This is a genomic window from Ornithinibacillus californiensis (assembly GCF_001038485.1).
Taxonomy (GTDB): Bacteria; Bacillota; Bacilli; order Bacillales; family Amphibacillaceae; genus Ornithinibacillus; species Ornithinibacillus californiensis.
Map to the genome: position 1 here is coordinate 57672 of NZ_LDUE01000050.1, position 57671 is coordinate 115342.

At 36.1% G+C, this 57671-nt stretch carries 57 protein-coding genes, 1 riboswitch and 2 other annotated features (2 of these 60 cut by a window edge); of the genes, 12 read left to right on the forward strand and 45 right to left on the reverse strand.

Annotation, left to right across the window (positions count from 1 at the left end):
* The 3 genes from pheT to TE34_RS11930 form a co-directional block, all read right to left on the reverse strand.
* A protein-coding gene (gene pheT, locus TE34_RS11920) for a phenylalanine--tRNA ligase subunit beta (RefSeq protein WP_047985041.1) crosses the window boundary here: on the reverse strand, window positions 1-933 show its 5' portion. It extends 1494 nt beyond the left edge of the window; 933 of the gene's 2427 nt are visible here — the first part of the coding sequence; it begins with the start codon at window positions 931-933; its stop codon lies beyond the left edge, outside the window.
* Window positions 934-946: 13 nt separating this feature from the next.
* Window positions 947-1981, reverse strand: a complete 1035-nt coding sequence (gene pheS / locus TE34_RS11925; protein ID WP_047985042.1) for a phenylalanine--tRNA ligase subunit alpha — start codon at window positions 1979-1981, stop codon at window positions 947-949.
* Between the two features lie 62 nt (window positions 1982-2043).
* Window positions 2044-2270, reverse strand: a binding site (T-box leader).
* 51 nt (window positions 2271-2321) lie between these two features.
* A complete protein-coding gene (locus TE34_RS11930; RefSeq protein ID WP_047985043.1) occupies window positions 2322-3059 on the reverse strand; it encodes a TrmH family RNA methyltransferase in 738 nt (245 codons plus the stop codon).
* A 98-nt stretch (window positions 3060-3157) separates the two neighbouring features.
* On the opposite strand from TE34_RS11930, the gene sspI reads away from it, so the two are divergent.
* The 6 genes from sspI to TE34_RS11960 all read left to right on the forward strand — a co-directional run bounded on the left by sspI (window position 3158) and on the right by TE34_RS11960 (window position 9121).
* Window positions 3158-3382 (forward strand): small acid-soluble spore protein SspI, encoded by a 225-nt coding sequence (gene sspI / locus TE34_RS11935; RefSeq protein WP_047985044.1) that lies wholly within the window; start codon window positions 3158-3160, stop codon window positions 3380-3382.
* A gap of 299 nt (window positions 3383-3681) precedes the next feature.
* A complete protein-coding gene (locus TE34_RS11940; protein ID WP_047985045.1) occupies window positions 3682-5268 on the forward strand; it encodes a flagellar basal body-associated FliL family protein in 1587 nt (528 codons plus the stop codon).
* A gap of 167 nt (window positions 5269-5435) precedes the next feature.
* The gene (locus TE34_RS11945; RefSeq protein ID WP_047985046.1) at window positions 5436-6659 is read left to right on the forward strand and encodes an ABC transporter permease; all 1224 of its coding nucleotides are present in this window, start codon (window positions 5436-5438) and stop codon (window positions 6657-6659) included.
* The gene (locus tag TE34_RS11950) at window positions 6656-7789 is read left to right on the forward strand and encodes an ABC transporter permease (protein WP_047985047.1); all 1134 of its coding nucleotides are present in this window, start codon (window positions 6656-6658) and stop codon (window positions 7787-7789) included. The genes TE34_RS11945 and TE34_RS11950 overlap by 4 nt, the downstream gene beginning before the upstream one ends.
* Entirely contained in the window at window positions 7782-8453 is a 672-nt protein-coding gene (locus tag TE34_RS11955) for an ABC transporter ATP-binding protein (protein WP_047985048.1), read from the forward strand. Before TE34_RS11950 ends, TE34_RS11955 begins: the two co-directional genes overlap by 8 nt.
* Window positions 8454-8506: 53 nt before the next feature.
* Window positions 8507-9121 (forward strand): lytic transglycosylase domain-containing protein, encoded by a 615-nt coding sequence (locus TE34_RS11960; protein ID WP_047985049.1) that lies wholly within the window; start codon window positions 8507-8509, stop codon window positions 9119-9121.
* A 44-nt stretch (window positions 9122-9165) separates the two neighbouring features.
* Here the strand turns inward: TE34_RS11960 and TE34_RS11965 are convergent, their stop codons facing one another.
* Both TE34_RS11965 and TE34_RS11970 read right to left on the reverse strand, forming a co-directional pair.
* Entirely contained in the window at window positions 9166-10251 is a 1086-nt protein-coding gene (locus TE34_RS11965; RefSeq protein ID WP_047985050.1) for a M42 family metallopeptidase, read from the reverse strand.
* 57 nt (window positions 10252-10308) lie between these two features.
* Complete coding sequence (locus TE34_RS11970; protein ID WP_047985051.1) at window positions 10309-10794, reverse strand: dUTP diphosphatase; 486 nt, start codon at window positions 10792-10794, stop codon at window positions 10309-10311.
* A gap of 110 nt (window positions 10795-10904) precedes the next feature.
* Here TE34_RS11970 and TE34_RS11975 point away from each other — a divergent pair, with 110 nt between their 5' ends.
* On the forward strand, window positions 10905-11291 hold the full coding sequence (locus TE34_RS11975) for a hypothetical protein (RefSeq protein ID WP_047985052.1): 387 nt from the start codon (window positions 10905-10907) through the stop codon (window positions 11289-11291).
* Between the two features lie 40 nt (window positions 11292-11331).
* On the opposite strand, the gene TE34_RS11980 is transcribed toward TE34_RS11975, so the two are convergent.
* From TE34_RS11980 to citZ, 20 genes are all read right to left on the reverse strand, one after another.
* Window positions 11332-11904: a TVP38/TMEM64 family protein gene (locus tag TE34_RS11980; RefSeq protein ID WP_047985053.1), complete on the reverse strand. Its 573-nt coding sequence runs from the start codon at window positions 11902-11904 to the stop codon at window positions 11332-11334.
* Window positions 11905-11984: 80 nt separating this feature from the next.
* The gene (locus TE34_RS11985) at window positions 11985-12245 is read right to left on the reverse strand and encodes a DUF1294 domain-containing protein (RefSeq protein ID WP_047985054.1); all 261 of its coding nucleotides are present in this window, start codon (window positions 12243-12245) and stop codon (window positions 11985-11987) included.
* 499 nt (window positions 12246-12744) lie between these two features.
* On the reverse strand, window positions 12745-13104 hold the full coding sequence (gene rplT / locus TE34_RS11990) for a 50S ribosomal protein L20 (protein WP_047985055.1): 360 nt from the start codon (window positions 13102-13104) through the stop codon (window positions 12745-12747).
* An 85-nt stretch (window positions 13105-13189) separates the two neighbouring features.
* Window positions 13190-13384, reverse strand: a complete 195-nt coding sequence (gene rpmI / locus TE34_RS11995; protein ID WP_047985056.1) for a 50S ribosomal protein L35 — start codon at window positions 13382-13384, stop codon at window positions 13190-13192.
* A 29-nt stretch (window positions 13385-13413) separates the two neighbouring features.
* Complete coding sequence (infC, locus tag TE34_RS12000; RefSeq protein ID WP_047985057.1) at window positions 13414-13920, reverse strand: translation initiation factor IF-3; 507 nt, start codon at window positions 13918-13920, stop codon at window positions 13414-13416.
* 66 nt (window positions 13921-13986) lie between these two features.
* Window positions 13987-14110 (reverse strand) — a sequence feature (ribosomal protein L20 leader region).
* A gap of 122 nt (window positions 14111-14232) precedes the next feature.
* Entirely contained in the window at window positions 14233-16182 is a 1950-nt protein-coding gene (gene thrS / locus TE34_RS12005) for a threonine--tRNA ligase (RefSeq protein WP_047985058.1), read from the reverse strand.
* Window positions 16183-16764: 582 nt separating this feature from the next.
* Window positions 16765-17625 carry a sporulation protein YtxC gene (ytxC, locus tag TE34_RS12010; protein ID WP_047985059.1) on the reverse strand — a complete coding sequence of 287 codons (861 nt, stop codon included), beginning with the start codon at window positions 17623-17625 and terminating at the stop codon, window positions 16765-16767.
* Window positions 17626-17802: 177 nt separating this feature from the next.
* Window positions 17803-18735 carry a primosomal protein DnaI gene (gene dnaI, locus TE34_RS12015; RefSeq protein ID WP_047985060.1) on the reverse strand — a complete coding sequence of 311 codons (933 nt, stop codon included), beginning with the start codon at window positions 18733-18735 and terminating at the stop codon, window positions 17803-17805.
* A 17-nt stretch (window positions 18736-18752) separates the two neighbouring features.
* Entirely contained in the window at window positions 18753-20120 is a 1368-nt protein-coding gene (locus TE34_RS12020; protein ID WP_047985061.1) for a replication initiation and membrane attachment family protein, read from the reverse strand.
* A 27-nt stretch (window positions 20121-20147) separates the two neighbouring features.
* Window positions 20148-20612, reverse strand: a complete 465-nt coding sequence (nrdR, locus tag TE34_RS12025; protein ID WP_047985062.1) for a transcriptional regulator NrdR — start codon at window positions 20610-20612, stop codon at window positions 20148-20150.
* Between the two features lie 32 nt (window positions 20613-20644).
* Window positions 20645-21031 (reverse strand): hypothetical protein, encoded by a 387-nt coding sequence (locus TE34_RS12030; protein WP_047985063.1) that lies wholly within the window; start codon window positions 21029-21031, stop codon window positions 20645-20647.
* Window positions 21032-21244: 213 nt separating this feature from the next.
* Complete coding sequence (locus tag TE34_RS12035) at window positions 21245-22276, reverse strand: glyceraldehyde-3-phosphate dehydrogenase (RefSeq protein ID WP_047985064.1); 1032 nt, start codon at window positions 22274-22276, stop codon at window positions 21245-21247.
* A 155-nt stretch (window positions 22277-22431) separates the two neighbouring features.
* Window positions 22432-23031, reverse strand: coding sequence for a dephospho-CoA kinase (gene coaE, locus TE34_RS12040; RefSeq protein ID WP_047985065.1), 600 nt, complete (start codon window positions 23029-23031; stop codon window positions 22432-22434).
* A gap of 12 nt (window positions 23032-23043) precedes the next feature.
* On the reverse strand, window positions 23044-23871 hold the full coding sequence (mutM, locus tag TE34_RS12045) for a DNA-formamidopyrimidine glycosylase (protein WP_047985066.1): 828 nt from the start codon (window positions 23869-23871) through the stop codon (window positions 23044-23046).
* A gap of 12 nt (window positions 23872-23883) precedes the next feature.
* The gene (gene polA, locus TE34_RS12050; protein WP_047985067.1) at window positions 23884-26520 is read right to left on the reverse strand and encodes a DNA polymerase I; all 2637 of its coding nucleotides are present in this window, start codon (window positions 26518-26520) and stop codon (window positions 23884-23886) included.
* 93 nt (window positions 26521-26613) lie between these two features.
* Window positions 26614-27993, reverse strand: coding sequence for a two-component system histidine kinase PnpS (gene pnpS / locus TE34_RS12055; protein ID WP_047985068.1), 1380 nt, complete (start codon window positions 27991-27993; stop codon window positions 26614-26616).
* The gene (locus tag TE34_RS12060; protein ID WP_047985069.1) at window positions 27990-28682 is read right to left on the reverse strand and encodes a response regulator transcription factor; all 693 of its coding nucleotides are present in this window, start codon (window positions 28680-28682) and stop codon (window positions 27990-27992) included. Before TE34_RS12060 ends, pnpS begins: the two co-directional genes overlap by 4 nt.
* Before the next feature lie 161 nt (window positions 28683-28843).
* Window positions 28844-30307: an Msr family ABC-F type ribosomal protection protein gene (locus TE34_RS12065; RefSeq protein ID WP_047985070.1), complete on the reverse strand. Its 1464-nt coding sequence runs from the start codon at window positions 30305-30307 to the stop codon at window positions 28844-28846.
* A 478-nt stretch (window positions 30308-30785) separates the two neighbouring features.
* The gene (icd, locus tag TE34_RS12070; protein ID WP_047985071.1) at window positions 30786-32057 is read right to left on the reverse strand and encodes an NADP-dependent isocitrate dehydrogenase; all 1272 of its coding nucleotides are present in this window, start codon (window positions 32055-32057) and stop codon (window positions 30786-30788) included.
* A 92-nt stretch (window positions 32058-32149) separates the two neighbouring features.
* The gene (citZ, locus tag TE34_RS12075) at window positions 32150-33265 is read right to left on the reverse strand and encodes a citrate synthase (RefSeq protein ID WP_047985072.1); all 1116 of its coding nucleotides are present in this window, start codon (window positions 33263-33265) and stop codon (window positions 32150-32152) included.
* Window positions 33266-33583: 318 nt separating this feature from the next.
* Here citZ and ytvI point away from each other — a divergent pair, with 318 nt between their 5' ends.
* Entirely contained in the window at window positions 33584-34690 is a 1107-nt protein-coding gene (gene ytvI / locus TE34_RS12080) for a sporulation integral membrane protein YtvI (RefSeq protein WP_053075069.1), read from the forward strand.
* Here ytvI and TE34_RS12085 read toward each other — a convergent pair whose 3' ends face one another.
* From TE34_RS12085 to dnaE, 8 genes are all read right to left on the reverse strand, one after another.
* Complete coding sequence (locus tag TE34_RS12085) at window positions 34691-35083, reverse strand: FxsA family protein (RefSeq protein ID WP_047985073.1); 393 nt, start codon at window positions 35081-35083, stop codon at window positions 34691-34693.
* A gap of 64 nt (window positions 35084-35147) precedes the next feature.
* The gene (pyk, locus tag TE34_RS12090) at window positions 35148-36908 is read right to left on the reverse strand and encodes a pyruvate kinase (RefSeq protein WP_047985074.1); all 1761 of its coding nucleotides are present in this window, start codon (window positions 36906-36908) and stop codon (window positions 35148-35150) included.
* A gap of 20 nt (window positions 36909-36928) precedes the next feature.
* Window positions 36929-37888 carry a 6-phosphofructokinase gene (gene pfkA, locus TE34_RS12095; protein ID WP_047985075.1) on the reverse strand — a complete coding sequence of 320 codons (960 nt, stop codon included), beginning with the start codon at window positions 37886-37888 and terminating at the stop codon, window positions 36929-36931.
* Window positions 37889-38197: 309 nt separating this feature from the next.
* A complete protein-coding gene (gene accA / locus TE34_RS12100; protein WP_047985076.1) occupies window positions 38198-39154 on the reverse strand; it encodes an acetyl-CoA carboxylase carboxyl transferase subunit alpha in 957 nt (318 codons plus the stop codon).
* Window positions 39151-40011, reverse strand: a complete 861-nt coding sequence (accD, locus tag TE34_RS12105) for an acetyl-CoA carboxylase, carboxyltransferase subunit beta (protein WP_047985077.1) — start codon at window positions 40009-40011, stop codon at window positions 39151-39153. The genes accA and accD overlap by 4 nt, the downstream gene beginning before the upstream one ends.
* A 149-nt stretch (window positions 40012-40160) precedes the next feature.
* On the reverse strand, window positions 40161-40775 hold the full coding sequence (locus TE34_RS12110; protein ID WP_047985153.1) for a FadR/GntR family transcriptional regulator: 615 nt from the start codon (window positions 40773-40775) through the stop codon (window positions 40161-40163).
* A 58-nt stretch (window positions 40776-40833) separates the two neighbouring features.
* Window positions 40834-42063, reverse strand: a complete 1230-nt coding sequence (locus TE34_RS12115; protein ID WP_084710703.1) for an NAD(P)-dependent malic enzyme — start codon at window positions 42061-42063, stop codon at window positions 40834-40836.
* Between the two features lie 93 nt (window positions 42064-42156).
* A complete protein-coding gene (gene dnaE, locus TE34_RS12120) occupies window positions 42157-45513 on the reverse strand; it encodes a DNA polymerase III subunit alpha (protein WP_047985079.1) in 3357 nt (1118 codons plus the stop codon).
* 131 nt (window positions 45514-45644) lie between these two features.
* On the opposite strand from dnaE, the gene TE34_RS12125 reads away from it, so the two are divergent.
* The 3 genes from TE34_RS12125 to TE34_RS12135 all read left to right on the forward strand — a co-directional run bounded on the left by TE34_RS12125 (window position 45645) and on the right by TE34_RS12135 (window position 46949).
* Window positions 45645-45977, forward strand: a complete 333-nt coding sequence (locus TE34_RS12125) for a YtrH family sporulation protein (protein ID WP_047985080.1) — start codon at window positions 45645-45647, stop codon at window positions 45975-45977.
* A complete protein-coding gene (gene ytrI, locus TE34_RS12130; RefSeq protein WP_047985081.1) occupies window positions 45977-46486 on the forward strand; it encodes a sporulation membrane protein YtrI in 510 nt (169 codons plus the stop codon). The genes TE34_RS12125 and ytrI overlap by 1 nt, the downstream gene beginning before the upstream one ends.
* Window positions 46487-46751: 265 nt before the next feature.
* Entirely contained in the window at window positions 46752-46949 is a 198-nt protein-coding gene (locus TE34_RS12135) for a hypothetical protein (RefSeq protein WP_047985082.1), read from the forward strand.
* Between the two features lie 58 nt (window positions 46950-47007).
* Here TE34_RS12135 and TE34_RS12140 read toward each other — a convergent pair whose 3' ends face one another.
* Window positions 47008-47949: a DHH family phosphoesterase gene (locus tag TE34_RS12140; RefSeq protein WP_047985083.1), complete on the reverse strand. Its 942-nt coding sequence runs from the start codon at window positions 47947-47949 to the stop codon at window positions 47008-47010.
* A 111-nt stretch (window positions 47950-48060) separates the two neighbouring features.
* Between TE34_RS12140 and TE34_RS12145 the strand changes: the two genes are divergently transcribed.
* Window positions 48061-48357, forward strand: coding sequence for a YtpI family protein (locus TE34_RS12145; protein ID WP_047985084.1), 297 nt, complete (start codon window positions 48061-48063; stop codon window positions 48355-48357).
* Between the two features lie 20 nt (window positions 48358-48377).
* Here TE34_RS12145 and TE34_RS12150 read toward each other — a convergent pair whose 3' ends face one another.
* The 11 genes from TE34_RS12150 to TE34_RS12200 form a co-directional block, all read right to left on the reverse strand.
* The gene (locus TE34_RS12150; protein ID WP_047985085.1) at window positions 48378-49685 is read right to left on the reverse strand and encodes a DRTGG domain-containing protein; all 1308 of its coding nucleotides are present in this window, start codon (window positions 49683-49685) and stop codon (window positions 48378-48380) included.
* A 77-nt stretch (window positions 49686-49762) separates the two neighbouring features.
* Window positions 49763-49987, reverse strand: coding sequence for a hypothetical protein (locus tag TE34_RS12155; RefSeq protein WP_047985086.1), 225 nt, complete (start codon window positions 49985-49987; stop codon window positions 49763-49765).
* A gap of 118 nt (window positions 49988-50105) precedes the next feature.
* Window positions 50106-50630, reverse strand: a complete 525-nt coding sequence (gene pilO, locus TE34_RS12160; RefSeq protein WP_047985087.1) for a type 4a pilus biogenesis protein PilO — start codon at window positions 50628-50630, stop codon at window positions 50106-50108.
* Entirely contained in the window at window positions 50623-51165 is a 543-nt protein-coding gene (locus tag TE34_RS12165; protein WP_047985088.1) for a hypothetical protein, read from the reverse strand. The genes pilO and TE34_RS12165 overlap by 8 nt, the downstream gene beginning before the upstream one ends.
* Entirely contained in the window at window positions 51162-52097 is a 936-nt protein-coding gene (gene pilM, locus TE34_RS12170; protein ID WP_047985089.1) for a type IV pilus biogenesis protein PilM, read from the reverse strand. Before pilM ends, TE34_RS12165 begins: the two co-directional genes overlap by 4 nt.
* A 12-nt stretch (window positions 52098-52109) precedes the next feature.
* The gene (locus TE34_RS12175) at window positions 52110-52856 is read right to left on the reverse strand and encodes a prepilin peptidase (RefSeq protein ID WP_047985090.1); all 747 of its coding nucleotides are present in this window, start codon (window positions 52854-52856) and stop codon (window positions 52110-52112) included.
* A gap of 67 nt (window positions 52857-52923) precedes the next feature.
* Complete coding sequence (locus TE34_RS20755) at window positions 52924-53292, reverse strand: competence type IV pilus major pilin ComGC (RefSeq protein ID WP_084710699.1); 369 nt, start codon at window positions 53290-53292, stop codon at window positions 52924-52926.
* Between the two features lie 31 nt (window positions 53293-53323).
* Window positions 53324-53407: riboswitch (cyclic di-GMP riboswitch) on the reverse strand.
* A 45-nt stretch (window positions 53408-53452) separates the two neighbouring features.
* Window positions 53453-54649, reverse strand: a complete 1197-nt coding sequence (locus tag TE34_RS12185; protein ID WP_047985091.1) for a type II secretion system F family protein — start codon at window positions 54647-54649, stop codon at window positions 53453-53455.
* A gap of 3 nt (window positions 54650-54652) precedes the next feature.
* Complete coding sequence (locus TE34_RS12190) at window positions 54653-55693, reverse strand: type IV pilus twitching motility protein PilT (protein ID WP_047985092.1); 1041 nt, start codon at window positions 55691-55693, stop codon at window positions 54653-54655.
* A gap of 13 nt (window positions 55694-55706) precedes the next feature.
* On the reverse strand, window positions 55707-57332 hold the full coding sequence (locus TE34_RS12195; protein ID WP_047985093.1) for a GspE/PulE family protein: 1626 nt from the start codon (window positions 57330-57332) through the stop codon (window positions 55707-55709).
* 5 nt (window positions 57333-57337) lie between these two features.
* A protein-coding gene (locus TE34_RS12200) for a hypothetical protein (RefSeq protein WP_047985094.1) crosses the window boundary here: on the reverse strand, window positions 57338-57671 show its 3' portion. The gene runs 104 nt beyond the window's last position; only the last 334 of its 438 coding nucleotides appear in the window; the start codon falls outside the window, past its right edge; the stop codon is at window positions 57338-57340.

The following is a 57671-nucleotide window of genomic DNA, read 5'->3' on the forward strand; positions in this document are numbered from 1 at the left end:
TAACAGATTTTCCGGTGTTAATGTACGTTCTACATCATCAAGTGTTACAATCTTTTCATCTTGTTTTGCGGAACGAACGACAATCTCTTTCGAACCTAGACGATCATAATCAAATGCATGTAATGGCTGACCGTATTCCAATAGTACATAGTTGGTAATATCGACTACATTATTGATTGGACGAATGCCAGCTGCTAGTAGGTAGTTTTGCATCCATAAAGGAGATGATTTAATTTCAACATCTTTAATAACAAATGCGCCGTAGTATGGATTTAACGATTCGTCCTCTACCTTAACAGAAATATAATCAGCTGCTTTTTCACTGGAAACATTCACTTCTTCACTAGGAAGATTAATGGATTTATCTAATAAAGCTCCTACTTCATAAGCAACACCTAACATACTTAAAGCATCTGCACGGTTTGGAGTTAAGTCAAACTCTAAAACAGCATCATTTGCATTTAAAAGTGTGTCCACACTTTCTCCAATTGGTGCGTCTTCAGGGAATACATAGATACCTTCTGTAAATTCTTTCGGAATATGTTTTTCGTTAAAACCAAGTTCTTGTAAGGAGCAAATCATACCATTTGATTCTACCCCACGTAATTTTGCCTTTTTAATTTTGAAGTTACCTGGTAATACTGCACCTGGTTTTGCGACAGCTACTTTCTGTCCCGCGCGAATATTTGGGGCACCACAGATTATTTGTAAAGTTTCTTCCCCAACGTTAACCTGACAGAGGTTTAACTTATCTGCATTTGGATGCTTTTCACAAGTTTCTACATAACCAATGACAACATTGTTGCTTTGCTGAGCAATATACTCCACATTATCTACTTCAATTCCAGATTTCGTTACCTTCTCTGCAAGTTCTTCTGGACTTATACCATCTATATCAACATAATTTTTTAACCAGTTTAATGAAACTAACATTTTTTTACCCTCCTTATGCTTGGTGGAATTGTTTTAGGAACCTCTGATCATTTAAATAGAACTGACGAATATCGTTCACACCATATTTCAACATCGCAATTCGCTCAGGGCCCATTCCAAATGCGAATCCGGAATAAACTTTTGGATCATATCCACCCATTTCTAATACATTCGGATGAACCATTCCAGCACCTAAAATCTCAATCCAACCAGTTCCTTTACATACGGAACATCCATGTCCATCACATACCTTACAAGAAATGTCCATTTCTACGGAAGGCTCTGTGAATGGGAAAAAGCTTGGACGTAAGCGGATTTTACGATCTTCTCCAAACATTTTCTTCGCAAATACATTTAGAACACCTTTTAAGTCACTCATTTTCACATCTTTATCCACGTATAATCCCTCGATTTGAGTAAATTGGTGAGAGTGTGTTGCGTCATCCGTATCTCGTCGATACACTCTACCAGGACAAATCATTTTAAAACCTTTTTCACCGTTATACTCCTGCATCGTACGAGCTTGTACTGGAGAAGTGTGGGTTCTTAATAAGAGTTCGTTTGTGATATAAAAGGAATCTTGCATATCGCGTGCTGGATGATCCTTTGGTAAATTCAATGCTTCGAAATTAAAGTAATCGGTTTCTACTTCAGGACCTTCACGCACTTCATATCCCATCCCGATAAATAGGTCCTCAATTTCCTCTATTACTTTAGTTAGTAAGTGTGGACCACCAACTTTAACAGGACGACCTGGTAATGTAACATCAATTGCTTCTTTTTGAAGCTTTTCCTCTAATGCAGCATTTTCAAGAATAGTATTCTTAGTATCAATTGCGCTCGTAATCGCTTCTCGTACTTGGTTGGCAACTTCTCCAATTACTGGTCTTTCTTCTGGAGTTAATTTCCCCATTCCACGTAACACTTGTGTTAATGAGCCCTTTTTTCCTAAGTATGCAACTTTAATTGCTTGTAATTCTTTTAAGTCATTAACTTCTTCCACTTTTACTAGTGCTTCTTGCTGTATGGCTTTTAATTCTTCTTGCATGGCTCTAACCTCCTAAAATATTATTGTTTTTGACCATTAAAAAAAGCCTCCAATCCCCTATGAGAAGGGACGAGGCTTGATTTCGCGGTACCACCCTTGTTGGCACAGACATGTGCCCAACTTAGTTCAAATAACGGATTTAATCCGGAACACCTTTACTAATAATTAGGTCCAAGTGTCAGCTCCAGAGTGAAAGTCAACGAGTCCATAGTAGAAACGCTCTCAGTCTTAGGCGTTTCTTCCCTGCATACTATTACTTAACTGCTAACCGCTCTTTCATAGCTTTTTACTATTTACATATAGAATAAATTATAGTCATTTTGCCTAGCATTTGCAAGACTTATCCTTTTATATGGTACATTAGAATTCCAGCTGCAATACTGACGTTGAGCGACTCTGCCTTACCATAAATGGGGATCTTCACAATTTCATCTGCTTGTTCTAATATTTCTGTTTGAATTCCTGACCCTTCGTTGCCTAATATTAATGCAACTTTAGAGTTAGATTTTACAGTATGATAATCTTTCGAATTGGTGAGTGCACTTGCCCAGATATGGAATCCATCCATTTTTAATTCTGGGATTCGCTTTGTCAGGTTATCTTGCAGGATAGGGATATGGAATATAGATCCTTGTGTTGATCGGATTACTTTATCATTGTACACATCAACTGTTCCATCACCTAAAATTACAGCATCAAAACCAGCTGCATCTGCGGTTCTTATGATGGTACCTAAATTTCCTGGATCCTGTACTCGGTCAAGTAACAGCACATATTTACCTATAACATTCTCCATCTTCTTATATTGAACTACTGCAGCAATTCCTTGTGGTGTTTTCGTTTGCGTAATATGTTGAAATACATTTTCAGACACTTCTACGATTTTAATATCACTTGACCAATTGGGTGATTCTACACCTTCCTGGAGAATTATCTCATCAATCTTCCATTTACTTTTAATTGCTTCTTCGATTAGATGAAATCCTTCAATTAAGAATGTCCCTGTTTTTTCACGATCTTTTTTGGTATGTAGTTTTTTCCAACCTTTTACTTTGTCGTTTTTGACTGATGTTAGCAAATTCTTCATTCCTTATTTTTATTCTTCTTTCCATCATACATATTTAATCCTAAACTGGTCAAACTATCCATAGTTTATTACAAATAAGGGGTGATTTTTTGAATTTAAATTTACGTAATGCAATCTTATCCAATATCTCTAATAATGATCAGAATCAGTTGGAAGCAACTATAGTGGATGCAATTCAATCTGGTGAAGAGAAGATGTTACCTGGTCTTGGTGTACTATTTGAATTAATTTGGAATCAATCGGATGATCAGGAAAAGCAAGAGATGATCGAAGCTTTAGAGCAAGGTGTTAAAAGTGCTACTCCAGGTAGCTAAGTAATGAAGAAGGTATCGTGACGATACCTTCTTTAATTTTGCCTAAAAATGAGTCATTTCACCTAAGCATGTCTAATATATTTAACTAACTACATTTTTTTAGTACAAGTAGTTATATAATAATAAGCCAAGAGAACTATAAATCTATTTTTTCACGCAACAATAACTAGGTATTAATGCTCATTTTAAATAAAATACATCATTTGGAAAATAAATTGACTCTTTTTATTCTTGGTGTTATACAATGAATGTGTTACATTTTTTACTTTTTTGTATGGACTTTTGAAAGGGGAATACTGATGGAAGAAAACAATCAAGAAGTAAGACTGAAAAAGAAAGGCTCTAATAAGTTAATAGCAATTATTATTGCAGCTGTCGTTTTACTAGTAGGTGGAAGTGTAGCTGCATTTGTTCTGACTGAGACTAATTCACCAAAAGCTAGTTATTTTATTTACGAGAAAAAGACGCTAGATATGCTTACGGAACAATTAGAAGAACGCTACGCTCCTGAACTAGAGTGGTCTGAAAAAGGATTAGAAAATCCAATTGAAGATGTTTATGAGCTTTCAGCCGAACTAAACATGCCGATTTCTGGAGCCACTGGTCCTATCACACCGGAGCAAATTATCAATAACTCAACAATTACTATTACTTCGAACTTAGATCGTGAAGAAAAAATTGCAACTGCAGGACTAAAAGGAAGCTTCGGTAACTTCACTATTGAAGACATTAACTTCTATCTTACATCTGAAGAGATGATGCTAGGCTTACCATTTGTAAATGAAATACTACAACTTAAAGGTGATGACTTTGGAAAACTACTAAGCCAACTAGATCCAATGACATTCACTGGTGAAGAAAAACTAGATTTAAATATGCTTTTCGAGGGTAATGTCATTGCAGAAGAAGATGCAAAGTATATCGAGGACGAGTATGTTAAAGGTCTTTATGAAGCTTTACCTGAAGAAGCTTTTGAATCCGTAGATGAAACGGTAAAAATCGGAAGTGACAATGTTGATACAGAAAAAGTTACCTTCCATTTAACAGAAGAACAAGTGAAGGAAATTTTAAAAGACACCTTAACAAAAATGGCTGATGATAAGCGTTTGAAGGAAATCATGATTGAGTACCTTCAAGCTCAAGGTACTGGCCCATTAGTTTTAGGTGAAAATGCTAACTTAGAAATTCCTAATTTCGAGGAAGATTATGATACTGCTATCCAAGAAGCTATTAATGGACTTGATGATGTGATGATTCCAGAAGGATTTAAATCAACTATCTGGGTTGCTGACGACATCATCGTTAAGCGTGATTTATCCATCCAAATGGGCCCTACAGAAGACCAATTAGTAACATTATACGTAACTGGTCAACTAAGTAAGGATAAAACAGATATCGCATTCGAATATGATTTAGGTGTCGTAGAAAACGATCTTGACCAATCCGTGTCCTTTGATGGTACGCTTTCAAATAATGATGGTGACATCCAAGATAAGTTAACAATTTCCATAGAGGATATACAGGTAATCTATGAATCTAATGAAACATTAGATGATAGTAAAAAAGATTTCAAACGTACTTTCACCCTTATAGATGAAACTGGCTATACTTTTGACCTTATTTGGTCTGGTAATGCCGAATATAATGGTGACCAAATGAATTCTTCCCATGAACTAACCGTATCTAGTGATGATATTATGGATGATTTAGTAGTTTTATATATTGATAAAGAATCAAAAGTAACAGATAGTGTTACCTTACCAAGTGATGATGAACTAAAAGATATTGGTAGCATGTCACTAGAAGAGTTGATGACATACTTCGAAACGGAAGTTACACCTCAATTTGAAGAATGGTTAATGGGTATAATTGGATTTGGATTTTAAGCCCAAAAGCGGAAGCGCCCGGTTAGCGACTACGGACTGGACTGAGTCGTAGGAGATAAAGGAAACACGGCGACCGGAGGGAGTCGATGTTGACTTATCGTACGGAGGCGAGGGAAGTCTCGCTTGTCGCTGGGCGCTGTAGCTAGACTAATGAGTAGGTGGACATAATGCAATTCATAAAATTTGTATCGCTATTCACCAAAAATAATTTCTTGCAACTTAGGAGGAAGTGGCGATCACTTCCTCTTCTTTTACTTTTTCCAATTGTGTTAATAGGACTAGTTGCATTCATGTTTGTTGCGTACTTTTCCAATTTAGAAGAGGAACCTATCCAAATTGGCTTGGTAGACTTAGAACAATCTAAAGAAACAGAAATGGTTATTCGGTTATTAGAGGAATCGTCACAGCTAGGTAATTTTTTACATATGAAACGATATTCTGAGGAAGAAGCTAAACAACAAATTGATTCAGATGAGTTAGCAGCATATATACTTTTCCCAGAAGAATTTACTTCTAAATTATATAATGGAGAATCAGTGGTTGTAACCATAGTTGGTCATCCAAATAAACAAATGGAAGGCTACTTTATCAAAGAATTAGTTGATAGTGCAGCAAGACATATTAGTTCTTCGCAAGCAAATATCCTAACAGTTAATTACTTCGCTAAACAATTGGATATTGATTTAGAAACGAGGAATCAAATTGTCCAAGAACAATTTAACGAGTTTCTTCTATACGCCATAGGTAAAGACAACATACTCGATCAGAATGAATTATCAAATAATGTTTCCACTTCACCTAAAAAATATTTCGGAATCGCAACGGGCTTTTTCGTACTTATCATTTGGATATTTTCAATTTATCAACATTTGTTTAAGGAACAATCAAAACAGATTGAAACCAGAATGATGTTATACGGTGTTACCGAACTTCAACAGCTCACTGGCAGAATGATTGTGACATTTATCTTTTCGTTAATTTTAGGCATCATATTATTTATCGGACTCATTAATGTACTAGAGATAGATTTACTGCAGGGGAATACTAATCGGTTGATTATATTATTAGCATTTTTATCCCTTAACTATTTATTCACGCTAGCTATTCTGGAAATCATTTTCCATTCTCAGAAAATACGTTTACTGCTTCAAATTACTATTACTGGGATTGTACTACTTACAAGTGGCTCCATTATTCCTGATATTTATTTACCGATGTATATTCAAGATTATTTAAGCTATATTTTTTCTTTCCAAGTATTCCTTTGGTTAGAGGAAATATTACTTAATGGCAGAGTTTATGTGGACTATATCCCGCTTTTATTATCAGTTGGTATCGGTGTATTTGCTACAGTCGGAATTGCTATGGTAAAGGAGCGTGTTAAGCCATGATGGATATACTATACACACGTCTTCTGTTATGGAAAAAGAAAAGTATTAGTATGCTGGTTTGGTTGCTCTTACCTATTGTTGGAACGATTCTGTTTATTACATCTGCTAATGCCATTCAAGAGGATTCTAAGGTTCCTGTAGGGATTGTTCTAGAGGAAGAAACTGCATTAGCAAATGAACTAGTGGATTCCATCATAGCCTCAGAGCTTGTTTTTCTTCATGTATTATCTAATGATAGAGCCCTTTATGAGCTAGAAAAACATGAGCTTGATAGTGTGTTTATCATTCACGAAGGATTTGAAGATGCTGTCTTGAGTGGCAAACGAAATAATATCATTTCTAGTTATCGAACAGAACTCTCATTTGCCTATTCACCTATTAAAGAAATGATTGTTTCCTTAGTTCAAGAAGAAACCGGACGAGCAAAGGCTGCAAATTATATCCTAGCCATGTATGAACGGTATGGGGGGACTGACCCTTGGACATGGGATGAGATTACCGAACAGAGTAAACAAAAACAAATCGATGAGAACTTACTTAATACGGCGTTCGCCTATTCTTCTGGGAAACAGGCAGATGATAATCCTTCCCTTCTTTCTTGGAATGCCTGGGGAATATGGGCTATCTTAAGTTTATTAAGTACCTTATTTTTATCAGACTGGATTATTAGGGAGAAGAATTTAGCAGTTTCTACTCGATATACATTTATTAAGAAATCTCTATTTAGCTACTATTCACAAGTTATTATTCTTTATGTCCTACTAATATTCTTGTTCGACTTATTAGCTGTAGCTGCTTTCACCATTTTCCTTGATGAAACCATCTCGCTAAGTTTCGTCTTTGTAATACTAAGTTTTCGAATCATGCTTTGCATGCTATCTATTAGCATTGCAAACCTCTTTCAGCGAATTAGTTCTTATTATGGTATTTCGATTATTATCGTACTACTCTTAGCAATTATTAGCGGTATTGTCATTCCGATAAGTGGTTTTATTCCACAACATTCACTAATGAACTTCATTAATCCGCTTCATGCATTTATTAGTGGGAACATGACAATTATGTGGAATGAAATCGGTTTGGTTAGTATTACCTTAGCTCTACTTCGAAAGGAGATTTCCAATGCTTAACGTACAAGCAATTACAAAAAGCTATGATAAAAATGAAATATTAGATAATCTTACTTTTACAGTCAACCCCGGTGAAATCATTGGCCTTGTTGGAGAAAACGGAGCGGGTAAATCAACTTTACTGAGATTGTTAGCAACTATTGATAAACCAAATCATGGTAGCCTTACTCTATTCGACCTTTCCTATAAAAAAAATCGTAAGGCAGTAAGGAAACATATTGGTTATGTTCCACAGGATATCGCTATTTGGGAAGAACTATCCGTTAAAGAAAACATGCAATTCTTTGAAAAATTATCATTTCAATCGAAAAGCATAGATGAGTTGAAACAATTGTGTTTAGAAATGAATCTTGATAAGTGGAACGATCCAGTCAAAAGCTTATCAGGTGGTATGAAACGAAAATTAAATATTGCAATTACACTTATTCATAGCCCAGACCTTCTTCTCTTAGATGAACCGACTGTTGGAATTGATTTAAAGTCTAAAAAGGAGATTGGGGCATATCTTAGAAAATTAGCCAAAGAACAAAACCGTATGATTATTTATACCTCTCATGATATGGACGAGATTAATGAACTATGTGATAGGGTATTCTGCATTGGGAATGACACTTTTTACGAGGAAATTCTACGGAATTCCGGTAAGGATGTAATATTAATCTAGTATTTATTCCTGATTCTATAGTAAAATAGTAGTTGCGATAAGGAGCGATACTAGTGGATATTAGACAATTACAACAACTCATGCAATACCAAGCCATGTCGATACTTAATTCTAACAACAATTCTTTTTCTAGTTTTTCACCTATTGTCGATATAGCTTTTAAACAAATACTAGAGAGTAAACTTGGCGGTGCTGACTCATCATCAAGTAAGCAAACCTACTTACCCATACAGACTTCACCATTAATCTATAACTCTGGTCTTGTTCAGCCAGGTGGGTCTCGAGTTCTCCCAAACGACTATAGTGTGGATATTTCAGAGGCTGCCAGCAAGTACGGTATTGATGAAAAATTAATACACTCCGTCATTAAAACGGAATCTAACTATAATCCATATGCAAAGAGTAGTGCAGGTGCACAAGGTTTAATGCAATTAATGCCTGCAACTGCACGTGGGCTAGGTGTCTTAAATCCATATGATGCAGCTCAAAACATAAATGGCGGAACAAAATATTTACGTGAAATGTTAGATAGATATAACGGTAATATCGAACTTGCCCTAGCAGCCTATAATGCAGGTCCTGGTAATGTAGATAAATACCAAGGGATACCTCCATTTGAAGAAACACAGAATTATGTAAAAAAAGTTATGAATAATTATTTGGCATAATAATCATAGAAAAAAGGAGCTTGCCTGCAAGCTCCTTTTTTATTTTATACTAAAAATATTTCATTAACAGTTTCACGATCAAGCTTCTTAATCACTTCAACAATTAGTTTCACTGCATTTTCAAAATCATCACGGTGAAGAATACCTGCATGAGAATGAATGTAACGTGTAGCAATTGTAATCGAAAGAGATGGTACTCCATTCGCTGTTAAGTGAATCGAACCTGAGTCAGTTCCTCCACCAGCAATGGATGCATATTGGAATGGAATATTATTTTCTTCCGCTGTTTGGACAACTAGATCACGGACACCTTTATGAGAGATCATTGATGCATCATAAAGTACTAGTTGTGGCCCTTTACCAATTTTGCTATCGGCGTCTGATTCTTTAATTCCAGGCGTGTCACCAGCAATACCAACATCGACACCGAATCCAATATCAGGCTTGATTGCATGTGCAGAAGTTTTGGCACCACGTAGACCTACCTCTTCTTGTACCGTTCCTACGCCATATACAACGTTTGGATGATTTTCACCTTTCAATTGCTTTAATACCTCAATTGCAATCGCACAACCGATTCTGTTATCCCAAGCTTTAGCTAGTAATAACTTATCATTTTTCATAGGCGTAAACTCAAAGTATGGTACGACAGAATCTCCTGGTTTCACACCAAATTCAGCAGCTTCTTCTTTACTTGTTGCACCTATATCAATAAACATATCCTTAATTTCTACTGGTTTTTTACGTTCAGCTGCTGAAAGAATATGTGGTGGTTTTGAACCAATAACTCCAGTAACATCACCTTTTGTAGTCATGATTGTTACACGCTGTGATAGCATTACTTGACTCCACCAGCCACCGATTGTTTGGAAGTAAACGAAACCTTTATCATCAATTCTAGTTACCATGAAGCCAATTTCATCTAAGTGGCCCGCAACCATGATTTTTGGTCCGTTTTCATCCCCAACTTTTTTTGCAATTAAGCTACCAATATTATCTGCGAATACTTCATCTGCATAAGGAGTGATGTATTTTTCCATAACGTCCCTTGCCTCTTTTTCATGACCAGAGATCCCTTTTGCATCTGTTAAATCCTTCAACATGGATAATGTCTCATCTAATTTAGCCATATGTATACCTCCAATATTTTATTGTTTTAGTATAACGCGTAAAGTAAAATTTGAATATTAATAGCCACTATTTTGACGTTCATAATTAACTTCATTTTTCTTTACATAAGCCCGATGTACATCTTCCTCACTAAATCCTAGTTTCTGACCTAGTATTAAATAACTTGCAAACAAACGATTATAGTTTGCCTGTGTTGTATCATTTTTAAACACCATACATCGTTCAAAAACCTCATTAAATAATTCTGTTTCGGTTTGTTCAGAACTTTTATGATTAGTAGAGCTATAGATAAAGCCTTTTACGATTCCCAAAGATAAAATGAAATGGACCCCATCCACGTATTCTTCGAGAATCACATCACTAGCACTTCTTTTCTTATTGCTCCAGAACTTAAAACATCTTGTTTCATTTGCTAGTTCACCTAACTCAACTAATAAAGCTAAGTACTTATCATCAAATAAATCTCTATCCGATAAATTATGATTGTCTTCAATATAAGAATCTAATTGTTTTTGCATATTAAATAATGTTTCCCAGTTCATATAAATGCTCCTTTTTCCATTTGTAACATCTTTTTCACATAATTTATGAAACCTTGTATACTTCCATTACGTATTGCAATATAATAACCCAATCTTAGGAGACGATGGTAATGATTGTATTTCTTTTTCGTATTTTAATTATAGCGGCTATTATATTGCTTGTTTATTCTATTATACAATATTTTCGCAATCCGCAAAGGTTACTACAGAATGCGAAGGAAGCAAGAGGCTTTTATTATTTAGACGAACGGGACAATAGCAAAAAGAATATTCGCTTTGTTTATAAAGGTTGTCAGTTTGAAGGAGAAAAATATGTTGGGGCTACAGAAAACTCTTTTGAAATAGTTGATATCCATGTAACAGTAGTCGATCCTATTGAATTACAAGGTTTATCAAGGGAAGATATTTATTTCTTGGAAAGGGAATTATTAATCCGCTATCCACATGCGAAAATTAATTGGAAGCATCCCATTAACAAATTGTTACTAACTAATTAAAAAGGCTTACGGGGATTCCTCCCCGTAAGCCTTTCACTTATCATGTACTTGTTTGGAAGAAGTCCTCCCATTTAATAACGATTTCCTTACGTCTTAGTGCATAGATTAAGAGGAGTAATGCAGATAAGGATACGAGGATATGCATTGGGGATAAGCTTGATAACCAGCCACCAACAGACGTGTAGACCAATGCAAGTGGGATATTGGTTGCTAAAGATGACCGCATATAGTCTCTAAAATTAGAAGTGATCTCAATTAAACATAAAGATAATAAATGAAAGTGAATGAACGGTACAAGCCTCAACAATGCAATTTGTGTCATCGTCAATTCAGTATGCTTACCAATTAACCTTTGCTTCATCCGGGTAAAACGTTCTGCTGTTTTTGGCATCCATTGAATAAAAATATAAAAAATGATACTTGACAATGTAATCCCAATTATCGAGTATACAGCACCATAAAACACCCCAAACAAGATGCCACCAGAAACACAAATAAAAACTACTGGTAGAAAAAATAGCGGGCGGAGTAAATGAACAAGTATAAATAATAATGGAGCAAATAATCCACCTGTTTGAACAATGGCCATAATATAATTGCCGAATAACTCCATAAGCCGCCTCCTTCAATAGATGATACGATAGATATGAAAGCATGCCTTACTGGTACATGTATATGACAAGAGACGAGCTATTATGACATGAAAAAATAACCATATAGTACAACATGAACTAAAATCAGTAACGGCATTCCAATTCGAAAAGAATTATGCTTTGTCTTATGACGGAATGTATTCATCCCGATATAAGAACCTATGGCACCACCTAATATACTGACTCCCCAAAGTGTGCGCTCTGGAATACGCCATTGGTTATTTCGAGCTCTTTTTTTATCCAGTCCCATTAGTACAAATCCTAGTAGGTTAGCAAAGCCTATGTAATATAGAAGTTCCAACGTTTTAATCCCCTTTTTATAATGAAGTAATTATACATTTAGTATTGCTGTTTCTTACCATGCTCGTGGCTAGGATACACTACGCTTTTACTTCCAGCACAGGGGCGACATCTGCTCGAAAAAACCGTCGCAGTGTCTGCCTTGCCGCGGGCGGCTGGTGAGCCAGGCAACTACTTGAATATGCTTCTTAGCTGCCTTGCACCGAGAAAGCCTGCTTCGAAGTGATACTAGCAGACGCAGGTGCATCTGTGGGGTCTAACCAATGCCTTTCCTCCCGCAGGACAGTGGTTTTCGGTGGGCCGAGTAACCGCAGGCCCAAGGAACGCTTCGGCAGCGAAACATCGCACGCAGAAAAAGTGTTTTTCTTTTCAAGTAGTCTCCGTGTATCCTAGCCACTCAGAGCAATCATTTTTTAAAATGAAACAAACCTACAAGTAATATTATCCTCTTACATAGAAAAAAAATGAGGTCTGAGGGGAAGTCCCCTCATTACCTCATCTTAGTTGTTTAATGCTGTTTTAGCTTTTTCAGCTAGTTGAGCAAATGCTTGTGCATCATTGATAGCAAGATCAGAAAGCATTTTACGGTTGATTTCGATACCTGCTAATTTTAAACCGTGCATTAGTTTGTTATAAGAAAGATCGTTCATACGTGCTGCAGCATTGATACGTGCAATCCAAAGCTTGCGGAATTCACGTTTTTTATTCTTACGGTCACGATAAGCATATTGACCTGATTTCATTACTTGTTGTTTTGCTGTTTTAAATAAAGTTCTCTTTGAACCATAATAACCTTTAGCTAATTTAAGTACGCGTTTACGACGTGCGCGCGTAACTGTTCCACCTTTAACACGTGGCATAGTAATTCCCTCCTAATACGACTCAATATATGTCAATTTAGTTATAGTTTTGTTTGATGATTGCTAGTTACGTGATTAATACTTCTTATTTAGGAAGCATTGCTTTGATACGCTTGAAGTCACCAGCAGATACTAGTGTACCTTTACGTAATTTACGCTTTTGCTTTTGAGATTTATGAGCAAACATATGGCTTGTGTATGCATGTGATCTTTTTACTTTTCCAGAACCAGTTCTCTTAAAACGTTTAGCAGAACCTCTGTGGGTTTTCATTTTTGGCATGTTGATTTCCTCCTCGAATGCTTAAATGTTTATTGTTTTTCATTGTTTGGAGCAAGCATCATGAACATATTACGACCTTCCATTTTAGGCTTAGACTCTACAGTTGCGATATCCTTTACCGCTTCTGCAAAACGATCTAATACCTCTTGCCCAAGCTCCTTGTGTGTAATTGCACGTCCGCGGAAACGAACAGCTGCTTTTACCTTGTCGCCTTTTTCTAAGAATTTACGTGCGTTTTTCAACTTTGTATCAAAGTCATGTGCACCAATTCCAGGAGTAAAGCGTACTTCTTTCACGTTAATAATCTTTTGGTTTTTACGAGCTTCTTTTTCTTTCTTTTGTTGCTCGTAACGGTATTTACCGTAATTCATGATTCTTGCTACTGGTGGTTTTGCAGTAGGTGCAACTAAAACTAAATCTAAATTTTGTTTTTGTGCAAGCTCTAATGCGTCTTGACGTGATTTCACACCAAGTTGATCACCATTTGAATCAATCAATCGTACCTCTTTCGCACGAATCTTTTCATTAACGTTCATATCTTTGCTAATAGCCAGCCACCTCCAAATTTATTTAGGGTCTGATCCATTACCTGACAAGTTCTATTCAAACAAAAAATGTGGGCACACAAATGCACCCACATATCTTTAGACGTTCTAAAAAGATGTTAACCAGTCAACTACAAATATGCGTTGAACAGGTGAGAAGCGGGTGCCTCTACTTGTCATCAGATCATTCAATTTTATTCAACTTTTATAGATTACCATAGCCTTGAATAAATTGTCAACCCTTTGTTTCATATCTAGTATACACTACTTATCCTTTTTTTGAAACCCTATATACATCTTTGCCTATTTCTTTTTGCGCAAAACCTTTTTATCTATTTCTTCTTTGATTAGTTTTTCAAAGTCATTATAGGCAAGTGTTTCGGAATTTTTCTCACCATATCTTCTTACATTGACAGCTTCTTCTTCCACTTCTTTATCTCCAACAACAAGAGCAAATGGAATTTTTTCAGTTTGGGCCTCACGGATCTTATATCCAATTTTCTCATCACGCTCATCCACTTCAACTCGAACCCCTTGGAATTGTAACTTTTCTGCTACTTTCTTCGCATAATCAAGGTGAGCATTTGGCGACACTGGAATTACTTTTACTTGAGTTGGTGCTAGCCAAGTTGGGAATGCCCCTTTGTATTCTTCCAGTAAGAATGCCACAAAACGTTCCATCGTTGAAACGACACCACGGTGAAGTACAACTGGGCGATGTTCTTTACCGTCTTCTCCAATATAAGAAAGTTCAAAGCGCTCTGGTAATAGAACATCAATCTGTACAGTAGATAAAGTTTCATCTTTACCCAGGGCTGTTTTTACTTGTACATCAAGCTTCGGTCCGTAGAACGCTGCTTCGCCTTCCGCTTCCACATATTCTAGGTTCATATCTTCCATTGTTTCTTTTAGAAGGCCTTGTGTTTTTTCCCACATTTCATCATTGTCGATGTATTTCTCTTTATCTTCTGGATCGCGATATGATAAGCGGAAGTAATAATCTTCAATGCCAAAATCTTTATACACGTGTTGAATTAACTCAACTACGCGGATAAATTCTTCTTTTAATTGATCTGGACGTGCGAAAATATGCGCATCATTTAGAGTCATTGCACGAACACGTTGTAGTCCAGCTAATGCACCAGACATTTCATAACGATGCATTGTTCCTAGTTCTGCAATACGAACTGGAAGATTGCGATAGCTCCATAATTGATTTTTAAAAATCATCATGTGGTGTGGGCAGTTCATTGGGCGGAGAACTAATTCTTCGTTATCCATTTGCATGGTAGGGAACATATCCTCATGGTAATGATCCCAGTGTCCACTTGTTTTATACAAATCTACATTGGCAAGTACTGGTGTATACACATGGTCGTAGCCTAAGCGTTCTTCTAAATCAACAATATAGCGCTCGATTTGTCGTCGGATAGTTGCACCTTTTGGTAACCAAAGTGGTAATCCTTGCCCTACTTTCTGGTTAACTGTAAAGATTCCTAACTCTTTACCAAGTTTACGGTGGTCACGCTCTTTACGTTCTTCTAATATTTGTAGGTACTCTTCAACTTGAGCAGGCTTTTCAAATGCAGTACCATAGATGCGCTGTAGCTGTTGATTATTGCTATCCCCTCTCCAGTATGCACCAGAGATGCTAAGTAGCTTAAACGCCTTTAATTTGCTTGTAGATGGCACATGAATTCCACGGCATAGGTCGAAGAATTCTCCTTGCTTGTAAATCGTAACTTGCTCATCTTCTGGAATGGCGTCAATTAGTTCAAGCTTTAAGTCATCGCCAATTTCCTCAAACATTTTTTTAGCTTCATCGCGTGAAACTTCCACCCGCTCAATTTGTAAATTCTCATCTACAATGCGCTTCATTTCCTTTTCAATCTTAGGAAGGTCTTCTGGTGTGATTTTCTCTTCCATATCAAAGTCATAGTAAAATCCTTCTTCTATAGTTGGACCAACACCAAATTTAACATCTTTGTATAGACGTTTAATTGCTTGTGCCATTAGATGGGCTGTTGAGTGACGTGCAATCTCAACGCCATCTTCATTCTTATACGTAATGATCTCGATTGCCCCACCATGATCTAATTCACGCTTTAAATCATATTGCTTACCATCTAATTTAATAGCTAATGCTTGTTTTCTTAATCCAGGTGAAATAGAAGCTGCGATATCTTCTCCAGTCGTTCCTTGAGGAAACTCCTTACTTGCTCCATCTGGAAAAACAATTGTAATGTCTGCCATGATTAACACTCCTTTTTCCTATTTATTTAATTTATAGAGATAAAAGATTTATTGAGTGGAAGAGTGATTATTTTATAGTGTGCTCTTAGCGTTCCGATTACACGTAGACTCCTGCGGGAGAAAAGGCATCGGTGAGACCCCGAGAATGCACCTGCGTCTGCAAGTAACGCTACGCAGTAGGCTTCCTCGGTGCAAGGCAGCAATGAAGTAAATTCAAGTAGTTGCCTGGCTCACCAGCCGCCCGCGGAAAGCGGAGTGTAATCGGGACGCGGTTATGGCAAGTCACTGAAATTAAAAAACGCCCATCCCTCTGCACATATGCAAAGGGACGAGCGTTGGTCACGTGGTTCCACCCTAATTCCCGTAAATTAATACGGCTTCAATCTTTAACGCAGATATACGCTACCATCTACTAAAATTCGAAAGTAGAGTTCAAAGGTGGTAATCATCTGGCTGCATGAGGAAGCTTTCAGCCTAGGCTTCCCTCTCTTAAACATAACAGGATTCAAATGATCATGTCCTTATCTTTACTGATAAATATTTTAAGTATAATCCACATTATAGCGCTAGTTTCAAGGATAATCAAGTCCTGTTATTATTTTTTATATAAAAAGGAAAAGGAAACTTATTAAATGGTTCGAAATCCACTCTCTCCTGAAATACATTAATAACTGTTAGTGTTTTCGGTTCAGAAGGATGATCCCCGTAAATTTTTATTTTCCGAGGGGCCATCGCTATTAGTGGCCCTAAATTTAATTCATCTTCATCTAATCCTACGATATACAATGGCTCTTTCTGCATCAACATTTTGAGTTCCATACGTGAAAACTTTTTTCCGTCTGCCTTAAAGAAAGAAAATGTGTTTCCTTGTAATATATGAATAACATTAAAAATCGGCTCTTTTTTTACGACATATTCTCTTAACATATTAACAAATTCCTGGTGATCTTCTTCCCGCTTATATTCATCAATAGCTAAACCTACGATATTAATTAAGTAATCCTTAAACACTTTTAATCTAAATTTCACAATTGAATCAAAATGAATGGCTGTTGTGTTTTTTACATTAGAAACAAATAATGAATAAAGCAATGGTAATGGATCATCCTTTTGTTTTCTAACTTGTACACTTTCGTCGTCTTCTCCAGCGAGTAACCAGTGTGTAATATCTAAGATCTTTTCAATTTCATCCTGATTAGAAAAATAATAATATACTTCCGTAATCTCCTTAATAATACCCGATAATCGATGATTAACAAAAACGTCCACCATTGATTTTACAATCGAATCAACTAATTCATTATCCGCTTGATGGTACTCAACCTTTAAGTGATTCCCCCAATCATCATGAGTTTTCCAGTGTAATTCAATCTTTTTGTTATAACGAAATAATTGCTCACAAAAACTAATTACTTCTTTATTCGAAGAAAAATAAACGTTCATTTAACCTCATCACCCTCATCCAAAACCAAACTGTTACATTATATGGACATACATTTTAAAAAATGATTAATCCATTAAAACTAGTAACTTTAGTAAAAAAGATTATGAATGCGCGAGTGGTTGAATTAACGGTAATATAAAGAAAAAAAGCCAGTATAAAATAACTTTTACTAGCTTTTACTTTATTCTTCTATTATCAGCAAAGATAGGAACTTCTGAGCTCACTTGTCTAATCCGTTCCATAATTCTACCTGCTTTTACTGCCTCGATATCCCCACGATTAGTTTTTGCTAAATGGTCTTCAAGTTGATCCATACTATAATTAGACGTAAAGAATACCGGTAATCTTTCCATCATGCGATAATGCAATATTGCTCCTAAGATTTCATCCCGGAACCAAGCCGATTGTGATTCAGCACCAATATCATCTAACATTAATACATCAGCTTTTTTAAAATAATCGATTTTCTCATTAATAGAATCATCTTTAATGGAAGATTTAATCTCCCTACTAAACTCCGGCATGTAGATTAACATGGAAGAGATGTTATATTTTTTAAGTTCATTAGCAATAGCACCTAAAAAATATGTTTTCCCTACACCAAATGGTCCATACAAGTATAAGCCACGCTTTGGAATCCCCTCTTTAACTTGACTAAGAAATTGGATGATTTCACGTATAGCTTTACTTCTATTCGGGTCATTATCTATACCATCAATAGTTGCTTCCAATATCTCTTTAGGCATATATAAGCTTTGTATAAGATTCTGTTGTTGTTGCTCCTTTTCATAAGCAACCCGGCTATGACACTTTTCATAGGATAAATGTATTTCATTATTTTCTATACGTAGAATCGGAGAATACCCAGGGAGCATATTCTTACACCCACCAAGAGAGGAGCATTGATCACATTGCTTTGATTGTGATTTATATTCATATAATTTTATAAGGTTTTTCTCGATTTCACGTTGGGCTAATTCTGGATGTAAGGATAGAAATTCTTTTATTTCCGGGTCATTCAAAACATCATTCTTAATTCTAGTATAATTCTCTTGAAAGTTTTCGTTTTTTTCCATCCATTTCTTTAATGAGGATTGTACTGGTTTCATGTCAATCATCCTTGGCACTAATTATTTTTTGAACTACTAGAGTATTGTTGGAGTAAAGTTGCTATCTCTTCTTTCTCACGTTCCAAATCAACGGAGGCAACTGTTTTACTTGGTTGATTTGTTTTTTGATTGCGGGCTTTAAACCAATCTGGAACTACTTCAGTTCTTGTACCTTGCTTTTTATAATTTTGATAGTTTTTCTGTTTTTTCTCTATAGAATCACGATAACGTTCCTTTTCTTTCTTTGCAAACATCATTGCTTCTTTAGCAGATTTTAAATTAGCCCGAGACCAATGACTAGCTATTTTCTCTAAATATGCCTTAGATAGCTTCATGTTCGTTTGGAGCAAGACATAATGAATTAATACATTCATGACTGGAGAAGGTAACCCTTGTGTAGTCATAATCTCACGGATAACTTTTAAATCTGATTCAGAAGCATGATTTCCACTGGATAAATCTTCTAATAATTGTTTAGGAGATATAGTTTCTAATTCATTAATGAGCTGCTCCTCTTTTGTCATTGATTCCTTCTGTTTATACGGAACTACTTGAGCATTATCCTGTTGTTGTTTAGGTAATAATTGGATTGTAGCTACTTTACGAGAATTTTTAAATGTATCATGACAAGCCTCTTTAAATTCTTCCATATCAAGCTTATTTTCGTCCGTTAAAGCCCATAATACACATTTTTCAACTTCATATTCCGCTAGTCCATATAATTGCATCATTTGATTAATGATTCGCTTATTTTCCGTTGTCAAAACTCGCTTATAAGGTATCATTCTTGATTTTAACATCTGTTCCATCCATGAAAAGTCAAGCGTATCCAACTGCGGTCCGGCAGTATCTGGAATACGGTTAACGTTCTGTACTGCATCGAAATTAGAATGGATGGTATCAAAAACATCTCCAAATGAGGCAGTAATATTTCTTCCCATTGGTTGTTGCTCTTGTCTAAGGTAATGAGATTTCAATAGTGTGAATTTATCTTTCCCGACATGGTGAAGCAGTAATTGGGATAACATGGCATCTCTAAAAAAGTCTGCTGGAGAGAATGGTTTTTGTAACATATAGTGAAAAACTGTTTGATCAGTAGTTTTATCCTCAAAGGTTTCTAATAATCCAATTGCTTCCAATTTTAATCTTGCTTCATAGATTTCTACTAATGAAATATTTAAGTAGTTCATTAATGTATGGTGAGTCTGAGTGGACATCTCTGTCTGAAAATCCATTTCATTCAGTAACGTTTGATATAGACTCACGGCTTTAATACCAAGTAGTGGCTGATAAAGATGGGTTAATGATTTTGAATAATCAACAGGGAAATTACCTTGTAACACAACTGTATAACCATCGACAGGCAATATCTTTCCAATGTTCATCTTAACCCTTCTTTCTTTAGTCTATTATTAACCCTTTTTATCGGTTTGAATTAGATCTTTTAATTCATCAAGAAAAACGTTAATATCTTTAAATTGACGGTATACAGAAGCAAATCGCACGTAGGCAACGTCATCAACCGATGAAAGTCGTTCCATCACCTTTTCCCCTACTTCATTGCTATCAATTTCAGACGCACCGGAATTTCTTAATTCTTTTTCCACGTCAAAAGCAATAGATTCAATCTTTTCGATAGAAACTGGTCTCTTCTCACATGCTTTTATTAATCCACGAACAAGCTTTTCACGGCTAAATTCCTGTCTCGTTCCATCTTTCTTTACAACTATTAGAGGAACTTCCTCAATCCGCTCAAATGTCGTAAAACGATAACCACATTTTTCACATTCCCGTCTTCTTCGGATAGAACGTCCCTCTTCAATCGGTCTAGAGTCTAAAACCTTTGTATTCTTATTTTGGCAATTTGAACATCTCATTTAATTAACCCCACTCATCTATCAGTCACTTCTTAATTTTTATCTATTAATTGTAATTCTTTATTTAATTTTTCATAAAGTTGCTTAACTAATTTGGAACTATGCCCAAAGTCAAATGGTAATCCCGATTCGCTAGAGACGTTAAAGTCTATTGCTGTTTGATATGGACGAACCATAATAACAGTTGCTATCACAAACGCTTTTTTCCCTTTAACGATACGGAAACTAATCTCTCCATGCTCAGCAGAAATGGAATTCAATTGATAGTTTTGACTACCTTGAACTAACTGTTCTAATATAGCAAGTCCTTTGTCTTTCGTTGTTTTATAATATCGAGTTTGCAATTCCTTATCCCAATGGTTATCTGATGTTTCAGCTTGATTATAAAAAAAACGTGACAATTTCTTTCCAAAAGACATGCTTTCCAACTCCTAATTCCGTATACTATAACTCTATTTATTTTAACATGTTTTGTAGATTAACCCCAGCAAAATTTTAAAACGACTAGATTCTCATATCATGTAATAGATAGGGAGAAAATACAATTAAACAATATACGTCACAGAAAAATAGACAATATAATAGAGGAGCTAGTTAATCTTTAGCTCCTCTAATTATTGACATCATTACAATTAGGATATAGAGACCTTTTTTGCGTTCAAATAGCTTCCTACATATTTCACCAAATCAACTACTCTAGTAGAGTAACCCCACTCGTTATCATACCATGCTAATACTTTGATTTTGTTATCTTCCATCACCATCGTTGATAAACCGTCAATGATTGCGGAGTATTCTGAAGTAGTGTAATCAATCGATACTAATGGCTCATCACTGTATTGAATAATTCCAGCTAATTCATTAGCAGCTGCATCTCTAAATACATTGTTTACAATCTCTGCAGTTACTGGTTCTTCTACATCTACAACTAAATCCACCAAGGACACATTTGGTGTAGGAACTCGTAATGCCATTCCGTGTAACTTCCCTTTCAGGTGTGGCAATACCTCACTTAATGCTTTTGCAGCACCAGTCGACGTAGGAATAATGGATTGAGTACAGCCTCTAGCACGACGAAGATCCTTATGTGGATTATCTAAATTCTTTTGGTCATTCGTAAATGCATGAACAGTAGTCATTAGTCCATTAACAATCTTAAAATTTTCGTCCAATACTTTTACAACTGGAGCTAAGCAATTTGTTGTGCAAGAAGCATTAGAGATTACATCATCATGATTTTCATCATAATCTTCATGATTTACACCCATAACGATAGTTTTGTCAACTTGCTTCCCCGGTGCTGTAATGACTACTTTTTTCGCACCAGCAGTTAAATGTAAGCCAGCTGATTCTTTTGTTTTAAACTTACCAGTTGCATCAATGACTACATCAATATCAAGCTTAGACCAAGGTAATTTATCAGGCTCTCTAGAGTTAACAAGCTCAACACGTTGGCCGTTCACCTCTAGCCCATTAGTAATCGCTTTCACTTCTTCGTTAAAAATACCATGAACACTATCATACTTAATAAGGTGTGCTAAGGTTTCTGAAGGATAACTAGCATTAATTGCTACAACCTCTAAATTAGAATCAATAATTGCTTGCCTAAATACCATTCTTCCAATGCGTCCAAATCCACTAATAGCAACTCGAGTTTTACTCATGATAAGCCTCCTGATTATGATATACTATATTCGTTAATTTTTAAATATAGTATAACACATTTGTTTCAAATTGGAAGTATTAATACGCAAAAAAACACAAAGAGGTTTTTGTCCCTCTTTGTGTTATTGTATAGATCAGCTCCTTGGGTACACACCTAAATTAAGTTCCATCCTCTAAGTTTCCCTTCTAATTGATTACGGGTGTTTTCAATAGTACCATTATTATCAATCACCACATCAGCAAGTCGGACTTTTTCTTTTACTGGGATTTGGGATTGGATTCGTTGTAAGGCTTCATCTCTCGTTGATCCGTCTCTCTCCATTAATCGCTGCAATTGAACTGCTTCATCCACAAATACAACTAGAATTTTATCTACCATATGTGTCAGTTTACTTTCAAATAATAAGGGAATATCCATTACCACACATTTTCCTCCCTTATTAATGTAAAATTCCTTCATTTCTAGCATGCGTTTTCTCACAGCAGGATGAACAATTGCATTTAATTTAGTTCGCTTTTCTGCATCAGAAAAAATAATAGTCCCTAAGCTTTTCCGATTAAGCGTACCATCTGGAAATAACACTTTCTCGCCAAACTCACTAACAATTTCATCGAGTGCAGGCTCTCCAGGCTTTACTACCTCTCTTGCTATCAGGTCAGCATCGATAACTGGTATTTGAAGTTCCTTAAACATAGATGACACTGTGCTTTTCCCACTTGCAATACTTCCTGTTAATCCAATCACTAAAGCCATAACCATTCTCCTTTAGAGCTTCTGACACTGTAAACATATATGAGTTCCGCGTCCGCCAACCTTCATCTTCGTTATTGGGCTTCCACAGTTTGGACAAGCCTCATTCTCTTGGCCATACACTGCTAGTTCTTGTTGGAACATTCCCATTTCCCCTTGACTATTCACATAGGACCTAATTGTCGTTCCACCTTGTGCCACTGCTTCTTCAAGGGTTAGAATAGCTTGTTTGCGGATTTCCTGTACTTCTTTTTTAGTGAGTTTATTAGCTTTCCTAAGCGGATGTACGCCAGATTTAAATAATGTTTCATCTACATATATATTTCCTAATCCCGCAACAACCGTCTGGTCCAATAATACCGCTTTTATAAACCGGTTCGTGGCTTTAAGCTTTTTATAAAAGTAATCGAGTGTAAATTCCTTATCAAACGGATCAGGCCCAAGTTGGTTTAGAGGCTTTTGAATGAACTCCTCACCTTTATGAACGATGTGCATCGTGCCGAATTTTCGAACATCGTTATACCTTAATTCTTCGTCTGTCGTAAAGGAAAATATCACATGGGTGTGCTTTTTAACTGGTTCATCCTTGTAATGCACACTATATTTCCCTTCCATTCGCAGATGAGAAATCATGGTGTAGTCATCTAATTCAAACAAGAGAAACTTTCCTTTTCGCTTAATATCATGGATAGTTTGACCAATCAAAAGCTTCTTGAAATGTTCCACATCATCCGGTTTTTTAATAATCTTTCCCCAATAAACGCTAACATCATTAATGGTTCGATTTAATACAAATCGTTTTAGGGTATTTCGTATGGTCTCAACTTCTGGTAGCTCTGGCATTCCTATTTCTCCTTACTTTGCATCATACCAACTGTTTCCATATGCATAATCTGCTTTTAGCGGAACTTTTAATTCAACCGTATTTTCCATCATAGCTGGCACAATCTCTTTCAGTTTCTCAAGTTCTTCTCTTGGTGCTTCCAAAATTAATTCATCATGCACTTGAAGAAGCATGCGTGCTTGCATATTTTCATCCCGAAGTTTTTCATGTAAATCAATCATTGCCTGCTTAATAATATCAGCCGCAGTACCTTGGATTGGTGTGTTCATCGCAGTTCTTTCCGCAAAGCTTCTTAAGTTGAAGTTACGGCTCGTAATTTCTGGTAAATACCTTCTGCGATTCATCAGGGTTGTAACATAGCCTTTATGTTTAGCCTCTTGAACGATATCATCCATATAGGCTTTTACTCCTGGATAACTTTCTAAATACCGTTCAATAAATAGTTTTGCTTCTTTGCGCGTTATACCTAAGCTCTGAGAAAGACCAAAATCACTAATTCCATAGACAATCCCGAAGTTAACTGCCTTCGCCTGCCTACGCATATTTGAGGTCACTTCTTCTTTATCGACATGGAAAACATCCATGGCTGTTTGGGTATGAATATCTTCTCCCTTTTTAAAAGCGGAGATTAATTTTTCATCATTAGCGATATGAGCTAATACTCGTAATTCAATTTGGGAATAATCAGCAGCAAACATGATCCAATCTTTTTCAGAAGGAACAAATGCCTGTCTGATTTTCCGTCCCTCTTCAATACGAATTGGGATATTTTGTAGGTTCGGATCAATCGAACTTAGCCTACCTGTTTGGGTTAATGCTTGATTATAACGTGTGTGTATTTTACTAGTTCTCTTATCCACAACCTTCAGTAATCCCTCAATATAGGTCGACTGCAATTTCCCTAGTTGACGATAAAGAAGTATCTTCGCAATAATTTCATGGTCATTATGCAGCTGTTCTAGGACATCTGCAGCTGTGGAATAGCCTGTTTTCGTTTTCTTGATAACCCGTAATCCTAATTTCTCAAAAAGAATTGGTCCTAATTGTTTCGGAGAATTTATGTTGAATGTTTCCCCAGCTAATTCATAAATTTCTTGCTCTACTTCATCTAATCGTTGTTTTAACTCTGCTCCCATTTCCTCTAATCGTGGAATATCAACGATTACTCCTGTGTGCTCCATTTCAGCCAGGATAAGCGCTAATGGCATTTCTAGCTCTTTTAACAACGTGTAAAGTTCGTGTTCTCGTAGTTCTTTTTCCATTTTATCTTCTAGCTTTCTTAGCATACTTGCCTTTCTTACCACGTGTTCGGCTAGAACGTCCTGTTCAGGAACCTTCAATTTTGCCCCTTTACCGTATACCTCTTCATCATTACGTACCGCCTTTAAGCCTATACGATGAGCAATAGCTGGAATGTCATGATTATTTTCAGATGGGTCTAGTAAGTATGAAGCGAGTAAAACATCAAATGTGATCCCTCTTAAGTGAATTCCTTTTTTAAGTAGTGATACAACAGATTGTTTAGCATCAAATACTATTTTCTTACTGTTGGAATCCTCTGCCCATTGTTTAAACTCCTTCGATTCAATAGCTACTTCAGTTGGAATGAAGTAGGCTTTCTCGTTGTTGGTTACCCCAATTCCTTCAATAGGTGCGGTGTGATAACTGTCAGAAAGCATTTCGATTACTAATGCTTCCTCACCGGTAAACATGTCTGAACTTACCTTATCTACGATGGTATAGTCTAGGTCTTCCAGTTCCTCTTTCGTTTCCTCAATAACTTCATCTGCACCAACACGACTCAATAATGATTGGAAACCTAAATCCTGAAAAATCTTAGCTACATTTTCGCTTGTGTATCCACTATAAGAAAGTTCATCTACTGTTACTTCAATAGGAGATTCACAGTTAATGGTTGCAAGCTCTCGACTCATAAATGCATCTTCTTTATGGTTGGTCAAATTTTCTTTTAATTTTTTCCCACTAACTTCATCGAGATGATCATATATATTTTCTAAAGTTTCGTACTGTTTTAATAGTTTAGTTGCTGTTTTCTCTCCTACCCCTGGTACACCAGGAATATTATCCGAGTTATCGCCCATTAATGCCTTCAATTCAATAATTTGTTCTGGAGTAATTTCCATCTTCTCTAATAAATAGTCTGGCGTGTATGCTTCTACTTCCGAAATTCCTTTTTTCGTCACATTGACAGTAACCTTATCCGATATAAGTTGAAGCATATCTTTATCTCCAGAAATTACAGCAACTTCAAAGTCATTCTTCTTTCCTTGCCTTGACAATGTTCCGATGATATCGTCTGCCTCGTATTGATCTAGCTGATAATGACGAATGTTGAAAGCATCAAGTAGTTCCTTTACAAGTGGGAACTGCTCAGACAGTTCAGGTGGTGTCTTTTGTCGGCCACCTTTATATTCTTTGTATGTACTATGTCTAAACGTTGTCTTACCTGCATCAAAAGCTACAAGTATATGTGTCGGTTTTTGTTCCTCTAAAATACGTAGCAGCATGGTTGTGAATCCATAAACCGCATTTGTGTACACACCTTTATCGTTATTTAATAAAGGAAGAGCAAAAAAGGCACGGTATATAATACTATTTCCATCTATTAGAACTAATTTTTTAGTCATTGGTATATTTCCTCCATTTCCGAATCACGCTTTTAGTCTATTTTACCATTTAAGTAACACTGCGTAAAAAGATTGACCAATTTAAAAAGCATCCTATTGTAAGGATGCTTTCTCTTTTGGAAAATAGATATGGAAAGTGGTCCCAACATTTACTTCACTTTCTACTTCTATTTTTCCATTGTGCAGTTCAACTATATGCTTAACGATGGCTAGCCCCAGTCCGGTGCCGCCTGTATTTCTACTTCTTGCTTTGTCGACCCGGTAAAAACGTTCAAATATTCTTGTTAAAGCTTCTTTCGGTATACCTATTCCAGTATCCCTAACCATAAGGTGTATATACTTCTCTTGCTCCTCTACCAATAACGTTACTTCGCCATTTTTCGGGGTGTAACTAATTGCATTGGCAATTAAATTAATGATAACCTGTTTTATCCCAGTGCGATCTGCTTTAAATTTAAGATTCTCTGGACAATCTATTTGTAATATAATTCCATTTTTATCAGCTTGTTGCTTCAGAACTGGTATAACTTCCTGTACAACATGTTCAAAATTTAAATCGGTTAATTCTAATCGGGAATCTTCTTTCTCTAATTTAGATAATGTTAATAGGTCTTGAATTAACGTCTGAAGTCTCTTACTCTCTTCATTAATTATACCTAAAAAATGCCTAGCTATTTCTTTATCACTTAAATCGTCATCTAGTAATGTCTCAGAAAATCCCCGAATGGAAGTAATCGGTGTTTTCAATTCGTGTGAGACATTTGCAACGAAATCTTTACGCATCGTTTCTAATTTTTTAAGTTCGGTTATTTCATATAAAACGAGTACTGCGCCTTTAAGTATATTTTTTTCATCAAAGATTGGTGCTCCTATTATTTCGAAGTGAAGTTTTTCTTTTTTTTCTATACTGACGGAGTCTTTTACTGTTTCCTCGTATAAAAATGTTTGTTGGATCGTCTTATGAATCTTTTCATTATCTAGGACATCGTAATACAAATAGCCAATAAAATCCCCATCATTTTTACCAAACAAATTAAGAAAGTTCTTATTTACAAGATGGATATATCCTTTTTCATCAATTAAAACTAATCCACTTTGAATATTTTCAATAACTGTCGTTAATTGTTCCGCGTGAATTTTTTCGTTAATGGATAATTCACTTAAGCTACGTGCTAGTTTATTAATCTTCATGAGTAAGGAAGCCATACTTCCCGTCACAGGGTGGTGCATCCTTGCCCGAAAATTCCCTCGAACTAATTCATCCAGCGTATCCGTAGCTTTTTTAATTGGTTTGACATACTTCTCAAATACATAATTTAACATCATCATCAAGATGATATATTCTGTTAGTAAAACTAGTACTATTACAATATAATTTTCCATGAATTGACTAAATATAATACCTGTTATAGCAACAATCATAAAAATAATAATTGCATAACGAATAATTGGTTTTAACGATAAAAACCTCACGTTGGCTCCTCCATTTTGTACCCAAGTCCTCTAATGGTCTTAATATATATTGGTTTCTTTGTATCTGGTTCAATCTTCTCTCTTAAATGACTCACATGCACATCAACAATCCTTGTATCCCCAACGAAATCATAATCCCAAACGGCTGAAAGTAATTGATCCCTAGACAGCACTTTGTCTTTATGTGTTGCTAGATAATGCAATAATTCAAATTCTTTTCGGGTAAAGGTTAGTGTTTCACCATTCTTCTCCGCTTCATAACGTTCTGGGAAAATGGTTAGCTCACCAATCTTAATTTGCTTAGTTTGATTGGGAGAAGTAACATTCGTTCTTCTCAAAATAGCTTTAATTCGAGCAATGACTTCTTTAGGGCTAAATGGCTTTGTTAAGTAATCATCTGCTCCTATTTCTAATCCGAGAACTTTATCAAACTCTTCGTCTCTCGCTGTCAGCATAAGAACCGGTGTATCAATTTGATTTCTTCTCAAGTGCTTACACACTTCAATACCATCCATTTCTGGAAGCATTAAATCAAGAATAATAAAGTCATAGTTATTATCGTCTGCTTTTCGAATTGCTTCTAGACCGTCATAAGCAACATCTGTAATAAATCCTACTTTTTCTAAGTTAAACTTTAATAACGTTACAATAGACATCTCGTCATCTACAATAAGCACTTTTTCATTCATGTTTAATTCCCCATTTCTTCTATGCTACCATTTCCATAATACCTATCTTCATCTTACAATGAAAATCAAATAAAGAACATAATAGAAAGCTATTGTAAATAAATCTTTACAATATAGAGGCGGATGTTCTAGGGGTTGATCCCTAGAACATCCCAGAGTTTTCATCTAACTTGATTGATAGACTTACTGACTGGGTCAATTTCGTATTCGATGTCTGATACTTCATTGATAAACGTTTTGTCATGAGAAACGATGATGATTGTTCCCTTATAGCCTTCAATAAACTGCTCTAACGCTTCTAATGCATCAATATCCAAAAAGTTAGTTGGTTCATCTAAGATTAAAATATTATACTTACCTAAAAACAGTAAACAAAGTTGTAAACGTACGGCCTCACCGCCACTTAATGAACATACCTCTTTTTGTAAATCTGTTCCTGCAAACTGCATTCGATTTAACACAGACCGTAATACACCTTCATTTTGATCCGTTCTATTCCTCAGGAAAGAAAGTACAGTTTCATCTGTTTCGAAACGATAACTTTTTTGCAAGAATGAACCTATCTTAGCCTTTGGCGATAAAGTTAACCCTTCTTTCCCAGTTATTAAATAATGAAGTAACGTGCTTTTCCCTGCACCATTAGGACCAGTAATTGCAATCTTTTTCCCTAGGGGCATTTGAAAACTAACTTGTTCGAGTAGGATACACTGCGGAACTTCTATAGTTAGATTATCTGCCATAATTGGAAATTTATTATGTAGTGCTACTGTATCAGACTGAAGAAATGTAATTTTTCCTTCGTTTTTGATAGGTGTAACCTCTGGCAGATTTTGAATCCGTTGTTCTATTGATTTAGCTACACGGTGCATTCCCTTCTGGCTAGTACCTTTTGACTTCGTTTTTCCTAATCTACTTGGTTTTTCTTTTCCTTTTTGTTTTGCTTTAGAAGATGCAAGTATTTTTTGTGCTTTTGCCATTTTTTCAGTTGCTGCTTTTTCTAGTCGCTCCTTTTCCTTCACATATGAATCATATGCCAGCCTTTTTTGCTCTACCTCTACCTGTTTAGTGGCGGCATATGCTGAGTAATTTCCTTTATAAACGGTTACTTTGCCGTCAACTACTTCCCAAATCGTTGTAACTAGATCATCTAATAGACTTCTATCATGACTTACAATTACGAGAGCCCCATAATAATACGTAAGCTGATTAACCAGAAAGTCTTTGCCAGTTTTATCAAGATGCGTTGTAGGTTCATCCATTAAAATTGCTTCGCGGTATGTCGTAAATAGTTGTGCAAGCTTTAGTCTAGTTTCCTCTCCACCACTGGGGTGATTCGTCACTTGTGAGACACCTAATTTCGAAGTAAGAGCACCATCCGCTTCGCTTGTTTCGTTATATTTTGCCAATTGGTCAAAATAGGATGGTTCCACCAGTCTACTAATTCTGCCAACTGTTGGTTGTCTTTTACCAGCAAGTAGTTTGAGGAGTGTGCTTTTGCCTGCACCATTTCTCCCAACAATTCCAATCCGATCAAATTGATGTACTGCTAATCTATCTATCTTTAAAATTTCTTTCTCTAAAACGCGAATAATAACATTTTCTAACTCAAATAAAATATTTTCCATTATTGCTACCTCCGAAATTTATATTATTCCGTATCGATAGCTTAGATCGATACGAGCTTATAAGTACCTTAAGCTCATATCAATAAAATAAAAGCGTCATCATTGCTAAGCTCCTTTCTGAAGTTCAAAGCTCTTGTCTGTGTAAAGGATTCTTAAATTATTGAAAATAAAAAAAGAAAGACGCCAATAATCCCGTCTTTCTTTTACCACATATGTTCTAATTACGATATAGGTGTTGTTAAAAGTGGACAGACTACTCCCGTTACCCTATCTTACAGACAGAGTCTTTGAACATATAAAATTGCCTTAGTTCAAAGTAGGAAATCGAAGTCTCACGATTAACAACCCTCCTAACATTATTATTATAGTAATAATAGCTTGCAATTATAATAGTTGTCAAGGTAACACTAATCAACACAAAAAGAGCTCCATCCCACAAGTAGGATGGAGCTCTTAAATAACTATTACAAGGACTAAATTAATCCATATTCTTAATTAATTCTGTAGCAAACTCAGAACATTTAACTTCTGTAGCGCCTTCCATTAAACGAGCAAAGTCATATGTTACTACTTTAGAAGCGATTGTTTTATCCATCGCTTTTGTAACTAAATCAGCTGCTTCTCTCCATCCAAGGTGTTCAAGCATCAACACACCAGATAGAACAACAGATGAAGGGTTAACTTTATCTAATCCAGCATATTTTGGAGCAGTACCATGAGTTGCTTCAAAAATAGCATGACCAGTGTTATAGTTAATGTTTGCTCCAGGAGCAATACCAATTCCACCAACTTGTGCAGCTAGTGCATCAGAAATGTAGTCTCCATTTAAGTTCATAGTAGCAACTACATCAAACTCTTTTGGACGAGTAAGAATTTGTTGTAAGAAGATGTCAGCAATAGCATCTTTAACGATGATTTTACCAGCTGCAACTGCTTCATCTTGTGCTTTATTTGCTGCATCTTTACCTTGTTCTTCAACGATGCGATCATACTGAGACCAAGTAAATACTTTATCACCAAACTCTTGCTCAGCAACTTCATAACCCCAGCCTTTAAAAGCACCTTCTGTAAATTTCATGATGTTCCCTTTATGAACTAGAGTTACACTCTTACGTCCTTCTGTAAGTGCATATTCAATAGCTGCACGTACTAGACGCTTTGTACCTTCTTCGGATACAGGTTTAATACCGATACCAGACGTTTCAGGGAAGCGAATCTTATGTACTCCCATTTCAGTTTTAAGGAATTCGATTACTTTCTTCACTTCGTCAGAACCCTTTTGCCATTCAATACCCGCATAAATATCTTCTGTATTTTCGCGGAATATTACCATATCTACATCTTCAGGACGTTTTACCGGAGATGGTACTCCTTCAAAGTAACGTACAGGACGTAGGCAAGTAAATAAATCTAGTTCTTGGCGTAGTGCTACGTTTAGAGAACGGATTCCTCCACCGATTGGTGTTGTAAGAGGACCTTTAATAGCAATTTTATATTCATCAATTTTATCTAGCGTTTCTTGAGGTAACCATTCACCAGTTTGATCAAAAGCTTTTTGACCAGCAAGAACTTCTAACCATTCGATTTTTTTCGTACCGTTATAAGCCTTTTCAACTGCTGCTTCTAGTACACGACTTGCTGCCGCCCAGATATCAGGACCAGTTCCATCACCTTCAATAAATGGGATCACTGGAGTGTTCGGTACATTCAATTTACCATTTTCAACTACAATTTTTTCACCTTGTGTCATAAGAAATTCCTCCTAGTTTTCTAGTAGCTTATCGTAATAATAGCCGGAGTAACCGGCTATTAGAACTAACATTAATTGTTTAATAATCTCTTCTAGCGATTTTCAATTGATACATATGCCTGCGTATTTGGTCCAACATATTCAGCACGCGGACGGATTAAACGATTATTAGAATATTGCTCTAAAATGTGCGCAATCCAACCTGATACACGGCTCATAGCAAAAATTGGAGTAAATAGATCATGATCAATTCCTAAGCTATGATATACAGAGGCAGAATAGAAATCCACGTTTGCTGGTAGCCCTTTTTCTTGTTTAATATAATCTTCTATTTGAACTGACATGTTGTACCATTTTTCTTGACCAGTTAAGGCAGTTAACTCTTTAGACATCTTCTTCAGATGTTTTGCTCTTGGGTCTCCACTACGATATACACGATGTCCCATACCCATAATTTTTTCTTTGTTAGCTAGTTTTTCCTTTACAAATGGAAGAGCATTTTCTTCTGATCCGATTTCAGACAACATCTTCATTACAGCTTCATTTGCTCCACCATGTAGAGGTCCTTTTAGAGCTCCGATTGCAGCAGTAATACCAGAATAAATATCGGATAATGTTGCAACACAAACTCTAGCAGTGAAAGTAGATGCATTTAATTCATGATCGGCATGTAAAACTAACGCCTTGTTTATAGCTTCCACTTCAATATCATTTGGCTTTTCACCATTTAACATATATAAAAAGTTTTCCGCATAACTTACATCTTTTAATGGTTTAACAGGTTCTAGCCCTTGTCTAATACGAGAAAATGCTGCAACAATTGTAGCAATTCTAGCTTGTAGACGAATTGCTTTACGTCTGTTCGCCTGTTCTTCCATTACATCTGACTCGTCATCATACAAACCTAATAGAGAAATTGAAGTTCTTAATACTGCCATCGGATGTACTTTAGATACATCAAAAGAACGTAATTGTTCAATTACCGCTTCAGGAACTTCCATATTATTAGCAAGTTCTTGTTTAAAGGTTTCTAATTCAGCTGTTGTTGGTAATTTAAGATTCCATAGTAAATAAACTACTTCTTCGAAACTTGAATTCTCTGCTAAATCATCAATTCTATAACCTACATAAGTTAGTTGGTCATCAATGATAGAACTAATTGATGATTGTGTTGCTACTACCCCTTCAAGACCCTTCGTTGCTGTCATAGATAAAACCCTCTCCTTTTTCTATATTGTTCTAACATTAAGCTTATTATAATGTTAAATTATTTCGACAATTCCCTAGTAATTTAATCGGATATTGTCATCCCCAAAATTAATTATAAAGTATTTTGCCATTAATGTGAAATGAAACCGTTTAAATATCTGAAATAATCTTCCATAAAACTTGTTGCAAGTTTCTTTGGTGTTAACTGAAACAAGCCGTTTACTAACCTCAAGCTATTTTAACCGCAACTATTAATATTCCATCATTTACTAACATATAGTGATTTTATAGAGATGCTAATAAATGGGGTCGTTAAAGTGTACAAGCAGTTGTTTGATCCAATGATTAGAGGACTTTTTCTTTGTATTATTACAGTCTTAGTTCTTATTTTCTTAAAATTTACCATTGGGTATATGTATCCATTTTTGATAGCTTTTATGTTGGCTGCTTTAATTAATCCTTCTGTCACGTACCTAGAAAACCAATGGAAGATCCCCAGGAGCCTTGCTACATTAACTGTGATTACTTCCATCTTTATATTACTGATCGGTTTGTTATTTCTACTCGTAAATGAAATTATCCGTGGAACAACCTATCTGATGGAAAAGTTCCCTAATTATTTCCACTCATTTATGCAGTTGATGGAAGAAATTATCAATCAACATATTCTTCCGCTCTATCAGTCTATTTTATCCTATTTCCGATCACTAGATTCTTCACATCAAACTACCATCCAAGAAAACGTAACGGAGTTTCTTGAAAACATTGCAAATACAGGGACAAATATGATTCAATCGCTTATCATGCAACTACCTGAATTCGTTGGAATCTTTCCAAATTCCTTAACGATTACTATTTTTATTTTATTAGCCACGTTCATGATGGTAAATGACTGGCACAATATAACTAAAAAGCTAAAAGAATTACTTCCAAATAACATGCTTACCTTTATTTCCGATTTGCATACTGGAATAAAAAAGGCTTTTTCAGGTTATTTACGAGCTCAGCTTATCTTGATCATTATATCTGCAGTCATTATTTTTATTGGGCTAGCAATAATTGGAGTAGAGCACGCTCTAACTATTGCAGGAATTGCAGCACTCGTTGATTTACTTCCTGTTATTGGAACAGGTATTATTTTTGTTCCATGGATTCTCTATACATTCTTAACTGGAGATTATTCCATGACGATTGGACTAAGTATTTTGTATATGACCGTAATCATAGTCCGTCAAATGATTGAACCAAAAATAATTTCAGCTAGTATTGGAATTAATCCATTAGTTAGTTTAATCATCTTATTTGTAACCATCCAATTATGGGGAATCGCTGGTGTCTTGTTAGCGCCAATTATCTTAATCTCTATCTATGTAATCTTCCAGTCCGGAATATTTATGAAAATGATCCAATTTGTCAAAGGATAATTACCATTTCCTGCGAATAACAATGGTATTGTTGTCCAATAACTTTTTCAATAAGCTAGTCAAAATTCCTTTAACAAACTTTCTCGACTGTGGTAGAACGAGGATAAACCCAGTTACATCCGTAATAAAACCAGGAGCAAATAAGAACACACCACCAATTAATATACAAATTCCATCTAGTATTTCTTGAGTTGGAACTTGGCCATGGTGCATAGATTGTTGAGCACGGTTCCAAGTTTCAACACCTTCTCTTTTGGCTAGGGTCACCCCAATAAAACCAGTTAGTACAATAATGGCAACAACCCACCAAGGTCCGATAAGACTCCCCGCCCATACAAATAAGCCAATTTCAGCAGCGGATAAAATAAGAAAAGCTAATAGTAACCATCTCATATACAATCCTCCCTGTTAAAATGATAGGAAAAAAGAAGGGACACGAATCCCTCCTTTAACTTTTTTAAAGCACTCCTGCATGGCCTCTATAGATATCACCTTTAGTACCATCTATTGTAATATCTTCGCCATCATGGATCTGTTCAAATGCGTTATCCACACCAACGATTACTGGTATGCCTAAGCTTAACCCAACGACAGCCGCGTGAGATGTAAGTCCACCTTCAAGGGTGACAATACCTGATGCCTTTTCAATGGCAGGCATCATATCACGATCGGTACCGTACGTTACGATAATATCACCATGGTTTACTTTATTGAGTGCTTCTTCTGAATTTTTCACAATAACCGCTTTTCCGTATGCACTTCTCTTTCCAATTCCTTGTCCTCTTGCAATCACATCACCGATAATGTGTATTTTCATTAAGTTAGTTGTCCCTGCTTCACCAACTGGTACACCTGCTGTAATTACTACTCGGTCACCATGATTCAAAAGATTTGCCTGAAGGCCAAGGTCAATTGCTACATCTAGCATTTCATCAGTAGAGCTTGCTTTAGCGCCAGTAATAGCATGTACACCCCAAACTAAAGAAAGTTGGCGATTGATACGCTCATTGTATGTTACCGCGATGATTGGAGCCTTTGGTCTATATTTAGATATCATCCGCGCAGTATGTCCACTCTCTGTCGGTGTAATAATTGCATTAGCAGTTAAATTCATAGCAGTGTGCGTAACAGATTGACTTATTGCATCGGTAATTGTCATATCTACTGATTCACTACGATTTTTTAGTATAGATTGATGATCTAGAGCCGTTTCTGTTTTTACTGCAATATTATTCATAGTCTTCACTGATTCCACAGGATAACTTCCTGCAGCTGTTTCTCCGGATAGCATGATTGCATCTGTGCCATCAAAAATCGCATTCGCTACATCAGATGCCTCTGCTCTTGTAGGTCGTGGATTTCTTTGCATGGAATCCAGCATTTGGGTTGCAGTAATAACAGGTTTACCAGCTGTGTTACATTTACGAATTAATTGTTTTTGAACAAGTGGAACATCTTCTGCAGGGATTTCAACACCTAAGTCTCCACGTGCAACCATTAGCCCATCACTTACTTCAAGAATACTATCAATATTATCTACACCCTCCTGATTTTCAATCTTTGGAATGATGTGTATATGATTTGCATTATGATTCTCTAATAGTTCTCTAATTTCCAATATATCAGATGGTCTACGAACGAAAGATGCAGCGATGAAATCAATACCTTGTTCTATACCAAATTCGATATCTTTTGCATCTTTATCAGTAATACCCGGTAAGTTAACTGCTACGTTAGGAACGTTAACTCCCTTTTTATTCTTTATTAGACCAGAGTTTAGAGCTACAGTTTTCAATTCTTTCTTTTCTTGATCAATATCAATTACCTCTAATTCAATAAGTCCATCGTCTAATAGGATTTTAGATCCAACATGGACATCATCGATTAAGCCTGGATATGTAATAGAAAAGCGTTCTGCAGTTCCTTCTACCTCATTCATCGAAATATATACCGTATTCCCTTGAATAAGATCTGCTTGTCCTTCTTTGAAATTACCTGTTCGTATTTCTGGTCCTTTTGTATCTAGTAATATTGCTACCGTTTTCCCTGTTTTTTCTGCAGCTTCTCGAATATTTTTAATTCGTGCGCCATGTTCCTCAAAATCCCCATGGGAAAAGTTTAAGCGAGCTACATTCATTCCAGCCTCAATTAAATCGATTAATGTTTCTACGGATTCAGATGCTGGTCCGATTGTACATACAATTTTTGTTCTTCTCATTATAAAAAGCCTCCTATAAATTAAATCGATAATTCCTTAGATAACTTATACATGTCTTCATCAATAGAATGTTTTTGCGTCAAAATATCATTAATGTCATGATCTACTAGTTGGTTTTTTTGTATACCGACCATTCTTCCTTCTTTTCCTTCCAACAATAACTCTACAGCCTGTGCGCCTAAACGACTAGCTAAAACACGGTCATTAGCTGTTGGAGAGCCTCCACGTTGTATGTGACCAAGAACAGTAACACGTGTTTCCAGGTTAGTAGCTGCTTTTATTTGGTCACTATAATCAAATGCACTACCGACACCTTCTGCTAAAATAATGATACTGTGTCTTTTACCTCGTTCCACACCACGTCTTAAACGTGCAATAACCTCATCCAAGTCATCTTTCTTCTCTGGAATTAGTATACTTTCTGCTCCGTCTGCAAGGCCGGCCCATAAAGCTAGGTCTCCAGCGTCTCTTCCCATTACTTCCACTATATAGGTACGTTCATGTGATGTTGCTGTATCACGTATTTTGTCAATCGCCTCAATAATCGTATTAAGCGCTGTATCGAAACCAATTGTGAAGTCTGTTCCTGAAATATCATTATCAATTGTACCTGGTACTCCAATACATGGGAATCCCTTTTCAGTTAACTTCTGAGCACCACGAAAACTACCATCACCACCAATTACGATCAAACCTTCAATTCCAAATTTATTTAATTGTTCAATACCTTTTTGTCTTCCTTCTTCAGTTTTGAATTCTTCACTTCTTGCAGTATAAAGCATCGTTCCACCACGCTGAATGATGTCACCAACAGAACCTACATCCATTTTAAAAATATTACCTTCAATTAACCCTTGATAGCCATTGTTAATTCCATATATTTCAACATTATGGTAAATACATTTTCGAACAACCGCGCGGATTGCTGCATTCATTCCTGGTGCATCTCCACCACTAGTTAATACTCCGATTCTCTTCAATTAGTTTCACCTCTAAAATATAATATTTCCTCTTTTAGTATGTACTTGATGAATTGATTTACTACAATTATGCTAGTCTCTAACATGAAGTTTAAACTAGATAATATGTTTGCCTCCATTTACAAGATAAGGCTAAAATCCTAAAATATCAATCAAAAACATCGATATTTGGAAGTAATTTATAATATGTCTTACTTAATCAATTCTTTTGGTTAATAAGTAAAACACTTTAAAAATAGGTTATACTATTTCTCAATAAAAAAAAGCGTCTCAAGGTGGGGAAATAACCCCAACTTGAGACATCCTTTTCTAATGTTCCTTGTAATCTCCAATTTGTTTATATTTTTCCCATCTTTTCTCTAATAATTCATCTACTGACAATTTGTTAAGTTCAACAAGAGATTTTTCAATCACTTTGTCAATGTTTTCTGCTTGTTGTTTAATATTTCGATGTGCTCCACCTTTAGGTTCAGCGATGATTTCATCAATTATACCTAATTCAAATAAATCAGGAGCTGTAATCTTCATCGATTCTGCAGCCTTTTGGGCAAGTCCTGAATCCTTCCATAATAATGCAGCTGCACCTTCTGGAGAGATTACAGAATAAGTAGAGTTCTCGAGCATAAAAATAAGATCACCAACACCTAAAGCTAATGCTCCACCACTACCGCCTTCCCCAATTACAATACAAACAATTGGTACCTTAAGACCTGCCATTTCCATTAAATTTCTAGCAATAGCTTCACTCTGACCTCGTTCTTCAGACTCCTTACCAGGGTCTGCTCCCTTTGTATCGATAAAACAAATGATAGGGCGATTAAATTTATCAGCCTGTTTCATATGTCGTAATGCCTTTCTATACCCTTCAGGATGTGGCATTCCAAAGTTCCGTCTAATATTTTCCTTCGTATTTTTACCACGTTGGTGTCCAATAACGGTTACAGGAACACCCTTATAGTAGGCTATTCCGGAGACAATTGCTTCATCATCCCCAAAGTTACGATCACCATGGAATTCAAGAAAATCTGTGAATAGTTCAGCAATATAATCTAATGTTGTTGGTCTTTCCTGATGTCTAGCCATTTGGACACGTTGCCAAGGCTTAAGGTTTCCATATATATCATCTTCTAAATCTGCTAAGCGTTTTTCCAAGGTAGTAATTTCTTCTGATAAATCAATATCACTTTCCCCAGTAAACTTCTTTAGCTCTGCAATTTTTTCCTTTAAATTAACAATTGGCTTCTCAAATTCTAGTATTTGCTTCATTCAGGATTCCCACCCTTCTGATGCATCTTCAGTAGTGTTCCTAAAACATTCTTTAGATCATGACGATGGATAACTTGATCTAATTGCCCATGCTTAAACAAGAATTCTGCTGTTTGAAAATCATCAGGTAGTTTTTCACGTGTAGTTTGTTCAATGATACGTCTACCCGCGAAACCAATTAATGCACCTGGTTCTGCAAAATTGTAATCCCCAAGTGAAGCAAAGCTAGCAGAAACTCCACCAGTCGTAGGATGTGTCATTACCGAAATCATTAAACCACCGGCATCAGAAAATCTTTTAATAGCCACTGATGTTTTAGACATCTGCATTAGACTAAGAACCCCTTCTTGCATTCTAGCACCACCAGATGCCGTAAAAATAATGAAAGGTAACGATTCCTTTCTAGCATTCTCAACCGCTCTAGCAATCTTTTCACCCATAACAGAACCCATACTTCCCATACGAAATCTAGAATCCATTACGGCAAATGCAGTTTCTTGTCCATTTAAAAAACCTTTACCAGATACTACTCCTTCATTTAATCCTGTTTTCTTACGGTCATTCTCCATTTTTTCTTCATATCCAGGAAAATCAAGTGGATTGGATGTAATCATTCCTTTATCCCACTCTACAAATGTATCCTTATCAAATAAACTATCAATTCGTTCCCAAGCATTTAACTGATGGTGATGTCCACAGTTAGGACAAACATTTAAATTGTTATTCATTTCCTTACGGTAGAAAATTTTATAACAATTATCACATTTTTTCATTAACCCCTCAGGAATATCTACTTTGGATTGCTCGCTAGGAATAGAAGCATATTTCTTCTTCTTATTAAAAAGGTCTTTGAGCAAAGTAAGTCCCCCTTATCATAAACCCATTCCCAAAGTTAACAGGTATTATTCAGTAATTTTCAGTCCTGATTATATTACTATACAGCAAGTCTACCCAAAAAAGGTGTCGTTAATAGTCGAAGAAAAAGAAAAATATAAAAAAACTATAATTACATGGAATCGTATGTTTTCTCTTCGATAAATAGACTTTCTAATGCTAGGTAGTTTCTTGTTTTATAGGATTCAACCAGACTAGTATAAAAGCCTTTCGAATAGCTCTTGGTAAAGCTCTTTGTATATTCATCAATTAAACCCCAAATACGCATCAATAATAGATTATCCGTTAATTCTAGTACGTAACTAAAGAAGGAATAATGCTGTTCCTTCAAACTCATAGCATTATTATCTAAAATTTTTTGTAACTCTAATACCTTCTCTTCGTCTATTTTTAAATATACAAGCTTAGCAGCTTCCTTCTCTAAGAGTGCCTTCACTACTAATAGCTCTTCCTTTGTTGTTTCTTTCAGAATAAATGAGGACAATATCTCAACGGTTTGGTATGGTCGATATTTACTCAAAAAAGTCCCTTCACCACGTCTTGTCTCTATTACCCCTATTAATTCCATCGCTCGTAATGCTTCCCTTATAGAAGATCTCCCCGCATTAAGCTTGTCCGATAATTCTCTTTCAGATGGAAGTTTATCACCTGGCTTCAAATCGTTTGTTTCGATATAATTACGAATTTCTTCCAGAACACCTTGATATACTTTTTGTTTTGGTGACATGGACACCCATGTTCTCTCCTTTTTTACAACCATTCCCTCAAACCCAAGGGAAGTAACATTAGATTTTTGCTAATCGACGTGTTTTTTCGGCAATTGCTTCTGGATCAACTTGAATTCGTGCTACACCAGACTCCATTGCTGCTTTAGCAACTTCAGACGCAACCAATGGTGCAACTCTAGTATCAAAAGGAGCAGGAATAACATAATCTTCTTTTAATTCCTCTTTTGAAATTAACGAGGCGATTGCTTCAGCCGCTGCAACTTTCATTTTCTCATTAATACGAGTAGCTCGAACATCTAAAGCCCCACGGAATATCCCTGGGAATGCCAGTACATTGTTAACTTGATTTGGAAAGTCAGAGCGCCCTGTCCCAATTACTTTTGCTCCAGCTGCTTTAGCATCATCAGGTAAAATTTCTGGATCAGGATTAGCCATAGCAAAAATAATGGGATCTGAGTTCATTTTCCTAACCATCTCCTGCGTTAATGCCCCACCGACAGAAACCCCAATAAATACATCGGCCCCTTCAATCATTTCATCTAGAGATCCTTCTTTTTTATCAAGGTTTGTAATCTGTGCAATGGAATCTTTAACATCATTCATTCCATACGTACGCCCTTCGAAAATAGCACCTCGAGAATCACACATAATCATGTCGCGAACGCCAAAATGGTATAACAGTTTAACGATAGCAATCCCCGCTGCACCAGCACCATTTGCAACTATCTTTATTTCAGAGAAAGATTTCCCGACTAATCGTAATGCATTGATTAACCCTGCGACTGTAACAATCGCGGTACCATGCTGATCATCATGGAAAATTGGTATATTTGTTTCCTTCCGTAGTCTTTCTTCAATAATAAAACAGTTCGGAGCTGCGATATCTTCTAAGTTAACACCACCGAAAGTAGGTTCCATTAACTTAACTGTGCGCACAATTTCATCTACATCATGAGTATCCAAACAAATTGGAAAAGAATCCACTCCAGCAAAGCTTTTAAACAATACAGCTTTCCCTTCCATAACAGGCAATGCTGCTTCAGGACCTATATTTCCTAGACCTAAAACGGCAGAACCGTCACTAACAACAGCAACCATATTACCTTTCATGGTGTAATCATATACAGCTTCTTTCCGGTCATGGATAACCTTACATGGCTCAGCAACTCCAGGCGAATAAGCTAGACTTAAATCCTTAGCATTAGTTACAGGAACTTTTGATACTGTTTCCAATTTTCCCTGATTCACTTTATGCATATGCAATGCTTCATCTCTTAAATTCACAATATTTTCGCTCCTTTTTGCTGATCCGTTCAAAGTGGTCTGACCACTTAACTATTACATTATATCAAAATGTAGTTCTCTGTAAAGTTTCGTATTTTACTGTTTCTCATAAACTACATTCGTCTTGCCAAAATAATCCTCCAAAGAACGCAATGTTTCCCGATTTATTTCTAAATAGTAATCCGTAGCTAACCGATATGTTTTCTGTTGTTCTGCATGATATACGATAACCGGGGTTGACCCTGGATGTAAGTGGGCTAGCTTTCGGATTACAGTTAATGCATCTTTACTAGTTTCTTCCGTTGTTTTGATAAACAATCTAGACTGTATAGATCGACCTAGTTCCCCTTCATCAAAAGGTTCAACTGATGAAAGCAACCATTGTTTCTTTCCATTTCTCGCCTCGACTTTACCTGTAATGAAAACCAGTTGTTCTTCTTCTAAATAGCGGCTAGACATGCGATACAGTTCAGGAAATACAACAGCGTCCATATCCTCCGTTTCATCACTCATGGTTACGAATGCCATTGGTTCTCCACGTTTCGTACGAATAGTCTTTATCCCTTGAATGATAGCAGCACTTTTTAATTGTTTTTTACCTTCTAATTCCATCGAATGATGAAGAGAGATATAACCTTGTCCTCTTAACGAATGACGGTATTGTAGCAGCGGATGGCTTGAAATATATATGCCCAATAATTCTTTTTCATCAGCAAGCTTTTTAATTTGGCTAAAATCTTCGATATCTACATAAGTTGGCTCAAGGTCTAATTGGTCTTGAAATAAATTAGGTTGATCGTTAAATTCCCTGAATAGATCCCCTGATTCAATAGCTTGGTCAATAGAAGCTAATAAACTTGCACGATTCGAGTATGTCTCATCGAAAGCTCCTGCTAATATCAGTGACTCAATTGTAGCTCGATTTACAATTTTTGGAGTAACTCGTAAGCAGAAGTCAAATAAATTTTTAAATGGCCCCTGTTTTCTCGCTGCAATTATTTCTTGTACAGCTTGATTACCGACTCCTTTAATGGATTGTAGTCCCATTCGAATACAACCCTTTTCGGCTGTAAATCGACCAAAGCTCTTATTTATAGAAGGTACACCAATGGTTATATTCAGTTCCTTCATTTCCTTAATATAGGAATGAATTTTGTCATGCTGATTTCCTATGGACGTAAGAAGTTCTGCATAGAAATGTTTTGGAAAATGCGCCTTCAGATAAGCTAGTTGATAGGATATTTTACTGTAAGCAACAGCATGACTTTTCGGAAAACCATAGTTGGAGAACTTCACAATCCAGGCAAATATTTCTTCGCCAACCTTTTTATCATAACCATTTTTCAAACACCCTCGAAGAAATACTTCTCGTTGCTCATCCATAATATCTTGCTTCTTTTTACTAACTGCTCTTCGGAGTAAGTCAGCTTGTCCAAACGTAAACCCTGCAATATGATGTGCGATTTGCATAATCTGTTCTTGGTAAATCAACACGCCATACGTACTTTTCAAAATGGGTTCTAAATCTGGATGTGGGTAAGATGTCTTCTTAAGCCCATGCTTTCGTTCAATATAAGTTGGAATAAAGTCCATTGGACCTGGTCGATACAAAGCATTGACCGCTACTATATCGTCAAACGTGTTGGGCTTTAACTGCTCGAGCACTTGCTTCATACCGTCAGATTCTAATTGGAAGACTCCATTTGTTTTTCCACGTTTTAATAAATCAAAGGTTAGGTCATCATGCTCTGGAATATGTTCCAAGTCAAAATCAGGTGCATCTTTATAACAAATCGATTTCACAATTCGTTCAATCAGTGTTAAGTTTCTCAAGCCCAAAAAGTCAATTTTGAGTAAGCCAAGCGATTCTAGATCCGTCATCGGATATTGGGTTAGTGCCGTATTTGTCGCTCCAACAGTTAATGGCACATGTTCTACTAACGGTTGCTCACTAATAACAACCCCTGCAGCATGTGTGGAAACATGTCTAGGAATTCCCTCTAACACAGTTGCAATTTTAAACAATGCTTTTAAGCTCTCTGATTGCTGTACATAATTTGTTAACTCATGAGATCCCTTCAACATACTTACTAATGAACCTGATGATTGGCTTGGTATTTGTTTTAATACAAAGTATATATCTTGCTGATTGATGTCCATTGTTTTTCCAAGCTCACGTATTAACGACCTTGCAGCAAAGGTTCCAAATGTAATAATTTGTGCTACATGTTCTGGTCCATATTTATCACGAACATACGCAATTACCTCATCCCGACGTACGTCTGAAAAATCAATATCAATATCGGGCATGGTAATTCGCTCTGGATTCAAGAAGCGTTCAAATAATAAATGATACTTCATTGGATCTACGTTAGTGATTCCTAGTGAGTAGGCAACTAAAGAACCGGCAGAGGAACCACGGCCTGGCCCTACCACAATATGGTTTTCTTTTGCATACTTAATAAAATCCCAAACAATAAGGAAATAGTCGCTAAAATTCATTCTCTTAATGACGGATAATTCGTGATTTAGTCTCGCTTTTACCTGTTCTGTTATCGTTGTGTAGCGCTTTTCAAGGTTGCTCCAACAAATATTCTCCAAATAGTCATGGGCAGTCGTTCCCTCTGGTAACGGATAAGCCGGAATCATACGTGCATCGAAGTCAAATGAAACATTACATTTCTCCTGAATTTGTTTGGTTTCTGCTATGACTTCTGGCCAACTAAAAAATACTTGTCCCATCTCCACTGCCGAACGTAAATGTCGATTCGTTTTAGGCAGTGAAGTTTTGTTCATGGACCAATTTTTACCGTGCTTCATCGCCTGTAAACAGTCATATGCATAGACGTCCTGCTCCTGCAAATAACTTACATCATTTATTGCAACCACTTTCGTATGGAAACGATCTTGGTAGGCTTTTATCCCATGTTGGATATAATTATCTTGCTCGTTTCCGAAATTAGAAATCCCAAGATAAAAATCATCTCTGTTCACTGCATTCTTCCAAAACGAGAGATAGGCTTCGATATCCTCAAAAGCGGAGTTTTGGATTAGCTGAACTATTGTATTCGTATGTATAGGCATAATGACGATTATTTGATCGAGATATTCAGACAGACCTTTCTTACTTATTCCGTTTCGTTGGTTTTGTTGAATAGCAGTACTTAATCTAGTTAGATTTTTATATCCAAGGTTATCTTTTGCTAGTAATATAACTTCATCAGACGATTCCTCGTCTTCTTCATATACAGTCACCGTCATCCCAATAATTGGTTTAATCCCATGTTTCAAACAAGCTTTGTAAAAGGGAATGACTCCATGAAGTACATTTTCATCGGTAATACTTAGTGCATCAAATTGTAGCTGATGCGCTTGTTTGATTAATTTTTCAATTGTGATTGTACTATTAAAAAAACTGTATCCAGTCTTTACTTGTAAATGCGTAAATGACATACTATCCCGCCTCTACTTTCTCTAAATCTATTATAGCCAATCTAAATGCCTTCTGTATATCTACAAACATAACTTGTCCGTAATTATCATAGAATGTACAGAACTTAACTTTAATGTAAGGGGTATCCGATATGGAAGAACGCTTCTTTGCACAATTTATCCATTGCTTCTTTATTGCTTTAGGTGTTATTTTAGGCGGAGCCCTAATTGGTGGAATCGGCTCCTTTGCTACAGGGGAAGCCCCTCTTACTGCCATGTCACGAATCTCTCGCAAGCTAGGTATATGGGGTATCGTTGCCGCAATCGGTGGATCATTTGATACGATTGAAAATCTTCAAAAAGGATTTCTTGAAGGTCCTTCCATCGAGGTAGTAAAACAGTTGCTACTCCTTTTATCTGCCATGGGAGGAGCGAAAACTGCTATGTTAATCATTAGCTGGCTAATCCAGGAGGAGATCACCTAATGCATGTCCCACAGTACCATAAAAAACCAGGATGGCAACGTTTTTTAGTTGGTATCTTCTTCGGTGCACTTATTTCTTATTGGGTTGTATTATTTATGTATGGAGATATGTATGAAAGCTTATTAAAAGAATACAGTAAGGTTGAAAATAAACTACATGATGCAGAAAAAAGAATTTCCGTATTAGAAGAGGATAATGAGGACTTAAATAAAAAATCAAATCAGAAAATTACTATTGAGGAAATTGATTTAGAAATTCTTAATGCAAAGGATTTAAAAATTGATATATTACTTCAAGACCAGTTAGAACGTTTAGTAAAAGAAGAACTTGAAGATATTATTGGAATCGATATTCAAACCATAGCAGCAAGTGACTCACTAATTGTATCCTCCATTGAAAATAAAAATTTTAAGGTGGATGACTTTACTTATAGTTTTGAAATAAAAAGATTAGTCATTGCAACTACAGTTAAAATTGTGGTCCATGCCAATTTATCCGATTCCGTTTAAAAATGGAACCTTATCCTTTCCTTCATCATATCTTTTAAAGGGTAAGGTTTTTTTGGGCAGATAGAATCGTATTATCACAATCTTTCCCTCATCCATCAGAAACGAACACATTCGCAAAAAACGCGTGAATGCGAGTTTTCTTAATGAATTATGTGAACATTTCATGAAACAGGACTTATGGAGGTATGCATTTCAACACATTTCGAGTAAAATAAGAATAGAGATGAATATCCATTCATAAAATTGAGAAAGGAGAGGAATTCTCATGTTGATTATGAATGAAAGATTTGTTCGTGACCGGAAGATTAACCAGCTTAAAAACGGCCGAACAGCTTATGCAGAATCAAAAGAAGTCATTCGCTTAATTAAACGAGATATAGCAAGACTCGGACTTGATGTATCTTACGACGAAACACAATCTGGCTGCTGGTTTATACCAGTAACAAAAAGTAAAAGTAGTTAATGATGCTGATTTCAACTAAGAAATCAGCATCTTTTTTGTAGTTTTCTAGAAATTGTCATTAACGATTAAATTGTTTAATTGTCTCTTTTAGGTCTTGTACCACATGTTCCGCTTCATCCCAAGAATAGATAGAAGCACCTGAAGCTAATGGATGTCCACCACCACGATACTTTGCAGCGACTTCATTAATTACAGGGCCCTTTGAACGTAAACGGACACGAATTTGATCCTCTTCCTCGATGAAAAATACCCAAGCTAAGATCCCATCGATTTCACCTAACGTACCTACTAACTGTCCAGTTTCTAATGGACTAACATGAAATTGATTTAGTATATCCCTTGTTAATTTCACAACACTTAAGCCATCACTATCTAATGTGAAGTTCTGCAAGATATACCCTCGCATTCTAGCAATGTGGTCTTTCACATTATATATTCCATCGTATAATTGCGTCCGATCAAAATCATAGGTTACAAGTTCCGCAGCATATTGTAACGTTTTTTTCGTTGTACTTGGAAATAGAAACCTTCCAGTATCCCCAACAATTCCACCATAAAGTAATCTAGCAGTGGCCGCATTCATCGTTAGCCCTTCAGCAGTTACGAAAAACTCGTAAATCAACTCGCTAGTTGAACTAGCTGTGGTATCAACCCAGCTAATATCACCATACGGGTCTACATTAGGATGATGGTCAATCTTAATAATCTTTGCACCCAGTTGATACCTAGAATCATCAATCCTCCCCGTATTAGCAGTGTCACAAATGATGATTAAGGCATTTTCAAAAACGTCATCAGAAATCTGATCCATTTCAACCATGAAAGTTAACGATGGATCATCTTCTCCTACCACATAGACTTGTTTCATTGGATAAGATGCTTTAATCAGTTCACGTAAGCCAGCTTGTGAGCCTAATGCATCAGGGTCAGGTCGAACGTGTCGATGAATGATAATAGTATTAAATTCTTCAATGGCTTGTTGAATAGCTTGAATTGACATAGTGTTCTCCTTACTGTTCAAAATATTATCACATAATAACTAGCTTATTATCATGTTTAAATGCTACAATATGACATGTACTATTTTTATTGATTATTAGGAGTAGATTATATGGTTATTTTTCCAATTGTTATCGTCCTATCCATCGTTATGTACATATATTATAAGGTTGCTATATTAAAAACAAAAGATGGACTGACCCAACGATACTTTAATGCAAAAGCGAGAATTTGCCTAGGCTTATTCATTTTAGCCTTTGGTATTAATCAATATGTATTCTATCAAACAAGAATCTCGTTATTTATCGGAATCGTATTTATTATTCTTGGTGTCTTGCAATCGATTCGCGGCCTTAAAGAAACAAAGCATTACCGTAATGAATGGAACCGACTAAATCCAGCTGACTAGGTTAAACTAGTCAGCTATTTTTATCTATCCATTATTTGTGCCATTAATAATGCTTTCCCAACTAATTTCTTCTCAAGAAAGACTTCTACATCTATCTTAGCATAAATTCTTCCTGCCTCAATTATTTTCGGTTTGATTCTTAACGTGGAGTCAATAGGTACAGGTTTGATAAAGTAAACCGTTATATTCTCTACAACTAAGTCCCCTTTTTTCAATTGGAATAATAAGAGACTACTTGCTTCAGTCACTAAAGAAGTGAATACTCCCGGGGATAATGTCCCTAGTTGATTGGTCATTTGTGGGATAACTTTAGCCTGAAATATGGTGTTATCTTCCTCTAACGCTGCTACATTGTTCTTCACAATATCATCAATTGTTTCACCAATTTGTGGTTGGCGTTGTATTTGTTGTAGTGCCTTTAATACATCCTGTCTAGAAATTAACCCTTTCAGTGTTGAAGATTCATCGACAACCGGCACAACCTCGATACCTTCCCAAACCATCATATGAGCAACTGATGCTAGTGAAGTTTTTGATTGTACGACAATCGGATTTTTAGTCATTACCTTTTCAATTGGAAAGTCTCTTTCCTTTCCAATAATATCTTTAGAAGTTACCATGCCAATAACTCGGCTCTTACTATCTAAAACTGGAAACCTGGAATGTTGCGACTTATCATTAGCTGCATACCAATCCGCAACAGTATCACCTGTATGTAAAATTTGAGCTCGCTCTGCTGGTGTACAAATGTCCCCAACTAATACAATCTCTTTTTTTATCAGTTGATCGTAAATAGCACGATTAATCATTGCCGCAACAGTGAATGAATCATAGCTTGTTGAAATAATCGGAAGCTGCTTTTCGTCTGCTAATCGCTTAATATAATCCTCTGTATCGAAACCACCAGTTATTAATACAGCAGCCCCTTCATTCAGTGCTAATTCATGAGCCTCCACTCGGTTACCAACAATCAATAAAGAACCTTTCTCTGTATAGCGCATCATTGCATCTAGCTGCATGGCTCCTATAACAAATTTATTAAGTGTCTTATGAAGACCTTCCCGTCCACCAAGAACTTGTCCATCGACAATGTTGATTACCTCTGCAAAGGTTAGCCGTTCAAAGTTCTCTTTCTTTTTCCGTTCAATACGAATCGTACCTACCCGTTCAATGGTACTAACTAAACCGATATTTTCCGCTTCTTTAATTGCGCGATAAGCTGTTCCCTCGCTAACGTTAAGATCTTTTGCTATTTGTCTTACCGATATTTTACTCCCGACTGATAATGATATAATGTGCTGAATAATTTGTTCATGTTTTGTAGCCATTTGCCTCACCGACTTTCAACTGTACTAGTCATCTTTAGTAACTATATTATACAGATGAATCGCATTGGGCTCAATGTTTAAGCGTCTGTTTGTCTAAATTTCTCATATTCCTGTTCCATTACAGGTGGTTCAGACATTTTTAGCAAAGTTGCTAAGTTCGATCCAAACACTAATACAAAAAAAGCTAACCAAGCACCCCAGAACATTAATTCTAGTTGTGAGTTAGCTGCTGGAATTAATGGCCAGGCAAAATATAAAAAGAATGCCGCTAGTAATAACCGCAGAAAAGCGTAATGTCTCATAATTAATCTCCTCCTTTTTTAACTATATTTATGTATATCTCTTGATAAACAGAACATGCTTATCAGTTGATTCATTTTGTAATTGCATACAAAAAGACAACCAAATTTGGTTGCCTTATTAATTGTTCGTATAATAAGTTGTAAAATTAATTCTTGCAAAAACATCGGCTTCATTTTGACTTATTTCAATTGTGTCAACAGTAGCAAATCGTTCTCCATCTAACATCCCTGCTATAAAAACATTCACATTACGAAGATTATCAGCTCCAACTTCAACTAAATAAGAAGCCTGATTGAGTTGAGTTGTAGAAGATTCACTCGGTTCTATTGACTCAACATAATTAATCGTGACACTATTTCTACTAGCTAGTTTATTTAAACTAGCTAAAACCGAGTCTGTTTCTTTCGTGTCAGGAATTTGAGTTAGTAACTTAGTTTGTTCTTCATCATTATTCTCACTATGTTCTTGATCAGATATTCTATTTACGGCATTTTCATACATCGCAATTTCCTTTTCCACCTGGTCCAGTTCTGCTTTTTTAGGCTCAACAACTGTAAAAAACAAAGTAAGATAGAGTAACCCTGCTATAAGGAATATCCCAATAAAAATGAAGGTGAAAGCTTTCGGCCACTTATTATTCATTGGGATTCAGCTCCTTTTTAAGAACCTCTTCATCAAATAAAACGGTTAAAGTCGCTTGATAGCCAAGCTCTACTTTACTAACCCCAGTTAGTTGAACATCCTGGACATATTTCACATCTAATAGGCTGGAAACATAAGAGCTAACCGCTATTAGATGAGGAAACGTAACATCAACAATTAACTGAGTGGAATCACCATTCTCATAACTTTGCAGTTGATTAAGATTCGGTATTAATCCTATGATTTCTTCATACAAGTCAACCGTTGGTAAAGAGGATCGTTGTAAGTTTTCGACAGCTTGTTGAAGTTGTTGAAGTCGTTGTTGATCCGCAATTTCTACTTGATTTTCTGAAATAACTGCTTCTAGCTTTTCAACATAGGCACTTTTTTCATTTAACTCATGCGTTAACAAATAAGTCTGGTACCAGGTGACACCAATAGCTAAACTAATAAGGAGTATTGCCAAAAGGCTAAACATAAATGGAGCAATTTTTTTCTTCTCTTGTTTCTCTAGAAAATTAATTTCTACATTCATGTGTTGCTCCCCTTTTTCAGGTCATATGGTTTCAGAGCTAGACCAAGTACATCAATATATTTTAGTTCTTCTTCGTTGTCTGAGAAAGAAAAGATTTCAGCTGAAATTCTTTCCTTCAATGACTTTTGTACTTCAGATAAATAAGGAAAATCCCCAGATAAAAGAACCAAGTTTATATTTGCTTGACCGTTTGAAATGGAATATTGGTAAAAGTCAATTATACGATTGACTTCAATACTATATTCATTAATTATTCCTTCCACTTCACTTCTGCTTAAATCTAATTGTTGTTCGTTCAACGATTGTTTAATGTATCGAGTAAAAACTGCCTTATGATTATGGAAGGCTGTTAATATCAGTGCATCCAAATTCCACTGTATATGTAATACATGATCATTCTCTTTTCGGTATCGTTTGTAGTAATAGCGATACACTGACAGCGAAGTTAAATCAGCAACTACCGGTTTTAAACCTGCCTCTCGGAACACTTCCTCAAATGCCACTATTTTATCCTTGGGGTAGGCATATAAAAGTATATTACGTTGTTGATTTTCTTCATCTAAGAACTCAACAGAGATAGATGGATTGGCAAAAGGTAGAAAGAAGCTATTACCTAATTGATTCTTCAAATAACTAATTGCCTCTTCTTCAGTTAATGCTGCCGGAACCTGTAAGGGACGAATAACAACAGCGTCATCCGGTAAACAGAAGAATAAATCTTTCCGCTTCCACCTTTTTTTCCTTACTAACTTAGATAGTATAGTAACTAAGACCGACCTATTTATAATCGCTCCATCTTTAATGGTTTCATGCGGCAATTCTAACTCACCTTGGTCAACTAAACTATCGAGTGTAGCATGTTTATGATAGGAATAGCGTAATACTCTATTGGTAATAACAATATTTATCCTGCCTTTTCTCATTAGTCCCATGCTACCACCTTCTTAAATGTTTGTTAAATACCAACTCACGATGGAGTCACCGTAAAAATAAGCGATTAATGTACCAATCACAATATACGGTCCAAATGGTACTGGTTGTTTTCGGTCAATTCGCTTTAATAAAATCAATAGTATTCCAATTACCGCACCAATAACACAAGATAAAAAGAATGCTAGCAGTACTTGCTGTAAGCCCAACACTATACCAAGTACAGCAAACAACTTCATATCTCCAGCTCCCATCCCACCACGGCTAACTAGAATTATGATAGCTATGACGGCGAATCCAGTAATGGCACCAGTAATGGATGACCACCAAGGATTTAGTGGTTCTACAATTCGTAGTACTATAAAGAATGGTAAAAAGAAAATCAATACTTTATTTGGTATAAGCATATAGTTAATATCTGTAACAAATATTATTACTAGCATAGAAACTAATAATAATGAAATAATTAACTCCATACTAAATCCATATTGTATGTACGATATTGCAAATAAAGCTCCTGTTAACACTTCTACCAAAGGATACATTGGTGAAATTTTCACCTTACAATGACGACATTTACCACCTTGAAATATGTATGATAGTAGAGGAATCAGTTCGTACCACGTTAATTGGTGGTTACAATGCGGGCATTGTGATCGGTCATTGATGAATGGTTTGTTTTGTGGTAGTCGTAGACCTACTACGTTAAAGAATGAGCCGAAAATATTGCCTATAATTATAAAGATAATTTCAACGAACAATTACTTCACCTCGAGTTTCAATATATCCCATGTGTATCAAAAACAAACGCCCTTTAGGGGCGTTTGTTTAATGTGTAATATTACTAAGGTCTATATCTCCATTACTCTTTATATCAACATAACCACCATATACTTTTGTATCATCCCCTGGAACAGTTGGAACATCTTCAAGGTACCCTGCTGATTCCAAGGCAACAACTGAGTATTGTAATCCATTTATTGAGGTCTTACTATCTTCAAGACCGCTAACATGAGCCAACCTAGCAGCATTTTTAATCAGTTCCAAATTAGCTTCGTGAGCCTTGTCTTCTGAATCACCGATAACATTCCCAATCGCAGGAACTGCAATCGCCAAAATAATCCCCAAAATAACAATAACTGCTAGAAGCTCTACTAATGTAAAACCTTTTTGATTTTTGAACATACGTTTTAACATTTATTTCCCCACCTTTATAATTTTTAAAAAAATCATAGTTGGTCGGTTGCACTACTAGCTCCTAACTATCCAAGTGCCCATGTACAGATAGTTAATCATCGCTTCCTACATAAGTCCTATTAACATTATAATTTACATTGCGACATTAATCTACAATAAATTATATATTTTCAAACAAGGAGAACATCGGAATAACAACTGCTGCAATAATACTTCCAACGATTACCGTTAGTATGATAATCATTAATGGTTCTATTAAAGTTTTAATTCTAGTTGATAATTGCTCTACCTCTTCTTCATAGAAGTTGGCAGCTTTTAATAACATCTGATCAAGCGTACCAGTCTTTTCCCCAATTTGCACCATTTGAATCACAAGTGCTGGAAATGCCCAATGTTCTTTCATCGGAATGGTCATTGATTCTCCAATTTCAAGTGACTTCCTTACTTTTCTCAAGACTTCTTTTAATACCCGGTTTCCTACTACTTCTTCTGTTATCTCTACCGATTGCAAAATAGGAACAGAACTATTAACTAGCGTACTTAAAGTGGTCGTTAATCTAACAAGAGCACCTTTATGAACTAATACACCAAATAAGGGCATTTTCATTTTTATCTTATCCACCCTATAAGCAAATGACTCTTTTTTTAATAGTGAGCGATATAGTACATAGATGCCAGCTAGGAAGAGCAAGACTAACCACCAAAAAGCACCTGCGAAGTTACTTAAACTAAGTATAAATTGTGTAAATGGTGGTATTTCTTCCCCTAATGAGTTAAACATGCCTATGAACTGTGGAACAACAAATACTAGTAAAAAAATACTTAAAAATAAAGTAATAACACCAACAATACTCGGATACATCAACGCCGAAACAATACGCTGTTTATTTCGATATTCCTTTTCAAAGTAATCAGCCATTTCATTAAGGATTTCATCTAGTTTACCACTGGCTTCTCCGGCTATTATCATATTAACAAGTAGAGCAGGGAATATTTTAGGATGATTAGCAACAGCCTTTGATAAGGATTCCCCACGATCTAATTGTCTATCTATGTCTAATAAAGCGGCTTTAAGAATAGGGCTTTCTGTTTGCTTAGCCATCGTTTTTGTTGAATCTGAGATGGGTATACCGGCGTGTATAAGTGTTGCATACTGCCTTAAAAACATAACAAATTCTTTATTCTTTACTCTTTTTGTTAATACAATATCTTTATTCCATATTGGTGTTTCCTTAATTTCAATAACAAAGAGTCGATTTTTTTCTAGTTCTTGCAGGGCTAATTCTTTCGTTTCCGCTTCTATTTTTCCTTTAATTGCATCACCGGCTAAGTTTTTAGCGACATATTGATAATTCAATGCCTAAACTCCCCTTTCCTGCATAAAAGGAGCAGCCGTTTCTATAGAAATTTTATTTTCTTGAACTAATCGTCTTAAATCCATTTCTAATGTATGCATTCCTTGCTCTTTAGAGGTTTGCAGTACACTTTGAATTTGATGTAGTTTCTCATTTCGTATCAAATTCTTAATGGCAGGATTATTAATTAATACCTCTGTCGCTACACGTCTACCTGAGTTATCTTTTGTTAATAGAAGACGTTGGGAAATCACCGCTTTTAATATAGTTGATAGCTGAATTCGAATCTGGTCCTGCTGCTCTGATGGAAAGACATCAATAATCCGCTCTATCGTTGAGACCGCATCTGTTGTATGTAATGTGCCAAATACTAAATGACCAGTCTCTGCTGCCGTTATTGCCGTAGCTATCGTTTCCAAGTCACGCATCTCACCAACTAAGATAACGTCTGGATCTTGCCGTAAGCTCGCACGTAATCCACCAGAAAAGCTATTCGTGTCAAATCCAACTTCTCGTTGATCAATCACAGACTTATTATGTGTGTGCATATATTCAATAGGATCTTCTAAAGTAATAATATGCTTGTACATCGTTTGGTTCATATAATCAATCATAGAAGCTAGAGTAGTACTTTTCCCACTTCCTGTTGGACCAGTCACGAGGACTAAGCCCTGTTGATGCGTAGTGAGTTTCCTAGTAATTGGAGGCAAATCTAATTCATCAAGCGTAGGTATTCTACTAGGGACTATCCGTATCGCCATAGACAATTCCCCTCGCTGATAGTATGTATTAATGCGAAAACGTGATATACCACTAATTCCATAGGAAAAATCTATCTCGCGTTTTCTCTCAAGTTCTCTCCACAAATCTTCCGGTAAGATGTCTTGAATAATAATCTTGGTCATCGACGGTAATATTTTTTCCTTGTCTTGTTCAACTAGCTTACCATTAATACGAAAAATAGGGGCTTTACCGATTGTCAAATGTACATCAGAAGCGTTCATCTGATAAGCTTCCTTTAACCACTGCTCAAACTGCTCCTTCACGAATTTACCCCCTTTAAATACTAATTGAGATTTGCATAATTTCTTCCATCGTCGTTAGCCCATCTTTAACCTTTTCTAATCCATCTTGAATTAAGAAGCTTGTCCCCTGCTGCTTCATATATTCCTTAACTTCCTTAATAGAAGTGTGGTTGAGTAACATACTCTTAATTGTATCATCCATTACAATTACTTCATGAACGGCAATTCTTCCACGATAACCTTGCTGATGACAGCTGCTACAACCTTTTCCAAAATATACGTGCTCCACTTCGATACCATTTTTAAGGAATATATCTTTTTCCATTTCAGTAGCTTCTCTTTTAGACTGACAATCTCTACAAATCTTACGTACTAGCCTTTGTGCTACGACACCATTTAACGAGGTAACTACTAAATATGGTTCCACACCCATATCTATCAGTCGCGGCACCGTATCAATCGCACTATTCGTATGAAGTGTACTAAATACTAAGTGACCTGTTAAGGAAGCACGGATAGCGATTTCTGCTGTTTCCTGGTCTCGAATCTCCCCTACCATGATAATATTGGGGTCTTGTCTTAAAATTGAACGTAAACCATTAGCGAATGTAAGACCAACTGCACTGTTTACTTGAACTTGATTGATACCTTTTAACTGATACTCTACCGGATCTTCGATAGTAATAATATTGACATGTTCCTTGTTTAAGAGATTAATTGATGCATATAAGGTCGATGTTTTACCAGAACCTGTTGGGCCTGTCAATAGTACTAGTCCAGATGGCTGCGTTATTAATTGTCTGTACTTTTGATGATTGCCTTTCGAAAAATTCATCTCGCTTAGCTGCATCAAAGCATTATTTAAATCTAGAATACGAATAACCACTTTTTCTCCATAAACCGTAGGAAGGCAAGAAATACGTAAATCAACTGGTGTCGTGTTAACCATCATTTTTATACGACCATCTTGCGGTAAGCGGGTTTGTGTAATATTTAATTCAGCAAGAATTTTAATTCTAGCAACTAGTGAGTTTTGAACCTGCTTGGGAATAACCGTTTCCGTATGTAATCTGCCATCAATCCGATATCGCACATAAACATCATTTTCATGTGGGTCAATATGAATATCACTTGCCCGTAACTGAACTGCTGCATTCAACAATTGATCCAACATCCGAATAACTGGTGCCTCATCTTCGCCCTCAGAAATCGTTAAATCAATTCCTCTATCTTCTTTAAAATAGTATTTGTTGATAGCATGTAGAATATCATCTTTTGTAGCAATTACCGGTGAAATACTAAGTCCAGTTGATAACTCTAAATCATCGATGATAAAGTAATCCATTGGGTCCTTCATTGCGATAATTAAGGAGCCATCTTTTATTTTTAAAGGCATGATGTGATTTCTTTGTGCAATTTCCTTTGATACAAATCCTAACACTTTTTCATCGATAGGATATTGATATAGTGAAACTTGAGGAATTCCTAACTGAAATTCTAAGACTTCAATTAGTTGTCTTTCTGTTATATAACCGCGCTCTAAAAGAGCATCTCCAAGCTTTTGGTTAGGCTTCTTATATTCAATTGTTTCATTTATTTTGGCCTCTGTTACTATTCCTGCTTCTTGGAGTAAATCTCCTAAACGCTTACGATTTGGCATGCCTTTCACTCCGTTTGTGTACTTATTTTAACTTCCATATCATCAATAGAAAATTCAGAGTCAGGGGTTATCCCTTTACTAGAAAATTTAATACTGATTGGATCTTCCGAATCATCAATAGTGATATCATCAATAACAAATTTATAAAGTCCTTCGTCATCTAACACTTTTTCTAAAGAGTCACCAGTTGGGTTAGGAATAAAAGTTATTATGTCTTCAACACTAGAAACCTGATTTGGCACAGATTCTTGAACGAGTTGTTGATAATAATCCACACCCATTTCGGCAATATGAGAAGCAATTAGATGTTCTTCTGTTGTTTTTACTTGTCTTGCAGTA

Coding starts and splice junctions, on each gene's coding strand:
- pheS (WP_047985042.1), bottom strand. CDS start 1,981: ATGCAAGAAGAATTAAAAGCCATACAGCAAGAAGCACTAGTAAAAGTG.
- TE34_RS11940 (WP_047985045.1), top strand. CDS start 3,682: ATGGAAGAAAACAATCAAGAAGTAAGACTGAAAAAGAAAGGCTCTAAT.
- TE34_RS11945 (WP_047985046.1), top strand. CDS start 5,436: ATGCAATTCATAAAATTTGTATCGCTATTCACCAAAAATAATTTCTTG.
- TE34_RS11950 (WP_047985047.1), top strand. CDS start 6,656: ATGATGGATATACTATACACACGTCTTCTGTTATGGAAAAAGAAAAGT.
- TE34_RS11955 (WP_047985048.1), top strand. CDS start 7,782: ATGCTTAACGTACAAGCAATTACAAAAAGCTATGATAAAAATGAAATA.
- TE34_RS11965 (WP_047985050.1), bottom strand. CDS start 10,251: ATGGCTAAATTAGATGAGACATTATCCATGTTGAAGGATTTAACAGAT.
- TE34_RS11970 (WP_047985051.1), bottom strand. CDS start 10,794: ATGAACTGGGAAACATTATTTAATATGCAAAAACAATTAGATTCTTAT.
- TE34_RS11975 (WP_047985052.1), top strand. CDS start 10,905: ATGATTGTATTTCTTTTTCGTATTTTAATTATAGCGGCTATTATATTG.
- TE34_RS11980 (WP_047985053.1), bottom strand. CDS start 11,904: ATGGAGTTATTCGGCAATTATATTATGGCCATTGTTCAAACAGGTGGA.
- rplT (WP_047985055.1), bottom strand. CDS start 13,104: ATGCCACGTGTTAAAGGTGGAACAGTTACGCGCGCACGTCGTAAACGC.
- rpmI (WP_047985056.1), bottom strand. CDS start 13,384: ATGCCAAAAATGAAAACCCACAGAGGTTCTGCTAAACGTTTTAAGAGA.
- infC (WP_047985057.1), bottom strand. CDS start 13,920: ATGAACGTTAATGAAAAGATTCGTGCGAAAGAGGTACGATTGATTGAT.
- thrS (WP_047985058.1), bottom strand. CDS start 16,182: ATGGCAGACATTACAATTGTTTTTCCAGATGGAGCAAGTAAGGAGTTT.
- ytxC (WP_047985059.1), bottom strand. CDS start 17,625: ATGAACGTTTATTTTTCTTCGAATAAAGAAGTAATTAGTTTTTGTGAG.
- dnaI (WP_047985060.1), bottom strand. CDS start 18,735: ATGAAACCAGTACAATCCTCATTAAAGAAATGGATGGAAAAAAACGAA.
- TE34_RS12020 (WP_047985061.1), bottom strand. CDS start 20,120: ATGAACATTGGAAAGATATTGCCTGTCGATGGTTATACAGTTGTGTTA.
- nrdR (WP_047985062.1), bottom strand. CDS start 20,612: ATGAGATGTTCAAATTGCCAAAATAAGAATACAAAGGTTTTAGACTCT.
- TE34_RS12030 (WP_047985063.1), bottom strand. CDS start 21,031: ATGTCTTTTGGAAAGAAATTGTCACGTTTTTTTTATAATCAAGCTGAA.
- TE34_RS12035 (WP_047985064.1), bottom strand. CDS start 22,276: ATGAGTAAAACTCGAGTTGCTATTAGTGGATTTGGACGCATTGGAAGA.
- coaE (WP_047985065.1), bottom strand. CDS start 23,031: ATGGCTTTAGTGATTGGATTAACAGGAAGTATTGCAAGTGGGAAAAGC.
- mutM (WP_047985066.1), bottom strand. CDS start 23,871: ATGCCAGAGCTACCAGAAGTTGAGACCATACGAAATACCCTAAAACGA.
- polA (WP_047985067.1), bottom strand. CDS start 26,520: ATGACTAAAAAATTAGTTCTAATAGATGGAAATAGTATTATATACCGT.
- TE34_RS12060 (WP_047985069.1), bottom strand. CDS start 28,682: ATGAATGAAAAAGTGCTTATTGTAGATGACGAGATGTCTATTGTAACG.
- TE34_RS12065 (WP_047985070.1), bottom strand. CDS start 30,307: ATGGAAAATATTTTATTTGAGTTAGAAAATGTTATTATTCGCGTTTTA.
- icd (WP_047985071.1), bottom strand. CDS start 32,057: ATGACACAAGGTGAAAAAATTGTAGTTGAAAATGGTAAATTGAATGTA.
- citZ (WP_047985072.1), bottom strand. CDS start 33,265: ATGACAGCAACGAAGGGTCTTGAAGGGGTAGTAGCAACACAATCATCA.
- TE34_RS12085 (WP_047985073.1), bottom strand. CDS start 35,083: ATGAGATGGTTACTATTAGCTTTTCTTATTTTATCCGCTGCTGAAATT.
- pyk (WP_047985074.1), bottom strand. CDS start 36,908: ATGAGAAGAACAAAAATTGTATGTACAATCGGACCAGCATCTGAATCC.
- accA (WP_047985076.1), bottom strand. CDS start 39,154: ATGAAGCAAATACTAGAATTTGAGAAGCCAATTGTTAATTTAAAGGAA.
- TE34_RS12110 (WP_047985153.1), bottom strand. CDS start 40,775: ATGTCACCAAAACAAAAAGTATATCAAGGTGTTCTGGAAGAAATTCGT.
- dnaE (WP_047985079.1), bottom strand. CDS start 45,513: ATGTCATTTACGCATTTACAAGTAAAGACTGGATACAGTTTTTTTAAT.
- TE34_RS12125 (WP_047985080.1), top strand. CDS start 45,645: ATGGAAGAACGCTTCTTTGCACAATTTATCCATTGCTTCTTTATTGCT.
- ytrI (WP_047985081.1), top strand. CDS start 45,977: ATGCATGTCCCACAGTACCATAAAAAACCAGGATGGCAACGTTTTTTA.
- TE34_RS12135 (WP_047985082.1), top strand. CDS start 46,752: ATGTTGATTATGAATGAAAGATTTGTTCGTGACCGGAAGATTAACCAG.
- TE34_RS12140 (WP_047985083.1), bottom strand. CDS start 47,949: ATGTCAATTCAAGCTATTCAACAAGCCATTGAAGAATTTAATACTATT.
- TE34_RS12145 (WP_047985084.1), top strand. CDS start 48,061: ATGGTTATTTTTCCAATTGTTATCGTCCTATCCATCGTTATGTACATA.
- TE34_RS12150 (WP_047985085.1), bottom strand. CDS start 49,685: ATGGCTACAAAACATGAACAAATTATTCAGCACATTATATCATTATCA.
- TE34_RS12155 (WP_047985086.1), bottom strand. CDS start 49,987: ATGAGACATTACGCTTTTCTGCGGTTATTACTAGCGGCATTCTTTTTA.
- pilO (WP_047985087.1), bottom strand. CDS start 50,630: ATGAATAATAAGTGGCCGAAAGCTTTCACCTTCATTTTTATTGGGATA.
- TE34_RS12165 (WP_047985088.1), bottom strand. CDS start 51,165: ATGAATGTAGAAATTAATTTTCTAGAGAAACAAGAGAAGAAAAAAATT.
- pilM (WP_047985089.1), bottom strand. CDS start 52,097: ATGGGACTAATGAGAAAAGGCAGGATAAATATTGTTATTACCAATAGA.
- TE34_RS20755 (WP_084710699.1), bottom strand. CDS start 53,292: ATGTTAAAACGTATGTTCAAAAATCAAAAAGGTTTTACATTAGTAGAG.
- TE34_RS12195 (WP_047985093.1), bottom strand. CDS start 57,332: ATGCCAAATCGTAAGCGTTTAGGAGATTTACTCCAAGAAGCAGGAATA.